This is a genomic window from Cohnella cellulosilytica (assembly GCF_042431195.1).
GTDB lineage: Bacteria > Bacillota > Bacilli > Paenibacillales > Paenibacillaceae > Cohnella > Cohnella cellulosilytica.
In genome coordinates, this window is sequence record NZ_JBHMDN010000055.1 from 401245 (window position 1) to 446006 (window position 44762).

The window sequence follows — 44762 nt, forward strand, 5'->3', positions numbered from 1 at the left end:
GCCGGAGCTTCCGTAACGGGCAAAGTCGAGCAGCAAGTCAAAGGCGAGAAGATCATCGTTTTCAAGTACAAGCCCAAGAAGAACTACAAGCGCAAGCAAGGCCATCGTCAACCGTATACGAAAGTGACGATCGAGAGCATCAAGGCATAAGAGAGGCTGCCGAGATGATCGCGATTACGATCGTGCGCAACGACGAGAAGGCCATCGTACGGTTTACCGTAACGGGGCATGCTTATTACAACGATCCCGGCAAGGATATCGTCTGCGCCGGCGTATCGGCCGTAACCATCGGAGCGGTCAACGCGATCGAGAAGCTGACGGGGCTCGTACCCGAAGCCGAGTCGAGATCGGGACTGCTTAAGGCGGAAGCTCCGCATAGCGCGGACCCTGGGCGGAACGATCAGGTCCAGCTGCTGCTGGAAGGAATGGTCGCCGCGCTCGAATCCATCGAGGAATCCTACGGCAAGTATGTAACTATAAAAGAAACCTTTGAACGAAAAGGAGGTTGACACCATGTTGAAGTTAGATCTTCAGTTATTCGCCTCGAAAAAAGGGGTCGGATCGACGAAGAACGGACGCGATAGCCACTCCAAGCGCCTGGGCGCGAAGAGAGCGGACGGCCAGGTCGTAACGGCCGGCAGCATCCTGTACCGCCAACGCGGCACGAAGATCCATCCGGGCACGAACGTCGGCATCGGCAAAGACGACACGCTGTTCGCTCTGACGGCGGGCGTCGTGAAGTTCGAGCGTCTGGGACGCGATCGCAAGAAAGTCAGCGTCTATCCTGTAGCGCTAGCTCCGGTAGCTGCTGCGGTTGAAGCTTAATAGAGCATCCAGAACCCCGGCCAATGCAAGTTGGTCGGGGTTTTTGCATGACGATTCGACGAGCCGCGTTTCGTTCGGAACGGCGTGGTGACGGGCGTTCCGCCATGGTATACTGAACGGGAGGAGCTTCCGGACGTCGACAGTTGAGGACATACGAAACGGGGATATAAGATGAGATTTGGGAAAATGTCACTGAAGGGGCCGGCGGCTCTCGCGTCGTTGGCTATGCCTGTCGCGGCTGTCCTGATCTGGCCTCGTTCATGGTGGGCGTTAATCGTATTCGTTCTATGGACCCTAGGAGTATTCGCCGGCTTGGCCGCGCGGCAGCGGAAGCAATATCGCGAAAACTGCGACAAGCTGCTGGCGCACGCGCAAGTCTCGACGATCCGCACGCTCAGCCATCATCGCCACGATTGGATGAACGAGCTGCAAATTTTATACGGGTATCTGAGGCTTAACAAGCTAGATAAAGCGGTCGACGTCGTGGACAGAATAAGAACGAAAATGGAGCAGGACAGCCGCGTATCGCAGCTTGGCTACCCGGAGCTGTCTTCGTATTTGCTGTCGTTTCGCACGATATGCGACACGATGCGTCTGGAAGTCGAGGTCGAGGACGGCTTAAGCCTGGACAAGCTGCCTCTGGAAGCCGAGAGCTTAAGCAGAGCGATCATCGGTCTGGTCAACGTGATTCGCTTCCGCGCGTCCGTGCCGCTGGCCGGAGAGAACGTGCTGCGCATGGAGCTGACGCAGGAGGAAGGCGGTGTGCTGAAAATCGTCATGAAATACTGCGGCGAATTGGCGGCGGCGGACAGCATAACCGAGGAATTGGAGAAATGCCTGCAAGGAACGGGACGATTGGCGCAGGGACTAGAGCCGGCGGAAAATTCGGCGCAAGCGAGGAAAATGGTGATCCATTTTCCGCCGTCGGCATAATGGAGTGAAGACAACATGTTTGTGGATAAAGCAAAAATATTTGTTAAAGGCGGGAACGGCGGCGACGGTCTCGTCGCCTTCCGCAGAGAATTGTATGTGCCGGAGGGCGGTCCTGCGGGCGGCGACGGCGGGAACGGCGGCGATGTCGTATTTCGCGTGGACGAGGGCTTGCGGACGCTGATGGATTTCCGTTACCAGAAGCATTTCAAAGCTCCCAGAGGGGAGAAGGGCCGCAACAAATCGCAGCACGGAGCCAACGCCGACCATATGATCGTTCGCGTTCCCCCCGGAACGATCGTCATGGACGACGATACCGGGGAAATGGTTGCCGACCTGACCAGGCACGGCCAGGAGGTCGTCGTGGCCAAGGGAGGCCGCGGAGGCAGAGGCAACATGCGGTTCAAGAGCTCGGTGAACACGGCCCCGGCGATCGCCGAAAACGGAGAGGAAGGCCAGGAGCGTTGGGTTACGCTGGAGCTGAAGGTGATGGCGGACGTCGGACTGGTCGGCTTCCCGAGCGTCGGCAAATCGACGCTGCTGTCGGTCGTATCGGCGGCTCAGCCGAAGATCGGCGCTTATCATTTTACGACGATTACGCCCAATCTGGGTGTCGTGGATTTGGATGAGGAGCGCAGCTTCGTTATGGCCGATCTTCCGGGTCTGATCGAAGGCGCCCACACAGGGGTCGGCCTGGGGCATGAATTTCTGCGCCATGTCGAGCGCACCCGCGTCATTCTGCACGTCGTCGACATGTCGGGGATGGAAGGCCGCGATCCGTTCGACGATTGGGTCAAAATCAACGACGAGCTGCGGCTGTACAACGCGAAGCTGGCAGATCGCCCGCAGATCGTCGCGGCCAATAAGATGGATATGCCGGAGTCGGAGGAGAATCTGGCCGTCTTTCGCGACCGGATCGCGGAGATCCGACCGGATATCGAGATTATGCCGATATCCTCGCTGACGAAGCAGGGCGTCCGGGAAATGCTGTACCGTGTCGCGGAGCTGCTGGAGTCGCTTCCGGAGATCACGGAACAGGAAGCGGACGAGCAGGCGGCGAAAGCCGAGGAAGGCGTTGTTTTCCGGTACGAGGCCGACGACGACATGGCGTTTACGATCGTGCGGGACAACGAAGTGTACGTCATCGAGAGCGAGGGCATCGAGCGGCTCATGCGCCGGACGCAGTTCAACTCCTACGAGGCGGTTATGCGGTTCGGACGCATTTTGCGCGGGCTCGGCATCGACGAGGCACTCCGCAAACGGGGAGCGAAGAACGGAGACACGATCCGTATCGGGAAATTCGAATTCGACTTTTTCGAAGGCGGGCAGGACGAGTATTTGTTCGAAGATAATTAGGAACGAGACGGCATCCAAGACTGCTGCGGGTTTAATCGACCTGCCGCGGTCTTTTTATTTGCTTCGACCGACGGATACTCTCGGGGATACCCGGACGGGCAGGCCGCTCCGCAGAGGGAGAGAGCCCGAAGAGCAAGACGGCTGTTAATTGCCTATTGCCCCAAGCCGCGCATTTCGCTATAATGTCCTCTATGTACACACATTCGTCTTTCTTGGGAGGACGCATCATGACGGAGCGTTATTTTGTCGTCCGCGAGGACTTGCTGCCCGAGGGGATTCTGAAGACGGAGCAGGCGAAGGAGCTGCTGCGGCGCGGCGATGCGGCAACGGTTCACGAAGCCGCGGAGCGCGTAGGCTTAAGCCGTAGCGCCTATTACAAATACAAAGACGGCGTTTATTTGCTCGAGCAGGCTTCGCGTGAATCGCTCGCGACATTGTCGATGGACCTGGAGCATCGCTCGGGGGTACTGTCCAAAGTGCTGGGAATTCTGGCTTCAAGCGAAGGGAACGTATTGACGATTTCCCAGTCGATTCCGCTCCAGGGCATGGCCAACGTCGTCATCTCCATCGACACGGGAGGAATGGGCGGAACGCTGCCGGAGCTGCTGGAGAGGCTTCGTTCCCAGGACGGGGTTAAACGGGCCAGCGTAATCGGACGCGGCTGAAAGGCAAATATAAAGAACGTTGACAGCGGGAAGCGGAGGAATTGGAATGAAGCCGATAAAAGTGGGGTTGCTGGGATTGGGTACGGTCGGGACGGGCGTCGTCCGCATCGTCGAAGGCCATCAGGAGGATCTGTCCAATCAGGCCGGTTCGCCGATCTCGATCTCGCAAATTCTCGTCAAGGATCGGAACAAAGGGCGCAATCTGCCCATCGATCCGTCGAAGCTGACGGAAGACCCGTGGGAGATCGTGCGCAACCCGGAGATCGACGTTATCGTCGAAGTGATGGGCGGAATCGGTCAGACGAAGGAATATATTCTCGAAGCGTTGGAGCGCGGCAAGCATATCATTACGGCCAACAAGGACCTGATGGCGCTGCACGGGCAGGAGATTTTGGAGAAGGCGCGGGAAAAAGGCTGCGACGTGCTCTACGAAGCAAGCGTCGCGGGAGGCATCCCGATCATCCGTACTTTGGTCGAAGGCTTTTCCTCGGACCGGATTACGAAAATCATGGGCATCGTCAACGGCACGACCAATTATATTTTGACCAAGATGAGCCAGGAGGGCGCGGCTTACGCCGAAGTGCTGAAGGAGGCCCAGGACCTCGGATACGCGGAAGCCGATCCGACCTCCGATGTCGAAGGGCTGGACGCGGCGCGCAAAATGACGATACTGTCTTCGCTCGGCTTCCGCTCCAATGTCGCTCTCGAGAATGTCAGCGTCAAAGGGATCAGCGGAGTGACGCAGGAGGACATTCGGTACGCGAAGCGGCTCGGCTACGAAGTGAAGCTGCTCGGCATCGCGGAGCGTCAGGACGATCTGATCAGCGTAAGCGTGCAGCCGACGATGATCAAGACAAGTCACCCGATCGCTTCCGTGAACGGCGTCTTTAACGCCGTATACGTGCATGGCGAAGCGGTTGGCGAAACGATGTTCTACGGAGCCGGAGCCGGCGAGCTGCCTACGGCGACGTCGGTCGTCGCGGATCTGGTCGCCGTGATCAAGAACATGAAGCTTGGCGTCAACGGCCGTCAGGCCCAATTGACCTATAACGTGATGAAGCTGAAGTCGGACGAACAGATCGCTTCGAAGTTTTTCCTGCTGCTGCACGTGGAGGATAGGGCCGGGGTGCTCGCGCAGATCGCCCGTGTGTTCTCGGACTGCGACGTCAGCATCGAGTCGGTCATGCAGCCTTCGACTCCGCACCAATCGACGACGGAAATTATCATTATTACGCATATCGCCAGCAAGAAGGCGATGGACGAAGTGCTGCGGGAGTTCGAAAACCTGTCCTCCGTGAAGAGAATCAAGAGCGTCTATCGCGTCGAAGGCTGAAATCAGACTTAAAGGAGCTTTAATATGCAAGCAGCAACCGCAACTGGCGTTCGCTCCGAGCTTGGCCGCGTCGTCGTCCAAGTGCCGGCGAGCACGGCCAACCTGGGGCCGGGCTTCGATTCGCTCGGCATGGCCTTATCCCTGTTTTCCTGGGTCAGCATGGCTCCTTCGGAGCAGACCCGAATTACGCTCGTCGGAGATCATCTCGAAGGCGTGCCCGAGAACAAGACGAATTTAATCTACGAAGTGGCGCAGGCCGTCTTCCGCAAGGCGGGGGTTGACTTGCCGGAGCTGGAGATCGGAATTCGCAGCGACATTCCGTTGACCCGGGGTCTGGGAAGCAGCGCATCCGCAATCGTAGGCGCGCTCGTCGCCGCCAACGCGTTGGCGGGCGGGGCGCTGACGGACGACGAACTGTTCCAGATGGCCACGGAGCTGGAGAAGCATCCGGACAACGTCGGCGCCTCCTTGTTCGGCGGCATCGTCGTCGCGTCCTGGGACGGCGAGCGAGCCGATTACGTGCGGCTTGAACCTCCGGCGGGACTGGAAGTAATGGCGGCGATTCCCGAATTCGAGCTGGCGACGAAAAAAGCCCGGAACGTGCTTCCGGAGCAGGTGTCGATGAAGGATGCGGTGTTTAACGTCACGCACAGCTCCTTGCTGACGGCCGCTCTGGCTTCGAGAAGGCTGGACCTGCTGGCTCGCGCCATGCGGGACCGCCTGCATCAGCCGTACCGCGCGGCGCTGATCCCCGGCATGGAGACGATCCTGCGGGAGGCGACCGGTCACGGCGCGCTGGGGGCGGTGCTGTCCGGCGCGGGGCCGACGTTGCTGCTGCTTGCGGATACGGCGCAAATTGCGGACGGAAGGCTTGCGGCCTTCGTCGAGAGCGTCATGGCCGCGGAAGGAATCCGGGTCGACGCGCGCTGGCTGAAGCCGTGCCTGCACGGCCCGCAAGTCCGGCGCATCGGGAAGAACGATCCGGAAATGGGTCTGGACCCGCAATCGTACCTGCAGAGCATTCAAGCGGAGGTGGGCGTATGAGCCGGAAAAAATCCGTAGCCGTGCTGCCGCAAAGCACCGTATCGGACGAGGCCGTTCGTTACTTGTTTCGGAACGAAGACGTGGAATTCGTATATTGCAAAATGATCTCGGACGTATTCCAATCGACGGCGAACGGCCACACCGATTGGAGCGTGATCCCGATCGAGAATACGATCGACGGGTCCGTGAACCTGCATACGGACTGGCTCGTTCATGAAGTGGACTTGCCGATTCGCGCCGAATGGGTGTACCCGTCGATTCAAAACTTGATCGGATGGGGCTCGGAGCTGAGCGGCGATAACGGCCGCTGGGACCCGGCCAAAATCGTCAAAGTGATGAGCCATCCGGTCGCCATGGCGCAGTGTCTGCAATTCATCCGCGCCAATCTGCCGCATGCGGAGCTCGAGACGCTCAGCAGCACGTCGGAAGCCGTGCGCATGGTCAAGAACAATCCCGGCAAGGGCTGGGCGGCGCTCGGTACGAGGCTGGCCGCGGCGGATATGGGCTTGGACGTTCTGGAGCAGGGCGTGACCGACCACGACAACAACTACACGCGGTTTCTGCTCGTCGGCCGCACGCCTTACGAGAACAAGGAAGCGACCGCGCAGAAGACGAGCGTGCTGATCACGCTGCCCGAGGATTATCCGGGATTGCTGCACCAGGTGCTGTCGGCGTTCGCCTGGAGAAAGATCAACCTGTCCAAGATCGAGTCCAGGCCGACGAAGAAAAAGCTGGGCACGTACTATTTTTATATCGATATCGCCTATGCTCTCGACTCGGTGCTGCTCCCCGGAGCGCTTGCCGAAATCGAGGCGCTTGGCTGCCAGGTACGGCTGCTCGGCTCTTATCCGAGCCTGCCTTACGAGCCGGCGAAAGCCGGGAACGGCTCCTCTTCGCGATAGTTCACAAGATCCGGCGCGCCGACAGGCGGCCGGATTTTTGCCGTAATAGATGTCAAATGCCCAGAACCTGCATAGGATGTAAGGATTGCGCGAGGGCATTCGCCCGGTCGTGAACGATTTTATCACTATCAGGAGGGAACGGCGTGAAAATCCATATCGTTAAACAAGGGGATTCGCTGTATTCAATCGCCCAGAAATACGGCGTGTCGCTGGAAGACGTTTTGAAAGCCAATCCGGGCATCAGCAATCCCGACGTGATCGACGTCGGAATGAAAGTGAAGATTCCGACCCAGCCGAAGACGGCGCTTGGCGTCATTCACCAGCATATCGTCAAGCAGGGAGATACGCTGTGGAAGCTGTCCAAGGCGTGGGGCATCCAGCTTACCGATTTGATCAAAGCGAATCCGCAGCTTAAAAATCCGAACGCCCTGCTCACCGGCGAAGTGGTCAACATTCCGCAAGCTTCTTCGCCGGAGGACGGTTCGGCGGCAGCGATGCCCGGCAAGGCCAACACGGGCGTCGCTGCGGGAGCGGGCACGGAAAAAGGAAAAGCCAATACGGCCGTCAAGCCGCAAGAGACCGCTCCGATCGTCGAGGAGACTCCGGCGCCGATAGCGGCGCCTTCGAAAGTCGTTCCGAAGCCGGAAACGAAGCCGATTTACGGAATCGAAGTTCACGAGCAGGTCGAGTATATTCATTATCCGGTCAAAATAGGCGGCGAGCAGGCCGAGTATTCCATGCCGCATCAAGGCTACGGGATGGAGCATCAAGGCTACGGGATGCCGGCTCAGGGGTACGGCATGGAACAGCAAGGCTACGGGATGCCGGCCCAGGGGTATGGTATGGAACAGCAAGGCTACGGGATGCCGGCTCAGGGGTATGGTATGGAACATCAAGGTTACGGGATGCCGGTTCAGGGGTACGGCATGGAGCATCAAGGTTACGGGATGCCGACTCAGGGGTACGGGCATGGGCATCAAGGTTACGGGATGTCGTATCCGGGCGTGGGAGCGCAGCAAGGGTATGCCGATCAAGGCTATGCGGATCAGAGCTACGGCAGCGGCTATGCGCAGCCCGCGGTCGCGGGAACGGAGTGGCAAGGCGGATACGGGTCGCCGTCCGCGGTCTCCCCGCTTGCCGGAGGCGTTCCCGCGAATTTGGGCGGCTTGTACGGGCAGCAGGATATTTCCTACAGTCCGCCGGATGCCGCTCAAATTCACGGCTCGATGCCGGGGGGAGGCTCCTCCGGATGCAAGTGCGGCTCCAAGTCGACGCTGCCCGGCAACATCTATGCTGCCGAAGCTTACGCGAACGCTGCGGGGGTTAGCGAGATTCCGTATGGGCAGACGCCTTTTGTCGCGGGAGCGCAGACCGCTGGCGCAGAGATGTCGGGCGGCTACGGCGTGAATGCGGGGATGGTAAGCCCGATGTCGAGCGGCTATGGCTCGAATGCGGGGATGGTAAGTCCGATGTCGAGCGGCTATGGCTCGAATGCGGGGATGGTGAGTCCGGCGTCGAGCGGCTATGGCTCGAATGCGGGGATGGTAAGTCCGGCGTCGAGCGGCTATGGCTCGAATGCGGGGATGGTAAGTCCGATGTCGAGCGGCTATGGCTCGAATGCAGGGATGGTAAGTCCGGCGTCGAGCGGCTATGGCTCGAATGCAGGGATGGTAAGTCCGATGTCGAGCGGCTATGGCTCGAATGCGGGGATGGTAAGTCCGATGTCGAGCGGCTATGGTTCGAATGCGGGGATGGTGAGTCCGGCGTCTGGCGGTTTTCCGGGCATGCAGCCCGGGTACGGATATGGAACGCAGATGGGGGAAATTCCGGTCGGCTTTAACCCGATGGCCGAAGGGCTGCCGGGAGTGATGGGAGGAGCTTATGGCGCCCCGTCCTACTACGCCCCGGGTTACGCCGGAGATTTTCCCGCCATTCCGCCGATGCCGGGATTTCCCGCGATCCCTCCGATGCCTCCGCTGAGAGACAGTTTGAACGAGCAAAGATCCTCTGTCGACGAAGCGGATGAGGAGGTCGAGATCAAAGCGGCCCCGTCTTCCAAGAAACGCCAGACCAAGCCGAAGTCCAAGTCGGCTGCGGCGCGGGCGAACAAATCGAAACGCAGAGAAAGCATGCCCTGGATAAAATGGTAATCGGAACGCATAGCCCCGGAATCCCCAGGCAACACTAGAGAAAAACGAAGAGAAGGGGATTCCGGTGTCTCGCTTCCGTATTTTCAAAGAACTGAAGAAATCGTTAAAGAGAAAACGCCGTCACGTCTTGTCGCTGGGAATGATCGGATTCGCTTTCGTTCTGGCGGCGCTCGCGGGAACATGGATCGCGGATCGGGTCGTAACCGATATGAGCCTGGAGGTCGTTCAGCCCGCTGAAGCGTCGCCGGTCTGGCCGGACCGGCCGACCGCTTCGGAGCTGTCGAGCCGCGATCAAGCGCTGCTCGCGCTGCAAAAGCGTCAAGGCGAAGTCGAGCTCGTCCTTCATCGCTCCTACCTATGCGGCGAAGAGATCCGGCAGCTCGGCAGGCATTCCGCCGTCGAAGCGGCCGAGCTGCTCAAGTCCCATCGGGAATGGGGCGCGAATCTCGACGCCTCCGGAAAGCTGACCGTGCGGGAAGAGGTGGACGACCTGTCGCCGCAATGCCGGAAGACGGCTTACATCGGGGTGGATAACGATGGCAATCTGTCCTTGTTCGACGGGCCGCCGTGGAAGGAAAAGGTGATCCGCACTTTTTTTCAACTGGACGTGGACATGCTTGAATCCCGACTGGGGGACGATCGCGTTCGCGAATTGGCCGAGGGTATTCGCGTATCGGACAAGGACGAGTACAACAGCGTGCTGTCCACCTTTAACGAGTATGCCGCCAGCTTACGGTCTCAAGCGAAGCCTCATCCCTGACCCGCGCTAATCTGTCGGCGCGTTCAAACTCTGCCCTTGATAATCTGGCGGAGGATAGGGGGCGAGCAGTCGCAATCCGTCCTCCAGCAGCGGCAGGAAGAGAATAGCGGCATAGGAGCAGGCGCCTTTTGGGGCGTCTTTTTCTTTTTTTGAGGCGGTGAAGCTTACTGGGAGGGGGCCTTGTCATGACCTTAAATAAGCTTGCTCTGCGGTTTAATTGCGCCAAATTCCTTATCAACATCGGCCTTAAGCCCGTCCCGCAGCCTTATTGCGTCAAACCCTTCGCCAACATCGGCCTTAAGCCCATCCCGCAGCCTTATTGCGTCAAACTACTCACCAACATCGGCCATAAGCCCGTCCCGCGGTCTTATTGCGTCAAACCCCTCGCCAACATCGGCCTTAAGCCCTTCCCACGCTTCTATCTGCCCACTAGCCCCCCGCAAGAATTGTTGCAAGGCGCGGCGACGACATGTCGATGCCGGCCCGGTTGGCGCGTAATCCCGGATTATGGGAGTCGGGTTTGCGGAGTGTTCTTTAGTCTCTTTCAAATCCGCAAAGCGATTGCGCAGGCTTTGTGTTCTCCTTCTGTTCTCATGGGCAGGAACTTTTGCTATAATGAGGAGTATTATTTCTACATAGAGTCGCTAGGGCGTGTATGCAAACCCGCTCAGGGGCATCTATCACCGCCTTTTCGCCTTCTGCTGCGTCACTTTTGCTTGACGTACCCCCGGTACGCCTTCACAAAAGTTCCTTGCATGGAACGAAAATTCGGTAATATCTGTTATCCTCGGAGTATGCATACACGCCCTAGATTAGAGAAGCTGGAATCGAGGGATCGTTTCATGAGGGTGTTGGGAATCGACCCTGGGATAGCCATTATGGGATTCGGGTTTATCGACAAGACGGGACATAAGCTGACGCCCGTGCAGTACGGATGCATCGAGACGGCGGCCGGCACGCCGCAGGAGACGAGACTTAAGCAAATCTATGAGTCCGTATGCGACTTGCTGGATCAGTATAAACCGGATACGGTAGCGGTCGAAAAGCTGTTTTTCAACAAAAACGTAACGAACGCGTTCAGCGTCGGACAAGCCCGCGGCGTGTTTATGCTGGCTGCGGCCCAGCGGGGACTGCCGATCGCGGAGTATACGCCGATGCAGGTGAAGCAGGCGGTTGTCGGTTACGGCGCCGCCGAGAAGAGACAAGTTCAGGAAATGGTCAAAATGCTGCTTAAGCTATCCGCCATCCCCAAGCCGGACGATGTGGCCGACGCGCTCGCGGTCGCGATCTGCCACGCCCACTCTATCGTCCTGAATGAGAGAATGAATGGAGTGACGCGTCGGTGATCGATTATTTGCGGGGCAAGGTTGCCCACGTAGAGTCGGAGTACGTCGTATTGGACGTGCGCGACATAGGCTATCAAGTATTCACGCCCAATCCGTACGGCCTGGCCAAAACCGACGAGCCGGTGCAGCTGTTTACTTACCATCACGTCCGCGAGGACGCGATGCAGCTGTTCGGCTTTACGACGAGGGACGAGCAAGCGCTGTTCCGGAGGCTGCTGGAGGTGTCGGGCATCGGCCCGAAGGTGGCGCTCGGCGTGCTGGCCGGAGGCCGGCCGGAGAACGTCGTGGCAGCGATTCAGCAGGAGAATCTCGCTTTTCTGACCAAGCTCCCCGGCATCGGCCGGAAAACGGCGCAGCGAATGATACTCGATCTGAAGGACAAGCTCGGCACGATCGACAGCCGCTGGGCCGTCGCCTCGATGATCGACCTGCAGCAATCCCAGGCCCAGCCGGAGGAAGGCGGGTCATCCTGGGCGGCCGCGCGCGAGGCGCTTGCGGGGCTCGGTTACAAGGAAGCGGAGATGGACAAGGCCTGGCTGTCCATGAAGGAGCGGGTGACCGGCGAGGAGTCGCCGGATACGCTGATCAAGCTCGCGCTGCAGCAATTGTTCCAGGGATAATCGGCAAGCGGGAGAGGAGGCCGGAGCAATGGAAGAGGAGCGTATCGTCACCGCGCATCTGATGATGGAGGACCAGGCGGTGGAGTACAGCTTGCGCCCTCGCTACTTGGCGGAATATATCGGCCAATCGCAGGTGAAGGACAATCTGAAGATTTACATAGAGGCGGCCAAAATGCGGCGGGAGCCGCTCGATCACGTGCTGCTGTACGGTCCCCCGGGGCTGGGCAAGACGACGCTGTCCAACATTATCGCCAACGAGCTTGGCGTTCATATTCGTACGACAAGCGGGCCGGCGATCGAGCGTCCGGGCGATCTGGCGGCGATTCTGACGAATTTGCAGGAAAACGACGTGCTGTTCATCGACGAGATCCATCGTCTGCACCGGACGGTGGAGGAGGTGCTGTATCCGGCGATGGAGGACTTCGCGCTCGACTTCATTATCGGCAAAGGCCCGAGCGCGCGTTCGGTTCGGCTCGACCTGCCGAAGTTTACGCTGATCGGCGCGACGACGCGGGCGGGACTGTTGTCCGCGCCGCTCCGGGATCGCTTCGGGGTCGTCAGCCGGCTGGAGTATTACGGTGAGGACGAGCTGAGCTTTATCGTGACGAGAACGGCGGAAATATTCGGAGTCGGCATTATCGGAGAGGCTTCCCGAGAGATCGCCAGACGCTCCAGAGGGACGCCAAGAATCGCGAACCGCCTACTCAAGCGCGTTCGCGACCATGCCCAGGTCAGGGGAGACGGGATTATAACGGAAGAGGTCGCGCACGATGCCCTGGAACGCATCCAGGTCGATCCGATGGGCCTCGACAGCATCGACCACAAGATGCTCCGCGCGATGATCGTCAGCTTCGGAGGGCGTCCGGTCGGCGTAGATACGCTGGCGGCTTCGATCGGGGAGGAAAGCCAGACGATCGAGGACGTCTACGAGCCGTATTTGATGCAGATCGGATTTCTTCAACGCACGCCGCGGGGAAGAATCGCAACGCCGGCGGCGTACGGGCATCTCGGACTGCCTATGCCCGACTCGGGGCGTTAACGGCAGGCCATCGCCCGCCCAGACCACAACAAGACCGGAGGTAACGTTATGAACCCAAGCGCAGCAGAGAAGACAAGACCGTCCCGCCTGCTTTTGTTCGCCCTGCTCTCCGCCGTGCTGGCGCTGAGCTCGTCGCCGATCGTCGCGAAGGCCGCGGTCGCCGTGCCGGATACGATTCGCGTCGCGCTGTTCCTGAACCTCGGAGCGAGCAAGTATCAAGCAATTACCTCGACGGCAACGCTATCCTCCGCCGGGGGGATGAGCCTGGCGTGGAGCGACGGCCAAGCGAGCTTGCCGATCGGAACCGTGCCGGCCAATCGCGCGGCGATCTTCGCGATGGACGCTTATCGCGCGCTTGTGCTCGAAACGGCGGATTACAACGCCGCGCTCGCTTCGCTGAAGAAAATCCAGGTGTCCTCGAACGCGGGAACGATCGTCCAGCTCGCCAAGTCCGGCAAAACCGTCTACCAGGTAACGGAAGGGGCTTACTCCAGCGCTGCCGGGGCGAGTGCCGCGCTGTCCAAATGGACAAGCGCCGGAGCGGCGTCGGGCCCGGCGCTCTCGAAGGCGCGGGTGGTCGGCCCGTGGGCGGTCGAAACGGGAGCCTACGCGAGCCTGGCGGAGGCGCAAGCGGCCGCCGACCGGCTCGGAGGCGCCGGCCTGGAAGCGTTCGCCGCGCTCAAGCCGCTTGGCGGGGCCGTGCAGTACGTCGTGCGGATCGGGCAGGAACAGGACGCCTCCAAGCTGGGCGAGCTGCGGCAGACCGCAGCGGCCGCGGGGGCGGCCAACGCTCGGGTGCCCGAAGCTGCGGAAGCTTATGCGGCGCTTCGCCAGACGGTCCCGCAGGCGGACGCGGAGGCGACGCTGTACGCGCTGCCCGCCGGAGCTTCGGCCGTCATCCGCGCCGAGCCTGCGGGAGCGGACGGCATTTTGCTGGCCGAACGCAGCAAGAGAACGTACCGGGGCAGCCTGGAAATCGGAATCTTGAACCAATCGTTGTCCGTCGTGAACGAAGTCGGTCTGGAGTCGTACCTGTATTCCGTCGTCGGCGTCGAGGTGGGCCAGAGCTGGCCGCTCGAGGCACAGAAGGCTCAGGCCGTCGCGGCCCGCACGTACGCGCTGTTCAGCGGAACGGGCTTCCAGATCGCGAACGTCGTGGACACGACGGTAAGCCAGGCGTATTACGGAATCGACTCGGAGAATCCGAATTCGACCGCAGGCGTGGATGCGACGGCGGGAGAAGTGCTGACTTACGGGGGCAAGCTGATCAACGCGGTCTTTTCCGCCAATGCGGGGGGAAAAACGGCCGACAACAACAGCGAAATCTGGGGCGGGGACCAGGCCTATTACTCTCCGGCGGTAACCAGTCCGGACGAAGGACCGGGAGAAGGCAAGCTCGATTGGTTTCATGTCGCCTTGTCGAACGGCGTGAACGGTTATGTCCGGTCCGACCTGCTCGAGGACAGCGGCCGCAAGCACGACAGCGGCGCGAAGCTGCTGCGGGTCGTCGGAGACGGAGTCGCGGTACGCTCCAAGCCGCAGATCGTCAGCACGGTAGAGCCGCTTGCGCGGCTTAACGCGGGCGAGCTCGTCGTGGAGCTTAAGCGGGTTCCCGAGTACAACGACTTCAGTTGGATCGAGGCGCCGGCGACGCCGGAGCAATTGCTGGATTCTCTCAACAAAAGGGCGAAAACGCCGATAACCGGCCCGCTGCGCACGCTCGAGGTGACCAAGCGCGGCCCGTCGGGACGGATTACCGAGGTGAAGGCGAACGGAGCCGTCGTGGACGTCGGGGTCGGCGACAACTGGCGCAGCGCGCTCGGCGGCGTCAAAAGCACGCTGCTCTCGATCGAGGAGACCGGACGGTATACGATTGCCGGCGGAGACGGCAAAACCCGCGAGGTCTCCGGGCAAGGCGGTTCTTTGCAGGTTGCGGGAGCCGACGGCAAGGCGCGGGCTTTGTCCGGTCCCAACGTATATGTGATGGACGGGGACGGAGTCTTGCGGGCCGGAACGACCGCCGCAGGCTTCGTGATCTCGGGCAACGGCTTCGGCCACGGCGTGGGAATGTCCCAATGGGGCTCTCGCGGGCTGGCCGAGCAAGGGTATGACTACCAATATATCCTGAAATACTACTATCAGAACGCGACACTCGAAAAGGATGCCAAGCGATGAACGTTAGCGATTACGATTTTGAACTGCCGGAGTCTTTGATCGCGCAGACTCCGCTGCCGGAAAGAACCTCGTCGCGTCTGCTTGTGCTGGACCGGAAGACGGGCAAGGCGGAGCATCGCGGGTTTACCGACTTGGCGGAATACTTGCAGCCGGGGGACACGCTTGTGCTCAACGACACAAGAGTGCTCCCGGCGCGTCTGTTCGGCGTCAAAGCCGATACCGGGGCCAAGGCGGAGCTGCTGCTGCTTAAGCGGATCGAGGGCGACCGCTGGGAGACGCTCGTCCGTCCGGGCAAAAAGCTGCATCGCGGAGCTCGGATCGTTTTCGGTCCGGTCGATCGTCCGCTGCTGTCCGCGATTGTGGAGGAAGAAGGCGAGCTTGGAGCGCGAATCGTCCGCTTCGAATATGAAGGCATCTTTAACGAGCTGCTGGACCGGCTGGGCCATATGCCGCTGCCTCCGTACATTAAAGAAACGTTGGCCGATCGCGAGCGCTATCAGACCGTCTATTCCCGCAACGAGGGCTCGGCCGCGGCGCCTACGGCGGGGCTGCATTTTACGAAAGAGTTTCTGGACCGGCTGCAGGCCAAGGGCGTCAAGCTGTGCCCGATCACGCTGCATGTCGGGCTCGGCACGTTCCGTCCGGTATCGGCGGAGACGATCGAAGAGCACGAAATGCATGCCGAGTGGTATTCGGTGAGCGAAGAGAGCGCCGGACGGCTTAACGAGGCGAAGGCGAGCGGCGGCAGAATCGTCGCCGTCGGCACGACTTCCGCCAGAACGCTGGAGACGATCGGACAACGCTTCAAAGGCGGCCCGGTCGAAGCGTGCAGCGGCTGGACGAGCATTTTTATTTTCCCCGGTTACGAATTCACGATGGTCGACGCGCTGCTGACGAATTTCCATCTGCCCCGCTCCACGCTCGTAATGCTGGTCAGCGCGCTGGCCGGCAGAGAAAACATTCTCGGCGCTTACCGGGAAGCGATCAAGCGGGAGTACCGGTTTTTCAGCTTCGGGGACGCCATGTTTATTACCTAGGCAATCGCATCGCCTGACTTGCAGGCCACTATTTATCATCCGAAAGGAATTTCCCTACAATGGCAGTCAAATACGAATTGATCAAAACCTGCGCCCAGACCGGAGCGCGGCTCGGCAGGCTGCATACGCCGCACGGCGTCATCGATACGCCGACGTTCATGCCGGTCGGCACGCAGGCGTCCGTCAAAGGAATGAGCCCCGAAGAGCTGAAGTCCCTCGGCGCGCAAATTATTCTGAGCAACACGTACCACCTCTTCCTTCGTCCGGGCCACGAGCTGGTGAGAGAGGCGGGGGGCTTGCACCGGTTCATGAATTGGGATCGCCCGATCCTGACGGACAGCGGCGGCTTCCAGGTGTTCTCGCTGAGCGAAATGCGCAAAATCACCGAAGAAGGCGTGGAGTTCCGCTCCCATATTAACGGCGATAAGCTGAGCTTAACCCCGGAGAGCGCGACGCATGTTCAGAACGCGCTGGGCGCCGATATTATGATGGCTTTCGACGAGTGCCCGCCTTATCCGGCGGAGTACGAATACGTCAAGCAGTCGACCGAACGGACGAGCCGCTGGGCCGAAAGATGCCTGAAGGCGCACGAACGATCGCACGATCAGGCGCTGTTCGGCATCGTTCAAGGCGGCATGCACAAAGATTTGCGTAAAATGAGCGCCGCGGATTTGACTTCCCTTGATTTTCCGGGGTATGCTATTGGTGGACTAAGCGTGGGCGAGCCCAAGGCGCTCATGTACGAAATGTTGGAAGAGACCGTTCCGCATCTCCCTGCAAGCAAGCCGCGGTATTTGATGGGCGTCGGTTCACCGGATGCCCTGCTTGAAGGAAGCATTCGCGGCGTGGATATGTTCGATTGCGTTCTGCCGACGCGGATTGCCCGCAACGGAACGCTGATGACGAGCCAGGGCCGAATGGTCGTCCGCAACGCCAAGTACACGAACGATTTTAGTCCGCTCGATCCGGAGTGCTCCTGCTACGCTTGCCGCAACTATTCCCGCGCTTATATTCGCCACCTGATTAAAGCGGACGAGATGTTCGGACTCCGCCTGACGACCATACATAATCTTCACTTTTTGGTTCAATTGATGGTTCAGGTGCGCGAGGCGATCCGGGAAGATCGGCTGGGGACGTTCCGCGACGAATTTTTCGAGAAATACGGCATGGCTCGCAACGAAAGCGGTTTTTAAGAGAGGGGGGAAAACGACATGTGGTTGGCAGACTCGGCAGCCGGCGGAAACATCTGGATGACACTGGCGCCTTTTATTCTCATGTTCGCCATTTTCTATTTCCTGTTGATCCGTCCGCAGCAGAAGAAGCAGAAGCAGCGCGGAAGCATGCTGAACGCTTTGAAGAAGGGCGATAAAGTGGTGACGGTCGGCGGATTGCACGGCACGATCGCGGAAATTACCGACGATACGGTTGTGCTCAAGGTGAACGACGTGACGAAGCTGACGTTCGACCGTTCTTCCGTGAACAACATCACGGCAAAGACGGAAACGCCGTCGCTGGAGAAGTCCTGATTGTTCGCAGCAACCGATAACGCCCTGGCGTAAAAGAAAGCCTTCCCTGCCGATCTTGTCGGCGTGGAAGGCTTTTTTTCTGTTGGATGAGTGGTCACGACTCCACGGAAGGCTCGAGCTTGTCGCGCGCCGGCACGACGGCGTTCGAACGGGCTCTGTTTTCGGCCCATGCCCCGAGCTTCAATCCGACGTAAACGCTGAATGCGGCAAGCGCGACCCCGGCCACCATGTCGGTAAACCAATGAATGCCGAGATAGAAGATCGAGAAAACGATGACGATCGCGTTAATCCAGGCGAAAATCGTCCATCTCCGGATGCCGGATTTGCTCGCGAGCAAAGCCAGAGTGACGGAAAGGGAAGTATGGAGACTCGGAAAGCAGTTGTTCAAGCCGGATAACGAGCGATAATGCTGCTCGAATGTCGGAAAGACGTTGAGCATCAGAAATTGGATTTGCGGATTCGCATGCCAGGCTTCGTTAACGGGGACGAACAAATAAAAAGGAACGGCGAGCAAATAGTTCAACAAGATGGCGATGCAGATGGCGTAATAAAGCTTCATGTTTCGCACATAGGTGTAGATGCCGACCGACGCGATCATCGTCGCCTGAAACAGCACCAGGTAGAAGACCGCGCATATCGCGACCAGCGCGTCGGAACGAAGGGTGTTCTGCAAGCCGGCTTGCCAGGCCCCTTCCCATCCGATCATCGCGGCGGTGAGATCGTAGGAGATATCGATCCAGTTTTCGAGATGCAGCTCGTACTTGTTCAAGAGCAGAATCGCCAGAACCGCGACGAAGAAAAGCAAATACTTGCGGGATTGAATCAACGCTTTGACGAAGGCCCATGCGACCGCAAGGGGCTGTCGGCCCGTGCCGTACCAGATCAGAACGGCAACCGCGAAAGCCGTGGAATAGGCTATTGCCGACATGTTGTGAAATAGGGTCATGATGCATCCTCCGAGCACGATGTTAACAAGCACCAGGCTATTATATCACATTGTCGGAGCTTTCACCCATCAGCGGGATTTCGTGCCAGAACCGGCGTTTACGCCGATCATCCCGCCCAAGGCTCCGGCCAGGCAGGCGACGAGCAGCAGGATCGGCACCGAGGACGACCAGCCGGCGTCGGTCGCCAGAAAGCTGACTGCGAGCAGCAGCACGGCGTACAGCAGGCCGTTGGCAAAGCCGAAATACCAGCCCTTGCGTCCGGATTTTTTGGCGGATACGAAGCCGCCCGCCATCGTGGCGAAGCCGTGCACGACGAACACCCAAGGCAGCATGTTCGATTCGTTTAAGGAAGGGCCGGTCAGCAGGACGGACAGGATCAGAGCGCCGATCGCCAGCCATATTCCCGACCAGTACAAGCCGGAAGCAACGGGAGAAGCATTGCGCAGCCCGAAGATGCGGGATAACGTACTCAATGCCGATCACTCCTAACGAAATAGGTTTTGTATCAGCTTATGGCGGCGAAACGGTTCCTAGTACAGGCCCGCATCGATTTTTCCGGCGGGGACGACGAAGGTTACCATATTTTCCGCAGGCTAGAACGGAATGAGAGGCTTGAACGGCGGTGACACTAAAGGTCCGAACTACCTTACCTGGCATGCGCCGCGCAGCGACGGACTGACGCGCCGGGGCGAAACGCGGAGGGAAACATGGAAATGACGGCGATATTGCTTCGGACGATCTTCATGTATTTCTTCATATTCCTGGTCATGAGAACGATGGGCAAGCGGGAAATCGGCAAGCTGTCGGTGTTCGATCTGGTGATCTCGATCATGATCGCGGAGATTGCCGTGCTCGCCATCGAGTCGACGGAAAAAACGTTGATGATGGCCATGACGCCGATCGTGCTCCTGGTGCTGATCCAGATCGGGAGCGCCTTCCTGTCCCTGAAGAGCCGAAAGATGCGGCTGTTGTTCGACGGGAAACCGAGCGTCCTGGTCCAGAACGGGCATTTGAACCGGAAGGAAATGCTGCGTCAAAGATACAACCTGGACGATCTGATGATTCAATTGCGGGAAAACCAGGTGGCCGATCTCCAAGAGGTCAAGCTGGCCGTGCTGGAATCGACGGGCAAGCTGTCGGTCATTCTGAACGACCGGAGCGGCGGAGAAAGCTCAGACTCCCCGGAAGCCTCCGATACCGCCGGAACGAAAGCCGGAGCGGCGCCGAAATTTCGCTACGAGCTGCTCCCTATGCCCCTCATTATGGACGGGCAAGTTCAGGACGATAATTTGGAGAAGCTGGGCAAAACCCGATTTTGGCTGAAAAGCGAGCTCCAGCAGCACAACGTGGACAGCTTTAAACAAGTGTTCATGTGCAGCATCGATCATAAAGGCAAACTGTATGTGGACAAGAAATAGCGGTCAACAGCTTGCCCGTATGGCTCAAGACGAATTTCGGGGAGGCAGGAAGCGCCTGATAATCGGCACGCGGGCGATATCCTCCCGGGCGATCAGCCTGAACGGGACGAGCAGCAGCACGTAGACGACGATGCCGGTCGCGCCGGCAGCGGCAAGGTTGGCGGGGCTGGGGCCGAACCAGTCGAATTCCCATATGCGCAGCGTCGCCGCGCTCATGACGATCATCGCGGCGGTCACCTTGAGAAAATCGAGAGAATGCATCCGAAAGCCGGTCAGGCGGGCAACGCTGATCCAGTGCAGCAGCGTGACGAGCATCATGTTGATTCCGATCGCGATGACGACGCCGACGATGCCGAGCTCCGGGTCGGTCGCGAGCCGCACGATCAGCACAAGCTTTACGGCCGCTCCGGCGAACGTATTGAATAGAGCGGTTCCGGGACGATTAAGCGCCTGCAGCGAGGCTTGCAGCGGGGCCTGCATATACAGGAATATCGCCAGCGGGGCCATCCACCTGAGCATGTGCGCCATCGAGTCGTCCCCGTAGAGCAGCTTGCAGACCGGAGCGGCCATCAGCGAGAGCAGCACGACGAACGGCGCTCCGGTAATGACGGCCAGCTTCATCGACTGATGCAGCCGCGCGTGGATCGTCGCCCAATCGCCTTTGGAAGCGGCTTCGGACAAGGAGGGCACGAGCGATACGGCCAAGGAGTAGGTCAGCGCGCCCGGCAGCAGCAGCAGCGGAATGACCATGCCTTGCAGCGCGCCGTACTGGGCGGTCGCGGCGGCTGTCGCGACGCCCGCGATCGTCAGGCTGCGGACCGTCAGGATCGATTCCAGCAAGTAGGAGAGGGAGCCGATCATTTTGCTGCCGGTGACCGGAACGGCCGTGTTCAGCAGCTCGCGGAGATAGCTGCGTTTGGCGTTCTTGCCGGCGTTCTCGGCCGGGGCGGCGGGCTCTTGGCCGCGGTCGCGGACGTATTGCCGCCACAGTACGAGCAGGCCGGCGCATTCCCCCGCCGCCATGCCGATTACGCCTCCCGCTGCCGCCATCTCGAGACCGTAGGGCAGCAGCAGCCAGGCGAGCAGCAGCGTAAAGACGATGCGGCACACCGTCTCCGCGGTCTGGGACATGGCGGTGGGGATCATGTTCTGCTTCCCCTGGAAGTAGCCGCGCCAGACGGAGGAGACCGCGACGAGCGGAAGCATCGGTATCATGGCGAGGAAGGCGGTATGCACCCGGGAATCGGTCATGATCCGCGTCGAGATGAACTCGGACAGGGACAGACAAGCCGCCGCCGCGACGAGGCTGATCCCGACCGATATCGTCATCGCGATTCTGAGAATTCGGCGCACGCCGGACGAATCGCCTTTGGAGTCGGCCTCCGCCACCAGCTTGGCCACCGCAAGCGGAATCCCGCCGGATATGAGCGTCAGCAGCACAACCGTGAAGGGGAAAACGAGCTGGATCAGCCCGACGCCCTCCGCTCCGATCATTCGCGGCAGCGCGATGCGGGGAATGAAGCCGAGCACCCGGTTAAGCAATCCGGCCGCCAGCAGGATCATGGCGCCCTGGATAAAAGATTGTTTGCGCAAGCTCAAAGAAATCCCTCTTCCCTGGCATGGGGTTAGTCCAAATGTATGGGGCTAGTCCATATGTATGCGGAGGTTGATCTTCTTCATGCCTTTGGCAGGAAATCGGGCGCGAACGGAGAAAGAATAGTAATCTGGTTTTTTCTGTGGCCGGAATAGCGGTCTGCCAGACCGTTAACGGGCCGGTTATCGGTGGAACGGCCGAATAGCGGTCTGCCAGACCGTTAACGGGTCGGTTACCGGTGGAACGGACGATTAGCGGTCCGCCAGACCGTTAACGGGCCGATTATCGGTGGAACGGCCGAATAGCGGTCCGCCAGACCGTTAACGGGCCGGTTATCGGTGGAATCGCCGAATAGCGGTCTGCCAGACCGTTAACGGGCCGGTTACCGGTGGAACGGACGATTAGCGGTCTGCCAGGCCGTTAACGGGTCGGTTATCGGTGGAACGGACGATTAGCGGTCCGCCAGACCGTTAACGGGCCGATTATCGGCGGAATCGCCGAATAGCGGTCTGCCAGCCCGTTAACGGGCCGGTTATCGGTGGAACGGCCGAATAGCGGTCCGCCAGACCGTTAACGGGCCGGTTATCGGTGGAACGGCCGAATAGCGGTCTGCCAGACCGTTAACGGGTCAGTTACCGGTGGAACGGACGATTAGCGGTCTGCCAGACCGTTAACGGGTCGGTTATCGGTGGAATCGCCGAATAGCGGTCTGCCAGACCGTTAACGGGCCGGTTATCGGCGGAATCGCCGAATAGCGGTCCGTCAGACCGTTAACGGGCCGGTTATCGGTGGAACGGCCGAATAGCGGTCTGCCGAAGGCAGTCAGCCGCTCGAATTGGCCTGCGCAGAGGCCCGCCGGGTCGCAAACGACGGGCAGTTGGAGTGGTGTTGTGCGATTTCTTCAAGTTTGTGTGTGCGAATGGGTCAGTACTATAGTTTTTTGAGCGTCCTTTTCAAGAGGATGATAGGGAATAACAACGTCGACATACATCAGGGCAGGAGGGAATCGCTGTTGGAAGAGCATGAGAATACACGATCGGCCGGCTTGATTTCGCAGAACGATTCGACCGCGCGGGACAATGAGGCCGTCCGCGGGGACGAGGCCGTACAAGTACAAGGCGCTGCTGACACGAAAAGCGATGCAGACGTACAGGACAATGCGGACCTACGGAATGTTGCGGGCACGCGAGGCGACACGGCCGACTCACATGAGGCCGAGGGTGCGCCGGACGGAGCAGACGGACGCGACGACGCGCTCATGCAAGATCAGGCGGATGTGCAAGACGAAGCCATCGCACGGGATGACGCAGGCGAAGGAGACGATGCGGTAAAGGAAGAGGAATCGATCTACCAAGAGGACGGGACCGTGCAAGGCGATACTTCTGAGCAAAGCGACGAGGAAACCTATGAGGACGAGGTAGTCGCCCGTGACGACAGCGCCGTACAAAACGAAACACACATACAAAACGATGCATTCACGCATAACGACATGACCGAACGAGAAGACGACAGCGCCGCGCAGCACGAGGCGAACGTCCAAGATGACAAGGGAGTCGCTCAAGACGACAACGCCGCGTATGCCGTAGAAAACGCGCGGCCCGTCGCGAACGATTCGATCGGCGAGCCGGACAGGGGCGAATCGTACGTGGCCGAGCCGTACCGGGCCGAATCGTACGAAGCCGAGCCGGATCGGGCTAAATCGTACGAGTCAGAGCCGGAGCCGCTCTTGACCGAGGACGAGCTGAACGATACGATCGCGCAGCTGTGCCGGAGCAAAGCGGAGGAGTTTCATCTGATCGGCTACGACCAGGTGAGCGGGGAAGACGTGTGGGAATGCGTCAGCGACAAGTACCATAAGAAGGGGGTTCCGTCCCTGCACGAAATCGTCAACGACATTTTATCCCTGAAGGTTACGCAGTTCATGAACTTCATTACTCTCAATATGTATAGAGGCGAATATCGCAAGTGACGGCGCGGACTACCCCGGCTTTTTTCGACGGCTGACGGGGCGGTCCCTTTCTTTTTGACTTCTTTTTGATCGCGTAGGTATAATAGGAACATTGAGAATCGAAAGGGGACCGCAACAGAGATGAAACGTATTGTAGCTTTCGTGCTCGTCGTTCTCGTCAGCTTCGGGATCATGGGGATTTTCACCCCGGGGCTGCTGAACGGTACGAAGCTTGGACTCGACCTGAAAGGCGGGGTCGAAATTCTGTATGAGGCCCATCCGCTTACGGAAGGCGGCACCGTAACGAAGGAGTCGCTCACCCGCACGGCGATGAGCCTGGAGCAGCGGGCCAACCGCAACGGAGTAGCCGAACCCGAGGTGACGACGGAAGGCAAAAACCGCATCCGTCTGAAAATCGCCGTTTCGACGGGCGAGACCGCCAAGGAGCGGGACGAGGCGATCCAGAAAATCCGCGATCTGATGAAGCGCCCCGCGGAGCTTCAATTCCGCAGCTCCGTCGGCTGCGAAAACGGCGAATACTGCAACGTGGAATTGTACGGATCGGACTTTAAAGAGGGCGCGGCGAAAGTCGAGCTGGGCGACCTCAACAGCTATATGGTCCGGATCGAAGTGAAGGACAAGCAGAAGCTGTCCGACGTGTCGACCAAGCTGGTTAAGCAGAATCTGGCGATTTTCCTGGACGAGGATCTGATCTCCGCACCGGAAGTTCAGCAGCCGCTGACCGACGGCACCGCGGTCATTACCGGACAGAACTCGCGTCAGGAAGCCCAGGATCTGGCCGACATTATCAACTTGGGCGCTCTGCCGCTCAAGCTGACGGAGAAATATACGCAGAGCGTCGGAGCGACGCTGGGCCAGCAGGCTCTGCACGACACGCTGTTCGCGGGCGCGCTCGCGTCGGTGCTGATCCTGGTGTTCATGGTCGTTATGTACAGGCTCCCCGGCTTCGTCGGCAGTCTCTGTCTGATCGTGTTCGTATGGATGCTGCTGGGCGTTCTCTATCTGATGAACGCGACGCTTACGCTGCCCGGCATCGCCGCGTTCGTGCTCGGGGTCGGAATCGCCGTCGACGCGAACATTATTACGGCCGAACGGATTATGGAGGAGCTGCGCAGCGGCAAGTCGATCGCGTCTTCCTTGCGCGCCGGAGCGAAGAACAGCTTCCGCACCATTATCGACGCGCACCTGACTTCGGCCATTGCCGGTTTCGTGCTTCTCTTCATGGGTCACGGCATCGTCAAGAGCTTCGCGGTCGTTTTCCTGTGGAGCATCGCGGTCAATATTTTGACGAACGTGTTCCTGCCGCGCTATTTGCTTAACCTGCTCGTGAAGAGCTCCTATTTTTCCAAGCCGAAGTATTATAATGTGAAGGAGAGTGAGATAAATGCGCTCTAAACGGAATTTCGACTTCGTTAAATCCAGCCGCATTTTCCTTACAATCTCCGCCGTGATATTGTTGGTCGGTTTGGTCGCGCTCGGCGTGTTCGGATTGAATTACGGGATCGATTTCAGCTCGGGAACGTCCGTGGACGTCACGACGACCAAGAAGCTGGAAGAGCCGCAGCTTAAATCTTTTCTGGACGAGCAAAACCTCGGAGACTACACGCTGGCTTCCGGAGAAAACCGGGAATCCATCCGCTTCAAGACGGCGCTGAACGAACAGCAGGAGAAGGATTTCAAAGAGAACTTCCTGTCCAAGCTGGATCCGGACGCGTCGTTCGAGATCAATATCGTCGACGTGGACATCGCCAAGGAGCAGGAGCGGAACGCCCTGATCGGGATGGGGGTGGCCAGTCTGGGAATTATGCTCTACATCGTTATCCGCTTCGAGTGGCGCTTCTCGGTGGGCGCGATCGTGTCGACGGTCTACGACGCCTTGTTCGTCATCTGCGTATTTTCGATTTTCCGGCTCGAGGTCAATCTGCCGTTTATTCTGGCCGTGCTGACGATTATCGGGTATTCGATCAACGATACGGTCGTTATTTTCGACCGGATCCGGGAAAACCTGCGTTTCGCGAAAATCAAAAGCCATGCCGATCTGGAAAAGCTGGTCAACGACAGCATCTGGCAAACGTTGGCGCGTTCGATCAATACCGTCATTACCGTATTGATCGCGGCGATCTGCCTGTTCTTCTTCGCCGGAGAATCAATCAAGCTGTTCTCGCTGGCGATCATCATCGGATTGGCAAGCGGAGCTTATTCCTCCATTTTCATCGCCAGTCAGGTATGGTTGTACTTTAAGAAAAAGCAACCGTTGAAAAAGGTAGCCGTTAAACCGCAAAGCACGACGTAAGCGGCGGGAAAGGGGGGGGGCTTCAGTGGCTATGGTTCAACGTTCCCTTGCCGCGGAACGCGGCTCCCTGGTTTCCATGTGGGGGCTGCTCGGCATATTTATCGTGAAAGGCTCCGTCGGCTGGCTGACGGGAAGCAAGGCGCTGCTGGCGGACGCGTGTCATTCGGCGGCCGACTGCGCAGGCACGTTCACCGCTTACCTGGGACTGCGCAAAGCCAGGCTCGATCCGAATTCGCAGGGCTCGACGCGGCATCCGGAATCGATCGCGGCGATCGTCCTGTCGGCGATCCTGCTTGTCGCCGGCCTGGAGATGGGCGTATCGTCGATACGGACGGTCGCCAGCGGAACCGAAGAAGCGCCGGGAGTCGGCGCGGTGATCGTGATCGCCGCGGGGATCGGCGCCCGGGAGGCGCTCGTCCGCTATAAGCGAAGATGCGATACCCGCCGCGGAATGCGCGGCGACAGGGCCGGCGACAACCGCTCGGATATTTTCGCTTCGCTGACCGCGCTTGTCGGCACTTCGGGAGCCGTCGTCGGTTCCTGGTACGACATGCCTTTCCTGTACGTGCTCGATCCGGCGGCAGGGCTTGTCGTTTCGGTATTCGTCATTCGCATGGGCTTCCGGATGATTGCAGACGTCGTCCGCGTATCGAATCGCTGCTCGATCGACGAATCCGACGTGCAGACGCTGCTGGAAGCCGTGAAAAGAATCGAAGGCGTCGTCGCCGTGGACGAGGTGAAGGCGCGCGAGCGCGGGCATTACATCGTGCTGGACGTGTCCATTCGCGTGAATCCGCGCATCAGCGTATTCGAGGGCCAGGACGTCGCGAACCGGGTGCGGCGCATCCTGACCAAGCGTTTCCTGCACGTCATGGACGTCAACGTAAGGGTGCAGCCGTACGACCCGGGTTATCCTTACAAATCGAATCATCACGAAGAAGAGCTGTCCTCATTGCTTCAATAAAACGCGACTTGCGATCCGCCGCCGACTTGGGCGGCGGGTCGTTTCGTCGTTAAAGCAAGGAAAACGGGAAGGAAGACGGGCCTTATGATCAAATCGAAATACAGGTGGGACATGCCGCGGCCGTCGGGCGAGCGGGAGAGCGAGCTGATGGCGGAGCTGGGCGTCGGCCGTCTGGTCGCCGGCGTGCTGGCGAGGCGGGACTGGAACTCGCCCGAAGAGGCGCGCGCTTTCCTCGATCCATCGTCCGAGGAGCTGCTGGACCCTTATCGGATGAAAGGCATGGCGGAGGCGGTGGAACGGATCGGGCGTGCCGTGCGCGAAGGCGAACGGATTCGCGTCTACGGCGATTACGACGCCGACGGCGTCACTTCGACGGCGTTGATGATCCGTCTGTTGACCGAGCTCGGCGCCAGCTTCGATACATACATTCCCCATAGAAGCCGCGAAGGCTACGGACTGAACAATCCCGCGCTCGATCTGGCCGCCGCCGCGGGCGTCCGCCTGCTGATTACGGTGGACAACGGCATCAGCGCGGCCGAGCAGATCGCTTACGCGGCAAGTCTCGGCATCGACGTCGTCGTCACCGACCATCACGAGCCGCCCGAGCAGCTTCCCTCCGAAGCCGTCGCCCTCGTTAATCCGAAGCAGCGGGATTGTCCTTATCCGTTCAAGGGGCTGTGCGGCGCCGGCGTCGTATTCAAGCTTGCGCATGCGATGCTGGGCCGTCCGGTGCCGGAGTATGCGGATTTGGCGGCGATCGGTACGATCGCGGACCTCATGCCGCTTACGGGCGAGAACCGGATTATCGCTCGGATGGGGCTGGCGCGGCTGCGCCAATCGCCGCCGCCGGGAATCCGGGCGTTGGCCCAAGTCGCGGGCATCGATATCGGGGAAATATCGAGCGGCCGAATCGGCTTCTCGCTGGCCCCGCGGCTGAATGCCGGAGGCCGGCTGGAGCATGCCGACAGCGCGGTCAAGCTGCTGGCCGCGTCCAGCGAAGCGGAAGCGGAAGTCTACGCGCAGGAGCTGGACCGGCTGAACACGGAACGGCAGGAGCTGGTCGAGCGGACGGTGGAGGAAGCGGACGAGATGTGGCTCAAGCTTCGGGAGGCGGACGGAGAGAAGCCGAGACGGGCGATCGTGCTGGCCAAGGAAGGCTGGAACGCCGGCGTCGCCGGCCTTGTCGCCTCCAAGCTGGTGGAGCGTTATTATCGCCCGGCCGTTATTCTCGCCATCGACGCGGAGACGGGGCTGTGCAAAGGCTCGGCGCGCTCGATCGACGGATTCGACCTGTACGCCGCGCTGACGGATTGCGCCGATCTGCTCGAGCATTACGGCGGCCATCAAGCGGCCGCGGGAATGACCTTGCGGACGGACCTCGTGGCGGAACTGGGCGAGCGGCTCGACCGGATCGCGGCGGAGCGGCTGACGGACGAGGATTGGCAGCCGAAGCGCCGCGTCGATCTATGCGTAGCGCTGGAGGAAGTCACGCTGCGCGCCGTCGATCAGTTGGCCGCGCTGGAACCGTTCGGCAGCGGGAATCCGACGCCACGCGTCGTCGTGCAGGACGTTGTCATCAAGGAATGCCGCACGATGGGCAAGGAAAACAAACATTTAAGATTAACGGTCGAGCAGGCGGGCCGTTCGCTTGAAGTCGTCGCGTTCGGCATGGGGCCGCAGCGGGACAGAATGGCGCCGGGCCTGCGCGTCGATCTGCTGGGCGAGCTGAGCGTTAACGAATGGAACGGTAACCGGAAGACGCAGATGATGTTCCAGGATTTCCGCTCGCGCCATCTGTTCGTGGACGACCGGCGCGGGGAACGAAACCCGTGGGCCGAGCTGAAGCGGCTGGCCGCGGCGGAACCGGCCGGGCTTGCCGTCGTCTGCGCTTCCAAGACGGCGTATCACGAAGCCGTCCGCCTCTTGGGGCCGGCGGGCGTGCCGCTGGGCATGTACGAAGAGGCGGAAGAGGCGGACGTCACGGACGCCGCGTCCGAGATTGCCGCTGCCTCTTCCGGGCCGCGCGGGGGCCTGCCTGCCGAGCTGCGCCATCTTGTCATGCTTGGGCTGCCCGGCGAGGAGCGGGAGGCCGCTGCGCTCAGAGGCTGGCTACTGCCCGAGCGGGGACTGGAGCGGGTGACGGTGTTCGCGGCCGCAGACGAGGCGCGAGAAGGCCGTTCGTCGGCCGGCAGGGAGAGCGCGTTTCCGGGGAGGGAGCATTTCGCGGAAGTCTACAAGCTGTGCCGCAAGCGGGGAAGCTGGATGGACAGTCCGGACGGTTTCTTAAGAGAGACCGCCGAGGCGATCGGCTGGCCGCTCGCCACCGTTCGGATGATGCACGAAACGTTCATCGAGCTCGGTTTTATCGTCGCGAATGGCGTCGCGCGCAAGGCGGTCGCGAGCCCGCCCCGCAAGGAGCTGAGCGAGTCGGCGCGTTACCGCAAGGCGAAGGAGCAGGCGGCTTTGCGCGGGCTGGCGGATATGGCGTCGGCGGAGCTGCGCAGCTGGATGGCGGCCTGTCACGGCGTCGGCTGAAGCTCGCCCGGGCGCTGTCCGAAGCGGGAAAGCGCAGAAGCCGAAGGGGCGAACGGCGCCCTAGCCAAAGGCCGTTCAAAAAGTGTATAATGCTACTCGTGAACTCGAACGAATCCGTTGCATGCCGATAAAGGAGTCTGATATTCGTGAATTTCAAAGACTACATCCGCGTCATTCCCGACTTTCCCCAGCCGGGCATCCGGTTTAAGGATATTACGACGCTGCTGAAGGACGGGCCGGCTTACCGCGCCGCCATCGACGCGCTTAAGGAGCTCGTGAAGGACAAGCAGATCGATCTGATCGCGGGCCCGGAGGCGCGCGGCTTCGTCATCGGAGCTCCGCTGGCGCTGGCGCTGGGCGTAGGCTTCGTGCCGATTCGCAAGAGCGGCAAGCTTCCGGGCGAGACGGTGGAAGCCGCTTACGACCTGGAATACGGCAAAGACCGTCTGGCCATTCACAGCGACGCGATCAAGCCCGGTCAGAAAATTCTGATCGCCGACGATCTGCTCGCCACGGGCGGCACGATCTCGACCACGATCGGCCTGATTCACCAGCTTGGCGGCGAGATCGTAGGCGCCGCGTTCCTGATCGAGCTGAGCTATTTGAACGGACGCGACAAGCTCGGAGACATCGACATCGCTTCGCTCGTAACCTACTGACTGACGCCCGCGCTTCGCGCACGCTCGAAGACGCTTCGCCGGCTGACTCGCCGGCCGGGGCGTTTTTTTTCGTGATTCATCACGTTCGTTATCCCTTGCGGAAGGTCTTTGCGCTCGTCGCGTTTCGCCGTCCGCTGTTATAAACTGCTGTAACGGCGGGCGAATCCGGGACTTAAGTCTCGCGGACAAGGTTGACGTTTCCGGCCGCGAAGAGGCATAATGGTAGCAACAACAGGGGAGAATACCGGCGCCGGGCGCCGGAGGAAAGGAATTCGGCATGGGCATGGATCAGCTTCTCGAGAAAGCCTCATCTTATATGAAAGAGCAAGACTTGCAGAAAATCCGGGAAGCTTACGAATTTGCCGAAGAAGCGCATCGCGGCCAAGTTCGCAAATCCGGCGAACCTTATATTTTGCATCCGGTTGCCGTGGCCGAAATCTGCGTGGGGATGCAGATGGACGTCATTACGGTCATGGCTGCGCTGCTTCACGACGTGGTCGAAGACACGACGGTGACGCTCGATGATCTTCGCGAACGGTTCGGGGAGACGCTGGCCGGTCTCGTCGACGGTCTGACCAAGCTGGAGCGGATTCAATTCCGGTCCAAGGAGGAGCAGCAGAACGAGAACTATCGCAAAATGTTCGTGGCGATGGCCAACGATATCCGCGTCATTCTGATCAAGCTGGCCGACCGCCTTCACAATATGCGCACGTTGAAGTTTCAATCGGAGGAGAGCCAGCGGCGCATCGCGCAGGAGACGCTGGATATTTTCTGCCCGATCGCGCACCGTCTCGGAATTAGCGCCATCAAGTGGGAGATGGAGGACATCGCGCTCCGCTTCCTTAATCCGCAGCAATATTACCGCATCGCCCATCTGATGAAGATGAAGCGGACGGAGCGAGAGAAGCACATTACCGAGCTCATCGATAAAATTCGCGAGAAGCTCGAGGAGATGGGCATTCATGGCGATATTTCGGGGCGGCCGAAGCACATCTACAGCGTGTACAAGAAAATGATGACGCGCAACAAGCAGTTTAATGAAATCTACGATTTGCTGGCGATCCGGATTCTGGTCGACAACGTGAAGGATTGCTATGCCACGCTCGGAATCATCCATACGCTGTGGAAGCCGATGCCCGGCCGGTTCAAGGATTATATCGCGATGCCGAAGGCGAACATGTACCAGTCGCTGCATACGACGATCGTCGGATCGACGGGCGAGCCGACGGAGGTGCAGATCCGCACGTGGGAGATGCACCGGACGAGCGAATTCGGGATCGCGGCGCACTGGGCGTACAAGGACGGCAATTCCGCGGGCGTCGTTCCGGGCAGCTTCGGGGAGAAAATGAACTGGTTTCGCGAGATCATCGAGCTTCAGCAGGAGACGCGGGACGCGGCGGAGTTCATGGAATCGCTCAAAATGGACTTCTTCACCGACCTGGTGTTCGTGTTTACGCCCAAGGGCGAGGTGTTCGAGCTGCCCGCCGGTTCGGTGCCGCTGGACTTCGCCTACCGGATTCATACCGAGGTCGGGAACCGGACGATCGGCGCCAAGGTCAACGGCCGGATTGTGCCGCTCGATCATAAGCTGAAAACCGGCGACATCGTGGAGATTTTAACCTCCAAACATTCATACGGGCCGAGCCAGGACTGGCTCAAGATCGCCCAATCCTCCCATACGAGAAGCAAAATCCGCCAATGGTTCAAGAAGGAGAAGCGCGAGGAGAGCGTCGAAAAAGGGCGCGAGCTGCTCGACCGCGAGCTGAGAAGGCTCGGCCTGGAGCCGCACGAATGGACGGCGGACGAGAAGCTGCTGGACGCGGCGAAGAAATTTACGTTTAACGACGTCGAGGATATGCTGTCGGCGATCGGCTTCGGCGGCATTACGGCGGCCCAGATTTGCACGAAGCTGACCGAGAAGCTGCGCAAGGAAGCGGAGGAAGCGCAGCAGATCCAGCTCACGGCGGAAGTCAAGGAGATGAAGGCGCCCGCCGCTTCGGCGGCCGCCGAGAAGAAGCGGACCTCGCATGGCGTCAGCGTCAAAGGCGTGGACAATTTGCTCGTTCGCTTTGCGCGCTGCTGCAACCCGGTGCCGGGGGACGACATTATCGGCTATATTACGAGAGGCCGGGGCGTGTCCGTGCACCGCACCGACTGCGCGAACATTCCGACCGGAGAAGAAGGTGAGGAAGCCGCGCGGGTTATCGAGGTCGAATGGGAATCGTCGGTCGACGCCAATTACAGCGTGGAAATCGAGATTCTGGGCCACGACCGCCGCGGCTTGCTGAACGAGGTGCTGCAGGCCGTATCGGAGAGCAAGACGAATATCGCCGCGGTGTCCGGACGTTCGGACAAAAACAAGATGGCGATCATGCATATGACGATTCTGATTCGCAACAAGGAGCATCTGCAATCAGTCGTCGATAAGATCAAGCGGGTCAAAGATATTTTTTCCGTGCAGCGGATGATGCAATAACGGCCGGCGGCGGAGACGGAGGAAGCGGAAGGATGAAAGTGGTATTGCAGCGTTTATCCGAAGCCAGGGTAACCGTTGAAGGGGAAGTCGTAGGCGCAATCGGCAGAGGATTGCTGCTGCTCGTCGGCATCGGCCAGGAGGATGGGGAGCAGGATTTGGCCTGGATGGCGGACAAGCTGGCCGGACTGAGGATTTTCGAGGACGAGGCCGGGAAGATGAATCTGTCCGTCGAAGACGTCGGCGGGGACGTGCTGTCCGTGTCGCAGTTTACGCTGTACGGCGACTGCCGCAAGGGCAGAAGGCCGAACTTCATGGGCGCGGCCAGACCCGAGTCGGCCGAAGCGCTATACGGCAAGTTTAACGAGCTGCTGCGCGCGCGGGGACTGCGGGTGGAGACGGGCAGGTTCGGGGCGATGATGGACGTGGCGCTCGTGAACGACGGTCCGGTGACGCTCATTCTGGAAAGCCGCTGACCGTTTGCCGGAGCCGCGATTGGGCCATAATACATGTCAAAACCTTCTGTTAAAGGCGGGAGAACGGCATGAGGCAATCGCGCAAGGAAAAGACGGCACAGTGGCTGATGCAGGAAGGGCTGATGCCCGAGCGCAGGGAGGCGATGGCGCTGGCGTCGCAGGGCGAGGAGTTCGGAGGCGAGCTGGGGGCGAGTCCCGCGAGCGGAGCCTCGAACGGGCGAAGACACCCTCCGGGAGGCAGGGGGTAATCGCGGGCAATCCGCGGTAGTTCGCACGCGTCTCCGCGCGACCTTGCCGGGCCGGGACCGCGTTATCCGGAGGACTGCGCGTTAACGCTTACTTTTTTGTAATCAAACTGTAATCTGTTGTACACGCGAGCTTAAAGTTTATCGACTAATCTATAGACGACCCCCTTTTTCAATATAAACAACTATTGAACCTGCCGGTACTTGGCAGGTTATTTTCTTTCTCCGGCACTTTTCCGGGCGGAGGCGCGGATGAATGAAATGGAGCCGTGCGGCGGCAAGCTTATGGCGGTCGCGACGGCGAACGAGCGCGAATGAGCAATTTCTTGACAGCCGCACGGCAACAGACTACAATAAATTACATCTGTATTTCCAAACTGTATTTTCAAAGCCTCAGATTCGATGACGGGAATAAGTAATCCGGCCCCATGCCCGCAGAGAGGAAAGCCTTCGGCTGCAAGCTTTCCGGCAATGATCGGACGAACGACCTCCCCGAGAACCCGATGGGAACCGCCTGACCGATGCTTGTCGTCGGATTCGGCCCAGTAGCATCGCGGCGCAGCCGGGCGTTAACCGGACGAAGCAGCAGGCCTTTGTCGAGAGACGGGCTTGAATGACGGGTGGCACCGCGGGAGCGCAACGACAAGCTCTCGTCCCTGACGATCTTTATTGAGATCGCCATGGGACGGGGGCTTTTTTGATTCCCGTGCGGCCGGGCGGGGGCAAATGGCAGGATTGATCGGAGCTCGGCGAGGGCGTGTATGCATACTCCGAGGCTCCTGAGCGGGTTTGCATACACGCCCTAGAGACGGGTCAGTCTGGATTTGCATTACAGCAGGGGGAGTGAAAGGGACAATGGGTTTTCAGAAGCCTCCGGGCACGCAGGACATTATGCCCGGCAATTCCGAGCTTTGGCAGTACGTGGAGAGCACGGCTCGCGACATTTGCCGGCGCTACCGGTTCAGCGAGATTAGAACGCCGATCTTCGAGGGCACCGAGCTGTTCAAGCGCGGAGTCGGCGAGACGACGGACATCGTGGAGAAAGAGATGTACACGTTCGAGGACCGCGGCGAGCGCAGCATGACGCTCCGTCCGGAAGGGACGGCCGGCGTCGTCCGCTCTTACGTGGAGAACAAGCTGTACGGCGATCCGGACATCGCGAAGCTGTATTATATCGGGCCGATGTTCCGGTACGAACGCGCGCAGGCGGGCCGATACCGCCAGTTCCACCAGTTCGGCGTGGAGGCGATCGGGTCCGACGATCCGGCGCTCGACGCGGAGGTGATCGCGTTGGGGTACCATTTTTATCGGGAGCTGGGGCTGACCGGCGTATCGGTCGATTTGAATTCCGTCGGCACGCCGGCGGTTCGGGCCGCGTTCCGGGAGAAGCTGCTGGCGTTCCTGCTGCCGATGCGGGAAAGCCTGTGCAAGGACTGTCAGGCCAGAATCGACCGCAATCCGCTCCGAGTGCTCGATTGCAAGGTCGATCAGGACAAGTTCACGGACGCGCCGTCGATTCTGGACAGCCTGGACGAGGAATGCGAGAAGCATTTCGCGCGCGTGCGCGAATGCCTGGACGAGATGGGCGTGCCGTACCGGCTGAATCCGAAGCTGGTCAGAGGGCTGGATTATTACACGCATACCGCGTTCGAGTACAAGGCCCAGGGCATCGGCGCGATCGATACGATCGGCGGCGGCGGCCGATACAACGGGCTCGTGGCGGAGATCGGCGGGGATGACAAGCCGGGCGTCGGGCTGGGGCTCGGCCTGGAACGGACGCTGCTGCTGCTGGAGAGCCAGGGCGTCAAGCCCGACTTGGGCAACCGGGCCGACGTCTACATCGTCGCGCTGGGCGAGCGGGCGGAGCAGGCGGCTCCCGGCTTGGCGCAGCGTCTGCGGGACGCGGGAATCGCCGCCGAGCGGGATTACCTCGGACGCAAGACGAAGGCGCAGTTCAAGGCGGCAGAGCGCAGCGGGGCCCGTTATGCGGCCGTGCTGGGCGACGACGAGCTGGACCGGGGCGAAATCTCGCTGCGGCCGATGGCCGGCGGCGAGCAAACGGCCGTTAAACTCAGCGAGCTTGCGGACGCGATCAGGAAGCTTATTACACCATAAAAAAGGGGATATCTCGCAAATGATGCTTAAAACGAACGACTGCGGCAAGTTAACGAAGGAACACGTCGGCCAGACCGCCGTGCTGAACGGATGGGTGCAGGGCTGGCGCGACTTCGGCGGCCTGCTCTTTATCGACCTGCGCGACCGCACGGGAATCGTGCAAATCGTCTTTAACCCGGAAATCTCCAAGCAGGCGCTCGAGCTCGGCAGCCGCGCCCGCAACGAATACGTGCTGGCCGTGACGGGCAAAATCGTCGAACGCGATCCCGAGACGTTTAACCCGAACCTGGCGACGGGCGAAATCGAAGTTCAAGTGACCGAAGTGGAAGTGATCAACGCGGCGAAGACGCCTCCGTTCCCGATCGAAGACGGAGTTGAGGTGGACGAATCGCTGCGCTTGAAGTATCGCTACCTCGACCTGCGCCGCCCGGAAATGCAGAAGACGCTGCTGCTCCGCTCGAAGGCGACCAAGGTGTTCCGCGACTTCCTCGACGAGAACGGCTTTATCGACGTGGAGACGCCGATTCTGACCAAGAGCACGCCGGAAGGCGCGCGCGATTATTTGGTGCCGAGCCGCGTGCATCCGGGCGAGTTCTTCGCCCTGCCGCAGTCGCCGCAGCTGTTCAAGCAGCTGCTGATGATCGGCGGCCTGGAACGCTATTATCAAGTGGCGCGCTGCTTCCGCGACGAGGACCTTCGCGCCGACCGCCAGCCGGAATTTACTCAGGTCGACATCGAGACGTCATTCGTGTCCCAGGAGCAGCTTCTCGGCATGATGGAGCAGCTGATGGCGCGGCTGTTCCGCGAGACGATCGGCGTCGACATTCCGACTCCGTTCCAGCGTCTGACGTATCATGACGCCATCCACAAGTACGGCTCCGACAAGCCGGACCTTCGCTTCGGCCTCGAGATCGAAGACGTCACGGACATCGTCAAGGGCAGCGACGTGAAGGTGTTCGCGTCCGTCGCCGCGTCGGGCGGCGTTGTCAAGGCGCTTAACGCCAAAGGCTGCGCCAGCTGGAGCCGCAAGGAGCTCGACGATCTGCAGCCGTTCGCGGCGCGTTACGGCGGCAAGGGCATCGCCTGGATTACCGTGAAGGAAGGCAAGTGGAACGGACCGATCGTGAAGTTCTTCAAGCCGGAGGAGATCGCGGCGCTGACCGAGCGTCTGAGCGTCGAGGAAGGCGATCTGATCACGTTCTCCGCCGACAAGCTGAAGACGGCCGCCGACGTGATGGGCAACCTGCGGCTGAAGGTCGGCCGCGAGCTCGGCCTGATCGACAACAGCGCGTACAAATTCCTGTGGGTCGTCGACTTCCCGCTGCTCGGCTGGGACGAGGAAGCGAAGCGCTTCGTCGCCGAGCACCATCCGTTCACCCGTCCGAACGACGACGATCTGGCGCTGTTCGACACCGATCCGGGCGCGATCCGCGCGCAGGCTTATGACATCGTGCTGAACGGCTACGAGGTCGGAGGCGGCTCGATGCGGATCTACCGCCGCGACGTGCAGGAGCAAATGTTCAAGGCGCTCGGCTTCTCGCTGGAGGAAGCGAAGGAGAAGTTCGGCTTCTTCCTCGACGCGTTCGAATACGGCACGCCTCCTCACGGCGGCATCGCGTTCGGCCTGGACCGTCTGGTCATGCTGCTGACGGGACGCACGAACCTGCGCGAGACGATCGCCTTCCCGAAGACGGCCAGCGCTACCGATCTGCTCTGCGACGCTCCGTCGCCGGTCGCCGAACGCCAGCTGGAGGATCTGCATGTCCGACTGTCGGCGAAAGCGGTCGCCGCGCAGGCGAAGAACGCCGCCCCGGAAGCCGTGCCCGCAGGCGGAGCGGACGAGCAAAGCGAAGGCTAACCAAAAGGAGCGAGCATACCGATGTTGCACCAATTTTCCAGAACGGAGCTGGCGATCGGACCAGAAGGGCTCGAGAAGTTGAAGGGAAGCACGGTGGCCGTGCTCGGCATCGGCGGAGTCGGCGGCATCGCCGCCGAGGCGCTGGCCCGCTCGGGGATCGGCCGCATAATCTTGATCGATAAGGACGTCGTCGATATTACGAATGTCAACCGGCAGGTCCATGCGCTGACGACGACGGTCGGACAGCCGAAGGCGGAGCTGATGAAGGAACGGATCAAGCTGATCAATCCGGAATGCGACGCGATCGCCCTGCGGATGTTTTACACGGAGGAGACTTACGAGGAGCTGTTCAAGTATCCGCTGGACTACGTCATCGACGCGTCGGATACGATCGTCTACAAGGTGCATCTGATGAAACAATGCCTCGAGCGCGGCATTCCGATCATCTCCAGCATGGGCGCAGCCAACAAGATGGACCCGAGCCGGTTCCAGGTCGCCGATATTTCCAAGACGACGGTCGATCCGATCGCCCGCGTCGTTCGCAGGAAGCTGCGCGAAGCGGGGATCAAAAAAGGGGTCAAAGTCGTGTTCTCGACGGAAGAGCCGATCCGGCCGCGGGTGGACGTCACGCAGCGGATCGTTCCGGACACCGCGCCGGAAATCCGCAAAGCCCAGCAGCCGCCGTCGAGCAACGCCTTCGTGCCCCCGGTCGCGGGCCTGATTATGGTCAGCGTCGTGTTCCGCGAGCTGGTGGAAGCGGGAAAAGCGCAAGGATGAGCCGGCTGATTGCTCGCCGGAAGAAATAAGCAAGCCGACAACGGAGAAGGGCTGTCCCATAAGCAGGGCGTACGGCATTATCGATGAAAAAGTGAAAGCCTCTTTCATCGATAAAGGTTCGGTACGACTTCTCGCTTATGAGACGGCTCCTTCTTTGCTTTCAAGGAAGATGGATCGTCCGGACATGATCCAGATGCATATAAGAGCTTGTTCCGTCCGCGGCGACGAGCTCGAGCAGGTGGTTGTCGACCGTTTTCAGCAGACCGATCTGCCTCGGATATTCTCCCAAATTCAAAATGACGAACTCGTTTTCCAGCTTTCCGAGCTGCTGATCGAATGTGCGGGCGAGCGAAGCGGCCGGCCGGGCCGGAAGCTTGATCCGCTCCAACGCGTACGGCAGCCGGAGAGGAGCGAAGGGAGCGAGCATTTTCAGATGCCGCATCGCCACGTAGAGGGAGCGATACACCGGCGAATTAAAGACGAAAAAGTCGTTCATGACACTGGTGACGTAGCCGTGGATCGTCCGGTTGCCGGCGACGTACAGCTCGGAAAATACGCCTTTGGCGTTCAGCAGCACTTTGCGGTAGGATAATTCGGTCGCCGGCTGCAGCGGCGGTTCGGGAATCTCCTCCGCCGAACGGATCGGCGGAGGACAGCGAGTCAACTGCGCGATATGGACAAGCGGCACGTAGATGAATCGCGTTCCGTCGTACAGGACGACGAGATCGGCGCTCTGATCGACCAGCCTGCCGGTGACGGTATGCCTCCCGCCGGCGGTCGTCAAGGCTACGTATTCGTTCATGTAAGCGATCATTAGGGCGGACGCACCTCCTTACCCTAAGGGAGAGCGGGGTTGTACTCTAAATGTATGAATCCCTGCGGCCGGCGGATACGGGAGGTAGTCCGAAGGGGCGTGAAAATTCCGCGATTGCCGGAGTGCATGCGCCCGTTTTCGCGGCGATGCTGCGCCTGTCTCTATCGCAGCTCGGCTATCGCTCATAAGCTGTATGATCTTTACACAGGAGGTGCAGTTTCATTGAGCATGCTGTTGCATGGAGGCGGCAAACGGCATCCGAAGCGCGTCCGCCCTTGCAAGTGCCGAAGGACGGGCGGAGGAAAAAAGAGGAGACGGCCGCTAACCCCGATCGAGCAGGCGCCTGCGGAGCAAGTGCCGGCGCAGGGACCGAATTACGGCCAGCAAACCTGGGGAAATTGGGGCGCTAACGCCGGCCGCACGGGCGGTTATCTCGGAGCGGGCCGCACGGGAGGCCATACCGGAGGTCACCCCGGCGCCGGCCGGACGGGAGGACGAAGCGGAGGTTACCTCGGAGCGGGCCGCACGGGAGGCCATACCGGAGGTCATCCCGGAGCCGGCCGGACGGGAGGACGAACCGGAGGTTATCTTGGAGCAGGCCGCACAGGGGGCCATACCGGGGGTCATCCCGGCGTCGGCCCAACGGGAGGACAAACCGGAGGTTATCCCGGAGCGGGCCGTACAGGAGGGCATACCGGAGGTTACCCTGGAGCCGGCGACGCGGGAGAGCGCACTGAAGGCTATCTCGGAGCGGGCCGCACGGGAGGCTACCTCGGCGCAGGCCATCCGGGAGGAGGCACCGGGGGCGGATACCTCGGCGACGGAGAGCAGGGAGAACGAACCGGCGGTCATACGGGTAAAGGAGGCCGCGCGCGCCGTCCGGGCCGCTGCGTCGTCAGGCGTCCCAAACGCAAGCCAAAGCGCGGACATCGCTGCGACTGCCGCAAGGGCCGCCGGGGCCACAGAATCCCCAAGAGACCTTGCGGCAAAAAGCGTACCTGACCGCAAGCAAACGCGCATGTTCATCGATAGAAGCCCTTCGCCGATTTTGCCGACAGGGCTTCTTTTTGACATCCGCGGAACGATAGCCGTTGCACCGGAAAAAGCTCCGAAGGATTGGCTTCCTTGAAAGGGAATCGTCCTTGTCGGAGGAAAGAGGCTCCGTCATTCTTGGTTCGCCGGATATAGACAGACGCCGTTTCCGCCAATGCCGGGGAGACATACGCTGATTCAGACGACGCATCCAGAAGAAGGGCGGAGAGTGCATGGCTCTACCGGTCAGGGCGATTCGGCTGAAGGAAGAAGCGAGCCGCGCAATGGAGAAGAACCTGTGGAACGAACGCTACGTTCCCGGCAAAATGAGCACGAACGGCGCAATGGCCTCGGTCATGGTGCGATATCGGGGCGGACATACGCGGAGCTATCCGAAAAAGTCGTACGAGGTCGCCGGACAAAAACAAGTCTTCCACTATAATGCCGAGTACGACGACCCGTCGATGATTCGCAACGCGCTTTCCTTCGCTTTCTTCCCGATGATCGGCGTCCCCGCCCCCCGCGCGAAGCATGTCATCCTTACGGTCAACGGCCAATCCAAAGGCGTCTACCTGGAAATCGAAGGCGTGGAGAGGCTGTTCTTCGCCCGGCGGAAAATCGGGGCATCGTCGCTGTTCTACGCGATCAACAACCGGGCGGATTTCGGATTGATCTCGTCCGAGTCGGGCCGTCCGAAAAGATCGCTGCTCGCCGGCTACGAGCACCGGTTCGGCGTTAAAGGCGAGAAAGCGAAGCTGTCGGCTTTCATCAAAGGCTTGAATACGCTCGGCGGAGCGAAAACCGAAGCCTTCATCCGTTCGCGGCTGGACGTGGACAATTATTTGCGCTGGCTGGCCGGAGCGGTGCTGACGGGGAATTACGACGGCTTCGAGCAGAACTACGCGATCTATCGCAGCAAGAGAACGGGCAAGCTGCGGATGATTCCCTGGGACTACGAGGGGACGTGGGGACGCAACTGCTACGGGCGAATCGTCGAGAGCGATCTGGTGCGGGTAGCGGGATATAACGTCCTTACCAACGAATTGCTCGCTTTTCCTTCGGCGCGCCGACAGTACCGATCCATTTTACAGCAGGCCTTGAACGGTCCGTTTACGGAAAAACGGCTGCTGCCGATCGCGGAGAGAATGATGGAGAAGATCGCTCCGCACCTCAGAAACGACGATAGCCGAAAGTGGCCTTATCGGGACTTTATCGGAGAACCGTTCGTTATCCGCAACTATATCCGCGAGAGAAGAGAGATCGTGAAGGAATGGATATCGGGCTGAACAAGAACGTATGATCGTCTTCTCTTCCTGGAAGCGCATGTTTCTGATATGATATTAAGGAAGAAAGGCGGGAATACGAATGGATTTATTCAGCTTTCAGGCGGAGTCGGAACCGCGCGGGCGGCTGCTCGCCGACCGCATGCGGCCGGAGACGCTTGACGAATACATCGGGCAGGAGCATGTGGTGGGCCCGGGCAAACTGCTCAGAAGAGCGATCGAAGGAGACGTCGTATCGTCCATTCTGTTGTTCGGTCCTCCGGGCTGCGGCAAGACGACGCTGGCGCACATTATTTCCAAACAGACGCAGGGCGATTTCGTCCGCTTGAACGCCGTCGACGCTTCCGTCAAGGACGTGCGCGAGGTGATCGAACGGGCGGAAAGCAGCAAGAATATGTACGGACGCAAGACGATTCTGTTCCTCGACGAGGTGCACAGGTTCAACAGCGCCAGGCAGGACGCTCTTCTTCCGGCCGTAGAACGGGGAATTATCATCTTTATCGGCGCTACGACGGAAAATCCGTTCCATTCCGTGAACGGGGCTTTGCTGTCCCGGTCCACGCTGTTTCGGCTGCAGCCGCTCACGAAGGAGCATTCGCTCGCCGCGATGCGCCGGGCTTTGGCCGATTCGGTCAAAGGTCTCGGCTTCATGAAGCTGCAGGTGGACGAGGAGGCGCTGGAGCATATCGCCGCGATGGCCAACGGAGATATTCGCCGGGCGCTGACCGCGCTCGAGCTGGCGGCGGTGACGACGCCTTCCGAGCCGGACGGCACGGTCCGCGTGACGATGGAAATCGCCGAGGAATCGATTCGCCAGCCGACGGTCGTCGCCGACGAATCCACCCAGTACGACGTGCTGTCGGCGTTCCACAAGAGCGTGCGCGGCTCGAGCGACGCGGCGCTGTTCTGGTTTCTGTACGCGGTGGAGAAGCTGGGGATGGACCCGATGGTATTCCTTCGCCGCTTGACGGTCGCCTGCAGCGAGGATATCGGACTGGCCAACCCGCAGGCGATGGTGCAGGCCGTCAGCGCGATGGAGGCGTATCACCGCATCGGCTGGCCGGAGGCCAAATATATCGTGGCGCAGGCGATTCTGTTCGCGGTGGAGAGCCCGAAGTCGAACGCGATCGCGACGACGATCGGGAAGATGATGGCGGCCTTCGATGCCGTCAAGTCCGCGGAGGTTCCGCTGCATCTGAGAGACGCGCATTACAGCGGCGCGCAGAAGCTCGGCCACGTCGGCTACAAATATCCGCACGATTATCCCGGCCATTACGTCGAACAGAACTATTTTCCGGACAAGCTGTCTTCCCCCGTTTTCTACGAGGCGACCGAGCAAGGAATGGAGGATAAAATTCGACAAAATCAGCTAAAGCGCAGAGGCAAGCGCGGATAAGGGAGTGCGAGCGAACAAGCCGCCTCCTGCGAAGGAATAACGCATCTGAGCCGAGAAAACGGGCGGTTTTCGTTGGAATCGGGGATATCCGGCCTTTAAGCCCGAAAAATCGGCATAGGTGGCAGGCTCAAGCGAATACAGATGGTTACTACGGCGGATTACGAGGTCGGCCGCCGTTTGACGGGGGGATCGAAACCGTCTAAGCTATAAGGAATAGAGTTTTCTGTTTTTATATTTCTTATTCGATAAGGAGGTGTACCTGTCCTCCCCGTTATCGGCGAGGATAGGAAACATTTGGACCCTGACCCCTTTCCGTTAGGCGTGGATTTGCTTTTGATCTTTGCGTTGGTTTTTCTGAACGGTTTCTTCGTGGCTGCGGAATTCGCGATGGTTAAAGCGCGAGGCTCGAAGATCGACTCCTTGGTGCAAGAAGGACATAAGAGAGCGAAGGTGGCCTCTCATCTGATCGGACACCTGGACGCTTACTTGTCGGCCTGCCAGCTTGGCATTACGCTGACTTCGCTCGGACTGGGCTGGATCGGCGAACCCGCGATCGCCCGCATGCTCGAGCCAATGTTTCAAGCGGTGCATCTCAACGAGAGTCTGATTCATCCGATATCCTTCATCATCGGTTTTTCGTTCATTACGGTGCTTCATATCGTACTTGGGGAATTGATGCCGAAATCGGTCGCGATTCGCAAAGCCGAGACGGTCACATTGCTCACGGCCGCTCCGCTGGTCTTTTTCCGCAAGGTGATGAACCCGTTTATCTGGCTGCTTAACGGGACGGCGGGTTTGCTGCTGAAGCCGTTCGGCATCGATATGAAGGAAGATACGACAACCGCGCATACGGAAGAAGAGATTCGGATTCTGGTACAGGAAAGCCACAAGAGCGGATTGATCGACAACACCGAACTTACGCTAATGGATAACATTTTCGAATTTTCGGAGACGAACGCCCGGGAGATTATGATTCCGCGGACCGAAATGATTTGCCTGTACGGCAATCTGAGCTTCCAGGAAAACCGGACGATTGCGCTTCGGGAGATGCATACGAGATATCCCGTATGCGAGAGGGACAAAGACAACATTATCGGATTCGTGCATATCAAGGATCTGCTGAAGGTGCCGGACAACGCCGTCCTGGACATTCGCGACCTGCTGCGCCCGATGACGACGGTGCCCGAGAGCATGCCGATCAGCGCGCTGCTTAAGCTGATGCAGAAGAAGAAGACGCAGATCGCGATTCTGATCGACGAATACGGCGGAACGTCGGGCTTGGTTACGCTGGAAGATATTATGGAAGAGATCGTCGGCGAAATTCAGGACGAATTCGACGAGGAACGCCCCGATGTGGAGCAGCGCGACGACCATACGTACTCCATCAACGGCATGATGCTCATCGAAGAGGTGAACAGCTTCTTCGGGCTCGATCTGCCCACCGACGATTACGACACGATCGGAGGCTGGATTTATTCCCAGATCGAGAACCCGCCGAAGAAAAACCAGTTCGTCGTAGCCGAGGAAGGCTTCCGGTTTACGATAGAAGAGACCGATCACTTGCGGATTTCCCGAATCATCGTGCACAAGGACGAGGATTCGAACTGGGAGCCCCAAGCCGAGACGGGCTGACATAAATGTATAGAAGGGGCTGCCCCCCTAAGCAGATTTGCTTGAGATAATCGATATTTAAAGATAAGGGTATGTACTTCCTTCAGGAGGTACATACCCTTTGCGCATTATCATTGGTTCTCTTTCAGGGCAGCTTGGAATTTATGGAAAAAAACTGCGGCTGACCAGTCGGCGCACAGGACACTCGCCAGAATCTTGTGAAGTAAAGGTGCACGAAATAGATTAACCTCCGCTTTGCCTCCGCTACGACTTTACCCGTGCTCTGATCGGCGATTCCTTCGAGCCTTCAGGCTCCAAAATCGGTCGAAGCCGCCCCGTAGCGGTCTGGCAGACCGCTAAAAGGGGGCATCTGCTCGAATTCGCTGGCGTAACGGTCTGTCAGACCGCTAAAAGCGTGCAACTGTCCGAATGGGCTTGCGTAACGGTCTGTCAGGCCGCTAAAAGGGGGCATCTGCTCGAATGCGCTGGCGTAACGGTCTGGCAGACCGTCCCTCGGGTTTAGGGGGTTTTCTCACGAATGCTCACTCATTCGCAGGATTTCACAGGGTTTAGATGTCAGATCATATGAGGGGAT

The 44762-nt window shown here is 59.7% G+C and carries 39 protein-coding genes (1 of these 39 running past the window's edge); 35 read left to right on the forward strand and 4 right to left on the reverse strand.

The window, feature by feature from the left end:
* The 18 genes from rplU to yajC form a co-directional block, all read left to right on the forward strand.
* Nucleotides 1-150, forward strand: the final stretch of a protein-coding gene (rplU, locus tag ACFFT4_RS29895) for a 50S ribosomal protein L21 (RefSeq protein ID WP_378052785.1). 162 nt of this gene lie to the left of the window's left edge; 150 of the gene's 312 nt are visible here — the last part of the coding sequence; its start codon lies off the left edge, out of view; the stop codon is at nt 148-150.
* A 14-nt stretch (nt 151-164) separates the two neighbouring features.
* Entirely contained in the window at nt 165-509 is a 345-nt protein-coding gene (locus ACFFT4_RS29900; RefSeq protein ID WP_378052786.1) for a ribosomal-processing cysteine protease Prp, read from the forward strand.
* Between the two features lie 4 nt (nt 510-513).
* The gene (gene rpmA / locus ACFFT4_RS29905) at nt 514-825 is read left to right on the forward strand and encodes a 50S ribosomal protein L27 (protein ID WP_378052787.1); all 312 of its coding nucleotides are present in this window, start codon (nt 514-516) and stop codon (nt 823-825) included.
* A gap of 186 nt (nt 826-1011) precedes the next feature.
* Nucleotides 1012-1758 (forward strand): Spo0B domain-containing protein, encoded by a 747-nt coding sequence (locus ACFFT4_RS29910; protein WP_378052788.1) that lies wholly within the window; start codon nt 1012-1014, stop codon nt 1756-1758.
* A 15-nt stretch (nt 1759-1773) separates the two neighbouring features.
* Nucleotides 1774-3111: a GTPase ObgE gene (gene obgE, locus ACFFT4_RS29915; RefSeq protein WP_378052789.1), complete on the forward strand. Its 1338-nt coding sequence runs from the start codon at nt 1774-1776 to the stop codon at nt 3109-3111.
* Nucleotides 3112-3338: 227 nt separating this feature from the next.
* A complete protein-coding gene (locus tag ACFFT4_RS29920; RefSeq protein ID WP_378052790.1) occupies nt 3339-3776 on the forward strand; it encodes an ACT domain-containing protein in 438 nt (145 codons plus the stop codon).
* A 46-nt stretch (nt 3777-3822) separates the two neighbouring features.
* On the forward strand, nt 3823-5109 hold the full coding sequence (locus ACFFT4_RS29925) for a homoserine dehydrogenase (RefSeq protein ID WP_378052791.1): 1287 nt from the start codon (nt 3823-3825) through the stop codon (nt 5107-5109).
* A gap of 24 nt (nt 5110-5133) precedes the next feature.
* The gene (gene thrB, locus ACFFT4_RS29930) at nt 5134-6153 is read left to right on the forward strand and encodes a homoserine kinase (protein ID WP_378052792.1); all 1020 of its coding nucleotides are present in this window, start codon (nt 5134-5136) and stop codon (nt 6151-6153) included.
* On the forward strand, nt 6150-7055 hold the full coding sequence (pheA, locus tag ACFFT4_RS29935) for a prephenate dehydratase (protein ID WP_378052793.1): 906 nt from the start codon (nt 6150-6152) through the stop codon (nt 7053-7055). Before thrB ends, pheA begins: the two co-directional genes overlap by 4 nt.
* A gap of 143 nt (nt 7056-7198) precedes the next feature.
* Nucleotides 7199-9205, forward strand: coding sequence for a LysM peptidoglycan-binding domain-containing protein (locus ACFFT4_RS29940; RefSeq protein WP_378052794.1), 2007 nt, complete (start codon nt 7199-7201; stop codon nt 9203-9205).
* 64 nt (nt 9206-9269) lie between these two features.
* Complete coding sequence (locus tag ACFFT4_RS29945; RefSeq protein WP_378052795.1) at nt 9270-9965, forward strand: BofC C-terminal domain-containing protein; 696 nt, start codon at nt 9270-9272, stop codon at nt 9963-9965.
* 842 nt (nt 9966-10807) lie between these two features.
* Entirely contained in the window at nt 10808-11311 is a 504-nt protein-coding gene (ruvC, locus tag ACFFT4_RS29950; protein WP_378052796.1) for a crossover junction endodeoxyribonuclease RuvC, read from the forward strand.
* On the forward strand, nt 11308-11931 hold the full coding sequence (ruvA, locus tag ACFFT4_RS29955) for a Holliday junction branch migration protein RuvA (RefSeq protein ID WP_378052797.1): 624 nt from the start codon (nt 11308-11310) through the stop codon (nt 11929-11931). The genes ruvC and ruvA overlap by 4 nt, the downstream gene beginning before the upstream one ends.
* A 28-nt stretch (nt 11932-11959) precedes the next feature.
* Complete coding sequence (gene ruvB, locus ACFFT4_RS29960) at nt 11960-12970, forward strand: Holliday junction branch migration DNA helicase RuvB (protein ID WP_378052798.1); 1011 nt, start codon at nt 11960-11962, stop codon at nt 12968-12970.
* A 48-nt stretch (nt 12971-13018) separates the two neighbouring features.
* Complete coding sequence (locus tag ACFFT4_RS29965; protein ID WP_378052799.1) at nt 13019-15145, forward strand: SpoIID/LytB domain-containing protein; 2127 nt, start codon at nt 13019-13021, stop codon at nt 15143-15145.
* Nucleotides 15142-16182 (forward strand): tRNA preQ1(34) S-adenosylmethionine ribosyltransferase-isomerase QueA, encoded by a 1041-nt coding sequence (gene queA, locus ACFFT4_RS29970; protein WP_378052800.1) that lies wholly within the window; start codon nt 15142-15144, stop codon nt 16180-16182. The genes ACFFT4_RS29965 and queA overlap by 4 nt, the downstream gene beginning before the upstream one ends.
* 59 nt (nt 16183-16241) lie before the next feature.
* On the forward strand, nt 16242-17375 hold the full coding sequence (gene tgt, locus ACFFT4_RS29975; protein ID WP_378052801.1) for a tRNA guanosine(34) transglycosylase Tgt: 1134 nt from the start codon (nt 16242-16244) through the stop codon (nt 17373-17375).
* An 18-nt stretch (nt 17376-17393) separates the two neighbouring features.
* Entirely contained in the window at nt 17394-17708 is a 315-nt protein-coding gene (gene yajC / locus ACFFT4_RS29980) for a preprotein translocase subunit YajC (RefSeq protein WP_378052802.1), read from the forward strand.
* A 94-nt stretch (nt 17709-17802) separates the two neighbouring features.
* On the opposite strand, the gene ACFFT4_RS29985 is transcribed toward yajC, so the two are convergent.
* Together ACFFT4_RS29985 and ACFFT4_RS29990 are read right to left on the reverse strand one after the other, a co-directional pair.
* Nucleotides 17803-18654, reverse strand: a complete 852-nt coding sequence (locus ACFFT4_RS29985) for a phosphatase PAP2 family protein (RefSeq protein WP_378052803.1) — start codon at nt 18652-18654, stop codon at nt 17803-17805.
* Between the two features lie 69 nt (nt 18655-18723).
* Nucleotides 18724-19128, reverse strand: coding sequence for a TIGR04086 family membrane protein (locus ACFFT4_RS29990; RefSeq protein WP_378052804.1), 405 nt, complete (start codon nt 19126-19128; stop codon nt 18724-18726).
* 234 nt (nt 19129-19362) lie between these two features.
* Between ACFFT4_RS29990 and ACFFT4_RS29995 the strand changes: the two genes are divergently transcribed.
* Nucleotides 19363-20073, forward strand: coding sequence for a DUF421 domain-containing protein (locus ACFFT4_RS29995; RefSeq protein WP_417291704.1), 711 nt, complete (start codon nt 19363-19365; stop codon nt 20071-20073).
* Between the two features lie 24 nt (nt 20074-20097).
* On the opposite strand, the gene spoVB is transcribed toward ACFFT4_RS29995, so the two are convergent.
* Entirely contained in the window at nt 20098-21666 is a 1569-nt protein-coding gene (spoVB, locus tag ACFFT4_RS30000) for a stage V sporulation protein B (RefSeq protein WP_378052835.1), read from the reverse strand.
* Between the two features lie 1013 nt (nt 21667-22679).
* On the opposite strand from spoVB, the gene ACFFT4_RS30005 reads away from it, so the two are divergent.
* The 12 genes from ACFFT4_RS30005 to ACFFT4_RS30060 all read left to right on the forward strand — a co-directional run bounded on the left by ACFFT4_RS30005 (nt 22680) and on the right by ACFFT4_RS30060 (nt 38031).
* Entirely contained in the window at nt 22680-23636 is a 957-nt protein-coding gene (locus ACFFT4_RS30005) for a post-transcriptional regulator (RefSeq protein WP_378052806.1), read from the forward strand.
* Nucleotides 23637-23756: 120 nt separating this feature from the next.
* Nucleotides 23757-25031: a protein translocase subunit SecD gene (secD, locus tag ACFFT4_RS30010; RefSeq protein ID WP_378052807.1), complete on the forward strand. Its 1275-nt coding sequence runs from the start codon at nt 23757-23759 to the stop codon at nt 25029-25031.
* Nucleotides 25021-25929, forward strand: a complete 909-nt coding sequence (gene secF, locus ACFFT4_RS30015; RefSeq protein ID WP_378052808.1) for a protein translocase subunit SecF — start codon at nt 25021-25023, stop codon at nt 25927-25929. The genes secD and secF overlap by 11 nt, the downstream gene beginning before the upstream one ends.
* A 31-nt stretch (nt 25930-25960) precedes the next feature.
* Nucleotides 25961-26893, forward strand: a complete 933-nt coding sequence (locus ACFFT4_RS30020) for a cation diffusion facilitator family transporter (RefSeq protein WP_378052836.1) — start codon at nt 25961-25963, stop codon at nt 26891-26893.
* Nucleotides 26894-26977: 84 nt separating this feature from the next.
* Nucleotides 26978-29428: a single-stranded-DNA-specific exonuclease RecJ gene (recJ, locus tag ACFFT4_RS30025; protein WP_378052809.1), complete on the forward strand. Its 2451-nt coding sequence runs from the start codon at nt 26978-26980 to the stop codon at nt 29426-29428.
* A gap of 146 nt (nt 29429-29574) precedes the next feature.
* A complete protein-coding gene (locus ACFFT4_RS30030; RefSeq protein WP_378052810.1) occupies nt 29575-30087 on the forward strand; it encodes an adenine phosphoribosyltransferase in 513 nt (170 codons plus the stop codon).
* A 277-nt stretch (nt 30088-30364) separates the two neighbouring features.
* Complete coding sequence (locus tag ACFFT4_RS30035) at nt 30365-32563, forward strand: RelA/SpoT family protein (RefSeq protein ID WP_378052811.1); 2199 nt, start codon at nt 30365-30367, stop codon at nt 32561-32563.
* Between the two features lie 32 nt (nt 32564-32595).
* Entirely contained in the window at nt 32596-33036 is a 441-nt protein-coding gene (gene dtd / locus ACFFT4_RS30040) for a D-aminoacyl-tRNA deacylase (RefSeq protein ID WP_378052812.1), read from the forward strand.
* Between the two features lie 68 nt (nt 33037-33104).
* Nucleotides 33105-33284: a hypothetical protein gene (locus ACFFT4_RS30045; RefSeq protein WP_378052813.1), complete on the forward strand. Its 180-nt coding sequence runs from the start codon at nt 33105-33107 to the stop codon at nt 33282-33284.
* Nucleotides 33285-34136: 852 nt separating this feature from the next.
* Nucleotides 34137-35396, forward strand: a complete 1260-nt coding sequence (hisS, locus tag ACFFT4_RS30050; RefSeq protein WP_378052814.1) for a histidine--tRNA ligase — start codon at nt 34137-34139, stop codon at nt 35394-35396.
* Between the two features lie 19 nt (nt 35397-35415).
* Entirely contained in the window at nt 35416-37254 is a 1839-nt protein-coding gene (aspS, locus tag ACFFT4_RS30055; RefSeq protein ID WP_378052815.1) for an aspartate--tRNA ligase, read from the forward strand.
* 21 nt (nt 37255-37275) lie between these two features.
* Nucleotides 37276-38031, forward strand: coding sequence for a tRNA threonylcarbamoyladenosine dehydratase (locus ACFFT4_RS30060; RefSeq protein ID WP_378052816.1), 756 nt, complete (start codon nt 37276-37278; stop codon nt 38029-38031).
* Nucleotides 38032-38191: 160 nt separating this feature from the next.
* Here ACFFT4_RS30060 and ACFFT4_RS30065 read toward each other — a convergent pair whose 3' ends face one another.
* Entirely contained in the window at nt 38192-38845 is a 654-nt protein-coding gene (locus tag ACFFT4_RS30065) for a YwrJ family protein (protein ID WP_378052817.1), read from the reverse strand.
* Between the two features lie 222 nt (nt 38846-39067).
* Here ACFFT4_RS30065 and ACFFT4_RS30070 point away from each other — a divergent pair, with 222 nt between their 5' ends.
* The 4 genes from ACFFT4_RS30070 (at nt 39068) to ACFFT4_RS30085 (ending at nt 44188) form a co-directional block, all read left to right on the forward strand.
* On the forward strand, nt 39068-39847 hold the full coding sequence (locus ACFFT4_RS30070) for a hypothetical protein (RefSeq protein ID WP_378052818.1): 780 nt from the start codon (nt 39068-39070) through the stop codon (nt 39845-39847).
* Nucleotides 39848-40110: 263 nt separating this feature from the next.
* Nucleotides 40111-41163 carry a CotH kinase family protein gene (locus ACFFT4_RS30075; protein WP_378052819.1) on the forward strand — a complete coding sequence of 351 codons (1053 nt, stop codon included), beginning with the start codon at nt 40111-40113 and terminating at the stop codon, nt 41161-41163.
* Nucleotides 41164-41242: 79 nt separating this feature from the next.
* Nucleotides 41243-42556 (forward strand): replication-associated recombination protein A, encoded by a 1314-nt coding sequence (locus ACFFT4_RS30080; RefSeq protein WP_378052820.1) that lies wholly within the window; start codon nt 41243-41245, stop codon nt 42554-42556.
* 333 nt (nt 42557-42889) lie between these two features.
* Nucleotides 42890-44188, forward strand: a complete 1299-nt coding sequence (locus ACFFT4_RS30085; protein WP_378052821.1) for a hemolysin family protein — start codon at nt 42890-42892, stop codon at nt 44186-44188.
* Nucleotides 44189-44762 lie beyond the last annotated feature (574 nt).

Bases quoted from the DNA above. Each gene is read 5' to 3' on its own strand.
- ACFFT4_RS29900 (WP_378052786.1), top strand. From the start codon at position 165: ATGATCGCGATTACGATCGTGCGCAACGACGAGAAGGCCATCGTACGG.
- rpmA (WP_378052787.1), top strand. From the start codon at position 514: ATGTTGAAGTTAGATCTTCAGTTATTCGCCTCGAAAAAAGGGGTCGGA.
- ACFFT4_RS29910 (WP_378052788.1), top strand. From the start codon at position 1,012: ATGTCACTGAAGGGGCCGGCGGCTCTCGCGTCGTTGGCTATGCCTGTC.
- obgE (WP_378052789.1), top strand. From the start codon at position 1,774: ATGTTTGTGGATAAAGCAAAAATATTTGTTAAAGGCGGGAACGGCGGC.
- ACFFT4_RS29920 (WP_378052790.1), top strand. From the start codon at position 3,339: ATGACGGAGCGTTATTTTGTCGTCCGCGAGGACTTGCTGCCCGAGGGG.
- ACFFT4_RS29925 (WP_378052791.1), top strand. From the start codon at position 3,823: ATGAAGCCGATAAAAGTGGGGTTGCTGGGATTGGGTACGGTCGGGACG.
- thrB (WP_378052792.1), top strand. From the start codon at position 5,134: ATGCAAGCAGCAACCGCAACTGGCGTTCGCTCCGAGCTTGGCCGCGTC.
- pheA (WP_378052793.1), top strand. From the start codon at position 6,150: ATGAGCCGGAAAAAATCCGTAGCCGTGCTGCCGCAAAGCACCGTATCG.
- ruvC (WP_378052796.1), top strand. From the start codon at position 10,808: ATGAGGGTGTTGGGAATCGACCCTGGGATAGCCATTATGGGATTCGGG.
- ruvB (WP_378052798.1), top strand. From the start codon at position 11,960: ATGGAAGAGGAGCGTATCGTCACCGCGCATCTGATGATGGAGGACCAG.
- ACFFT4_RS29965 (WP_378052799.1), top strand. From the start codon at position 13,019: ATGAACCCAAGCGCAGCAGAGAAGACAAGACCGTCCCGCCTGCTTTTG.
- queA (WP_378052800.1), top strand. From the start codon at position 15,142: ATGAACGTTAGCGATTACGATTTTGAACTGCCGGAGTCTTTGATCGCG.
- tgt (WP_378052801.1), top strand. From the start codon at position 16,242: ATGGCAGTCAAATACGAATTGATCAAAACCTGCGCCCAGACCGGAGCG.
- yajC (WP_378052802.1), top strand. From the start codon at position 17,394: ATGTGGTTGGCAGACTCGGCAGCCGGCGGAAACATCTGGATGACACTG.
- ACFFT4_RS29985 (WP_378052803.1), bottom strand. From the start codon at position 18,654: ATGACCCTATTTCACAACATGTCGGCAATAGCCTATTCCACGGCTTTC.
- ACFFT4_RS29995 (WP_417291704.1), top strand. From the start codon at position 19,363: ATGGAAATGACGGCGATATTGCTTCGGACGATCTTCATGTATTTCTTC.
- secD (WP_378052807.1), top strand. From the start codon at position 23,757: ATGAAACGTATTGTAGCTTTCGTGCTCGTCGTTCTCGTCAGCTTCGGG.
- secF (WP_378052808.1), top strand. From the start codon at position 25,021: ATGCGCTCTAAACGGAATTTCGACTTCGTTAAATCCAGCCGCATTTTC.
- ACFFT4_RS30020 (WP_378052836.1), top strand. From the start codon at position 25,961: ATGGTTCAACGTTCCCTTGCCGCGGAACGCGGCTCCCTGGTTTCCATG.
- recJ (WP_378052809.1), top strand. From the start codon at position 26,978: ATGATCAAATCGAAATACAGGTGGGACATGCCGCGGCCGTCGGGCGAG.
- ACFFT4_RS30035 (WP_378052811.1), top strand. From the start codon at position 30,365: ATGGGCATGGATCAGCTTCTCGAGAAAGCCTCATCTTATATGAAAGAG.
- dtd (WP_378052812.1), top strand. From the start codon at position 32,596: ATGAAAGTGGTATTGCAGCGTTTATCCGAAGCCAGGGTAACCGTTGAA.
- ACFFT4_RS30045 (WP_378052813.1), top strand. From the start codon at position 33,105: ATGAGGCAATCGCGCAAGGAAAAGACGGCACAGTGGCTGATGCAGGAA.
- hisS (WP_378052814.1), top strand. From the start codon at position 34,137: ATGGGTTTTCAGAAGCCTCCGGGCACGCAGGACATTATGCCCGGCAAT.
- aspS (WP_378052815.1), top strand. From the start codon at position 35,416: ATGATGCTTAAAACGAACGACTGCGGCAAGTTAACGAAGGAACACGTC.
- ACFFT4_RS30060 (WP_378052816.1), top strand. From the start codon at position 37,276: ATGTTGCACCAATTTTCCAGAACGGAGCTGGCGATCGGACCAGAAGGG.
- ACFFT4_RS30065 (WP_378052817.1), bottom strand. From the start codon at position 38,845: ATGATCGCTTACATGAACGAATACGTAGCCTTGACGACCGCCGGCGGG.
- ACFFT4_RS30075 (WP_378052819.1), top strand. From the start codon at position 40,111: ATGGCTCTACCGGTCAGGGCGATTCGGCTGAAGGAAGAAGCGAGCCGC.
- ACFFT4_RS30080 (WP_378052820.1), top strand. From the start codon at position 41,243: ATGGATTTATTCAGCTTTCAGGCGGAGTCGGAACCGCGCGGGCGGCTG.